The sequence below is a fragment of the Bacillota bacterium genome (genome assembly GCA_018818595.1).
Lineage (GTDB): Bacteria > Bacillota_I > Bacilli_A > Izemoplasmatales > Hujiaoplasmataceae > JAHIRM01.
Window position 1 is genome coordinate 57,672 of record JAHIRM010000003.1, and the last position, 42,570, is coordinate 100,241.

41 protein-coding genes and 1 tRNA gene (1 of these 42 cut by a window edge) are annotated in these 42,570 nt (G+C 31.8%); 39 read left to right on the forward strand and 3 right to left on the reverse strand.

Annotation, left to right across the window (positions count from 1 at the left end; genetic code table 11):
* The 4 genes from KJ971_00660 to rlmH all read left to right on the forward strand — a co-directional run.
* Positions 1-461: the end of an alpha-amylase gene (locus KJ971_00660; GenBank protein MBU1144352.1), read on the forward strand. It extends 829 nt beyond the left edge of the window; 461 of the gene's 1,290 nt are visible here — the last part of the coding sequence; its start codon lies off the left edge, out of view; the stop codon is at positions 459-461.
* A 74-nt stretch (positions 462-535) separates the two neighbouring features.
* On the forward strand, positions 536-1,843 hold the full coding sequence (trmFO, locus tag KJ971_00665) for a methylenetetrahydrofolate--tRNA-(uracil(54)-C(5))-methyltransferase (FADH(2)-oxidizing) TrmFO (protein ID MBU1144353.1): 1,308 nt from the start codon (positions 536-538) through the stop codon (positions 1,841-1,843).
* Positions 1,836-2,744 carry a tyrosine-type recombinase/integrase gene (locus KJ971_00670; protein MBU1144354.1) on the forward strand — a complete coding sequence of 303 codons (909 nt, stop codon included), beginning with the start codon at positions 1,836-1,838 and terminating at the stop codon, positions 2,742-2,744. The genes trmFO and KJ971_00670 overlap by 8 nt, the downstream gene beginning before the upstream one ends.
* Entirely contained in the window at positions 2,744-3,223 is a 480-nt protein-coding gene (rlmH, locus tag KJ971_00675) for a 23S rRNA (pseudouridine(1915)-N(3))-methyltransferase RlmH (GenBank protein MBU1144355.1), read from the forward strand. Before KJ971_00670 ends, rlmH begins: the two co-directional genes overlap by 1 nt.
* A 31-nt stretch (positions 3,224-3,254) precedes the next feature.
* Here rlmH and pepT read toward each other — a convergent pair whose 3' ends face one another.
* On the reverse strand, positions 3,255-4,478 hold the full coding sequence (gene pepT, locus KJ971_00680) for a peptidase T (GenBank protein MBU1144356.1): 1,224 nt from the start codon (positions 4,476-4,478) through the stop codon (positions 3,255-3,257).
* A gap of 238 nt (positions 4,479-4,716) precedes the next feature.
* On the opposite strand from pepT, the gene KJ971_00685 reads away from it, so the two are divergent.
* Genes KJ971_00685 through KJ971_00695 form a run of 3 tightly spaced genes read left to right on the forward strand, consistent with a single transcriptional unit; the run spans position 4,717 to position 7,647 of the window.
* Positions 4,717-5,658 (forward strand): alpha/beta hydrolase, encoded by a 942-nt coding sequence (locus KJ971_00685; GenBank protein MBU1144357.1) that lies wholly within the window; start codon positions 4,717-4,719, stop codon positions 5,656-5,658.
* Positions 5,659-5,674: 16 nt separating this feature from the next.
* Positions 5,675-6,973 carry a hypothetical protein gene (locus KJ971_00690; protein ID MBU1144358.1) on the forward strand — a complete coding sequence of 433 codons (1,299 nt, stop codon included), beginning with the start codon at positions 5,675-5,677 and terminating at the stop codon, positions 6,971-6,973.
* Entirely contained in the window at positions 6,973-7,647 is a 675-nt protein-coding gene (locus KJ971_00695; protein ID MBU1144359.1) for a hypothetical protein, read from the forward strand. The genes KJ971_00690 and KJ971_00695 overlap by 1 nt, the downstream gene beginning before the upstream one ends.
* Before the next feature lie 21 nt (positions 7,648-7,668).
* Here KJ971_00695 and KJ971_00700 read toward each other — a convergent pair whose 3' ends face one another.
* Both KJ971_00700 and KJ971_00705 read right to left on the reverse strand, forming a co-directional pair.
* A complete protein-coding gene (locus tag KJ971_00700; protein MBU1144360.1) occupies positions 7,669-8,352 on the reverse strand; it encodes an RluA family pseudouridine synthase in 684 nt (227 codons plus the stop codon).
* 60 nt (positions 8,353-8,412) lie between these two features.
* Entirely contained in the window at positions 8,413-9,735 is a 1,323-nt protein-coding gene (locus KJ971_00705; GenBank protein ID MBU1144361.1) for a H(+)-transporting ATPase, read from the reverse strand.
* A gap of 179 nt (positions 9,736-9,914) precedes the next feature.
* Between KJ971_00705 and KJ971_00710 the strand changes: the two genes are divergently transcribed.
* The 32 genes from KJ971_00710 (at position 9,915) to rlmD (ending at position 42,036) form a co-directional block, all read left to right on the forward strand.
* The gene (locus tag KJ971_00710) at positions 9,915-10,499 is read left to right on the forward strand and encodes a hypothetical protein (protein MBU1144362.1); all 585 of its coding nucleotides are present in this window, start codon (positions 9,915-9,917) and stop codon (positions 10,497-10,499) included.
* 3 nt (positions 10,500-10,502) lie between these two features.
* Positions 10,503-10,967: a GNAT family N-acetyltransferase gene (locus KJ971_00715; GenBank protein ID MBU1144363.1), complete on the forward strand. Its 465-nt coding sequence runs from the start codon at positions 10,503-10,505 to the stop codon at positions 10,965-10,967.
* An 84-nt stretch (positions 10,968-11,051) separates the two neighbouring features.
* Positions 11,052-11,363, forward strand: coding sequence for a thioredoxin (trxA, locus tag KJ971_00720; GenBank protein ID MBU1144364.1), 312 nt, complete (start codon positions 11,052-11,054; stop codon positions 11,361-11,363).
* A gap of 1 nt (position 11,364) precedes the next feature.
* Positions 11,365-12,222, forward strand: a complete 858-nt coding sequence (locus tag KJ971_00725) for an NAD(P)/FAD-dependent oxidoreductase (protein ID MBU1144365.1) — start codon at positions 11,365-11,367, stop codon at positions 12,220-12,222.
* Between the two features lie 108 nt (positions 12,223-12,330).
* Positions 12,331-12,612, forward strand: a complete 282-nt coding sequence (locus KJ971_00730) for a chorismate mutase (protein MBU1144366.1) — start codon at positions 12,331-12,333, stop codon at positions 12,610-12,612.
* Complete coding sequence (ltaE, locus tag KJ971_00735) at positions 12,609-13,622, forward strand: low-specificity L-threonine aldolase (GenBank protein ID MBU1144367.1); 1,014 nt, start codon at positions 12,609-12,611, stop codon at positions 13,620-13,622. Before KJ971_00730 ends, ltaE begins: the two co-directional genes overlap by 4 nt.
* Complete coding sequence (locus KJ971_00740) at positions 13,623-14,144, forward strand: NUDIX domain-containing protein (protein ID MBU1144368.1); 522 nt, start codon at positions 13,623-13,625, stop codon at positions 14,142-14,144.
* Positions 14,134-14,847 carry a pseudouridine synthase gene (locus KJ971_00745; protein ID MBU1144369.1) on the forward strand — a complete coding sequence of 238 codons (714 nt, stop codon included), beginning with the start codon at positions 14,134-14,136 and terminating at the stop codon, positions 14,845-14,847. Before KJ971_00740 ends, KJ971_00745 begins: the two co-directional genes overlap by 11 nt.
* Before the next feature lie 106 nt (positions 14,848-14,953).
* Positions 14,954-16,255 carry an RnfABCDGE type electron transport complex subunit C gene (locus tag KJ971_00750; GenBank protein MBU1144370.1) on the forward strand — a complete coding sequence of 434 codons (1,302 nt, stop codon included), beginning with the start codon at positions 14,954-14,956 and terminating at the stop codon, positions 16,253-16,255.
* A gap of 3 nt (positions 16,256-16,258) precedes the next feature.
* On the forward strand, positions 16,259-17,443 hold the full coding sequence (locus KJ971_00755) for an RnfABCDGE type electron transport complex subunit D (protein MBU1144371.1): 1,185 nt from the start codon (positions 16,259-16,261) through the stop codon (positions 17,441-17,443).
* A 1-nt stretch (position 17,444) separates the two neighbouring features.
* On the forward strand, positions 17,445-18,596 hold the full coding sequence (locus KJ971_00760) for an FMN-binding protein (GenBank protein ID MBU1144372.1): 1,152 nt from the start codon (positions 17,445-17,447) through the stop codon (positions 18,594-18,596).
* A gap of 1 nt (position 18,597) precedes the next feature.
* The gene (locus KJ971_00765; GenBank protein ID MBU1144373.1) at positions 18,598-19,128 is read left to right on the forward strand and encodes an FMN-binding protein; all 531 of its coding nucleotides are present in this window, start codon (positions 18,598-18,600) and stop codon (positions 19,126-19,128) included.
* The gene (locus KJ971_00770) at positions 19,128-19,796 is read left to right on the forward strand and encodes an electron transport complex subunit E (GenBank protein MBU1144374.1); all 669 of its coding nucleotides are present in this window, start codon (positions 19,128-19,130) and stop codon (positions 19,794-19,796) included. The genes KJ971_00765 and KJ971_00770 overlap by 1 nt, the downstream gene beginning before the upstream one ends.
* Positions 19,789-20,364 (forward strand): RnfABCDGE type electron transport complex subunit A, encoded by a 576-nt coding sequence (locus KJ971_00775; protein MBU1144375.1) that lies wholly within the window; start codon positions 19,789-19,791, stop codon positions 20,362-20,364. The genes KJ971_00770 and KJ971_00775 overlap by 8 nt, the downstream gene beginning before the upstream one ends.
* Positions 20,365-20,652, forward strand: coding sequence for an electron transporter RnfB (locus KJ971_00780; GenBank protein ID MBU1144376.1), 288 nt, complete (start codon positions 20,365-20,367; stop codon positions 20,650-20,652).
* A 95-nt stretch (positions 20,653-20,747) separates the two neighbouring features.
* Positions 20,748-21,260: a hypothetical protein gene (locus KJ971_00785; protein MBU1144377.1), complete on the forward strand. Its 513-nt coding sequence runs from the start codon at positions 20,748-20,750 to the stop codon at positions 21,258-21,260.
* A gap of 50 nt (positions 21,261-21,310) precedes the next feature.
* Positions 21,311-21,386: transfer RNA gene (locus KJ971_00790), tRNA-Lys, on the forward strand.
* Positions 21,387-22,167: 781 nt separating this feature from the next.
* Positions 22,168-23,217 (forward strand): Fic family protein, encoded by a 1,050-nt coding sequence (locus KJ971_00795; GenBank protein ID MBU1144378.1) that lies wholly within the window; start codon positions 22,168-22,170, stop codon positions 23,215-23,217.
* A gap of 612 nt (positions 23,218-23,829) precedes the next feature.
* Positions 23,830-26,082: a leucine-rich repeat protein gene (locus tag KJ971_00800; GenBank protein ID MBU1144379.1), complete on the forward strand. Its 2,253-nt coding sequence runs from the start codon at positions 23,830-23,832 to the stop codon at positions 26,080-26,082.
* A gap of 18 nt (positions 26,083-26,100) precedes the next feature.
* Entirely contained in the window at positions 26,101-26,757 is a 657-nt protein-coding gene (locus tag KJ971_00805) for a leucine-rich repeat domain-containing protein (GenBank protein ID MBU1144380.1), read from the forward strand.
* Between the two features lie 363 nt (positions 26,758-27,120).
* Positions 27,121-27,483, forward strand: a complete 363-nt coding sequence (locus tag KJ971_00810; GenBank protein ID MBU1144381.1) for a Fic family protein — start codon at positions 27,121-27,123, stop codon at positions 27,481-27,483.
* A 716-nt stretch (positions 27,484-28,199) separates the two neighbouring features.
* Positions 28,200-29,720 carry a histidine ammonia-lyase gene (gene hutH, locus KJ971_00815; protein ID MBU1144382.1) on the forward strand — a complete coding sequence of 507 codons (1,521 nt, stop codon included), beginning with the start codon at positions 28,200-28,202 and terminating at the stop codon, positions 29,718-29,720.
* A gap of 2 nt (positions 29,721-29,722) precedes the next feature.
* Positions 29,723-31,747 carry a urocanate hydratase gene (locus tag KJ971_00820; protein ID MBU1144383.1) on the forward strand — a complete coding sequence of 675 codons (2,025 nt, stop codon included), beginning with the start codon at positions 29,723-29,725 and terminating at the stop codon, positions 31,745-31,747.
* A 1-nt stretch (position 31,748) separates the two neighbouring features.
* Positions 31,749-32,711, forward strand: a complete 963-nt coding sequence (gene ftcD, locus KJ971_00825) for a glutamate formimidoyltransferase (GenBank protein ID MBU1144384.1) — start codon at positions 31,749-31,751, stop codon at positions 32,709-32,711.
* 11 nt (positions 32,712-32,722) lie between these two features.
* The gene (gene hutI / locus KJ971_00830) at positions 32,723-33,988 is read left to right on the forward strand and encodes an imidazolonepropionase (GenBank protein MBU1144385.1); all 1,266 of its coding nucleotides are present in this window, start codon (positions 32,723-32,725) and stop codon (positions 33,986-33,988) included.
* Positions 33,988-34,632 carry a cyclodeaminase/cyclohydrolase family protein gene (locus tag KJ971_00835; protein MBU1144386.1) on the forward strand — a complete coding sequence of 215 codons (645 nt, stop codon included), beginning with the start codon at positions 33,988-33,990 and terminating at the stop codon, positions 34,630-34,632. The genes hutI and KJ971_00835 overlap by 1 nt, the downstream gene beginning before the upstream one ends.
* A 189-nt stretch (positions 34,633-34,821) precedes the next feature.
* Positions 34,822-35,451, forward strand: coding sequence for a TetR/AcrR family transcriptional regulator (locus KJ971_00840; protein ID MBU1144387.1), 630 nt, complete (start codon positions 34,822-34,824; stop codon positions 35,449-35,451).
* Positions 35,451-37,673, forward strand: coding sequence for an ATP-binding cassette domain-containing protein (locus KJ971_00845; GenBank protein ID MBU1144388.1), 2,223 nt, complete (start codon positions 35,451-35,453; stop codon positions 37,671-37,673). The genes KJ971_00840 and KJ971_00845 overlap by 1 nt, the downstream gene beginning before the upstream one ends.
* Positions 37,674-37,817: 144 nt before the next feature.
* Positions 37,818-38,600 (forward strand): hypothetical protein, encoded by a 783-nt coding sequence (locus KJ971_00850; GenBank protein MBU1144389.1) that lies wholly within the window; start codon positions 37,818-37,820, stop codon positions 38,598-38,600.
* 22 nt (positions 38,601-38,622) lie between these two features.
* Positions 38,623-39,846 (forward strand): aminotransferase class I/II-fold pyridoxal phosphate-dependent enzyme, encoded by a 1,224-nt coding sequence (locus KJ971_00855; GenBank protein ID MBU1144390.1) that lies wholly within the window; start codon positions 38,623-38,625, stop codon positions 39,844-39,846.
* Entirely contained in the window at positions 39,839-40,636 is a 798-nt protein-coding gene (locus tag KJ971_00860) for an SDR family oxidoreductase (protein ID MBU1144391.1), read from the forward strand. The genes KJ971_00855 and KJ971_00860 overlap by 8 nt, the downstream gene beginning before the upstream one ends.
* A gap of 71 nt (positions 40,637-40,707) precedes the next feature.
* Positions 40,708-42,036 (forward strand): 23S rRNA (uracil(1939)-C(5))-methyltransferase RlmD, encoded by a 1,329-nt coding sequence (gene rlmD, locus KJ971_00865; GenBank protein MBU1144392.1) that lies wholly within the window; start codon positions 40,708-40,710, stop codon positions 42,034-42,036.
* The last annotated feature ends 534 nt before the right edge of the window (positions 42,037-42,570 follow it).

The window sequence follows — 42,570 nt, forward strand, 5'->3', positions numbered from 1 at the left end:
ATGACCAAGAAAGAATCGCATTTCAAGTAAAAAATGACATAAATAAAATTTTAAACTGGACAGGCTTTATTTTCTTTCAAAAAGGAGCTACAATGCTCTATGCAGGAGAAGAATTCACTTCTGATAAACGACCAGATTTATTTGAAAAAGACGTTTATGTAAAAAACACTGATATTACAGATTATATTCAAAAACTGACAAAGTTAAAAAAACGAAAAGTTTTTTCATCAGGAGTTTATACAGTGCATATTCCAGAAATAGATGGAGTTGCATATAATACCTTTGAAAATAATCAAGAAAAGTATATAGGAATTTTTAATGTTGCCTTGGCTGAAGGAAACATCAAAGTTGATTTTCCTGATGGAACGTATCATAATTACTTAACTGGAAAACAAGAAAAAATAGAATCAGGATTATTGAAATTGTCAAACAATCCAGTTGTTATCAAAATAAAGAAATAAAAAGCGGGAAACCGCTTTTTTAAATTCTATCAATTGATAATATGTTATAATTAAAGAATAAGGATGTGGTTGGATTGAGTTATCCATTTGTTAGTGTGATTGGTGCTGGACTTGCTGGAGTTGAAGCAAGTATTCAACTTGCTAATCGTGGTATAAATGTTAAACTATATGAAATGAAAAAAATAACCAAAAGCCCTGCCCATCAATTAGATACTTTTGCAGAACTTGTCTGTTCTAATTCCTTTCGTAGTAATTCAATTGAGAACGCTTGCGGGCTTCTAAAAGCGGAATTAAGGCTATTAAATTCAGCAGTCATTCAAGCCGCTGATGTAAATCAAGTTCCAGCGGGAAGTGCTCTTGCAGTAGATCGTGATTTATTCTCAGAATATTTAACTAAAGAGATATATAATAATCCTTTAATAGAAGTAATAGATGAAGAAATTAAAAATATCCCAGAAGGATTTGTTATCATTGCGACTGGCCCCTTAACCGCAAATCCTCTTTTTGAAAGCATTAAGAAGTTAACCGGAGAAGATTCTCTTTATTTCTATGATGCAGCTGCTCCGATAATCGAATTTGATTCCATTAATATGGAGAAAGCTTATTTTAAAAGCAGATATGATAAAGGAGAAGCAACTTATATCAACTGCCCCATGACAAAAGACGAATATGATAGCTGGTATGAAGAAGTTTTGCATGCAAATTGTGTAATCCCGAAGGATTTTGAATTGAAAGTATTTGAGGGATGTATGCCCTTCGAAGAAATTGCAAGAAGAGGATACAATACCTTATTATATGGACCAATGAAACCAGTAGGTCTTAGGAAATTAGATGGAACGAGACCATATGCAGTTGTTCAATTACGTCAAGATAATGTATCTGCTAGTTTATATAACATTGTAGGGTTTCAAACACATCTTACTTTTTCAGAACAACTAAGAATAATTCGATTAATTCCAGGACTCGAAAACGCCAGAATTGTTCGATATGGAGTGATGCATAAAAATACGTTTATCAATGCGCCAAAAATTTTGAATCGATATTATCAAATTAAAAATCACCCAAAGATTTTTATTGCGGGACAATTAAGTGGCGTAGAAGGATATGTTGAATCCATTGGTTCTGGAATGATTGCAGGAATCAACATGGCCAAACTCGTAAAAGAGAAAGATTTAGTATCTTTTCCTAGAATGACCGCTCTAGGAGCTCAAGCTTTTTATTTAGAGAATGCAGAACCACTTTACTTTCAACCCATGAATGTCAATTTTGGTATTTTTCCTCCTTTTGAAGAAAAACACAATAAAAAGCAAAGAAAAGAATTAATGGCAAATAGAAGCATTGAAGCATTAAAGCAAATGTTGGAGGTGAATTTATTTGAGTAATCAAGAAATCATAGAAATGTATCAATCTTATCTAATTAACCAAAGAAATTATTCAAATAATACAGTTATCGCTTATTTAAATGACATTCAAACGTTAACACTATTTTTAACACAAGAAGATTTAGGTGATTTATATCACCTTTCAGAAAGAATATCACGTTTTTATATTTCGTTTTTACACAATGATTATACTCCAAAATCTATACGCAGAAAAATTAGTAGTGTAAAAACACTCTATGCGTATTTGATTGATGAAAAATATCTTAAAACAAATCCATTTCATAATGCAGTATTGCCCAAAGAATCTAAAAAATTGCCAAAATTTATATACGAAAATGAAATGAATGAATTTCTCAATCGAATCGATGAATCTACATTGGCTGGAAGACGAAATATTGCTATTTTTGAAATTCTATATGGATCTGGTCTTCGTGTAAGTGAATTAATTAATATTAAAATTAAGGACATTGATTTTGGATCTAAAACCATTTTGGTTCACGGAAAAGGATCTTTAGACAGATATGCACCAATACACGATGAAATTATTCTTAAAATAAAAAATTATCTAGTATTAACTAGACCCGTTTTAAAATCAAGATCATTAAAAGAAGAAGACGGGTTTTTATTTGTTAATTTCAAAGGAAATCATTTAACTGACCGAGGAGTGCGAGTTATTTTAGAATCGGAATTAAAGAAACAAGCATCGACATTGCATATTTCTCCTCATGCGTTTAGACATTCCTTTGCGACGCATCTATTAAATCACGGAGTGGATTTAAGAACCGTTCAAGAACTTTTAGGACACGCTAGTTTATCTACCACTCAAATTTATACAAAAGTATCAAAAGAACAATTAAAAGAGGTCTATATGAAAAGTCATCCAAGGGCAAAATTAAAATGATACAATTTAAATTAATATGTGTGGGGAAGATAAAAGAAAAATACCTAAAAGAAGGTATTGATGAATATTTAAAAAGACTCTCTGCTTTTGTGAAAACAGATGTGATAGAAGTTTTGGAAGAAAAAAGTACAGGTCAAATTTCTGAAAGTGATATTACAAAAGTAATAGACGCGGAAGGAATCAAAATTATCGAAAAGATTCCAAATGGATCGATTGTTGTGACATTAGAAATTGAAAAAGAACTTTTATCAAGTGTAGAATTAGCTGATTGGATTAATCAAACAAGTATATACCATTCTTCTCAAATTTGCTTTATCATTGGAGGATCTTATGGTTTATCAGATGAGGTAAAAAAAAGAGCAGATAATGCCATCTCTTTTTCCAAGATGACATTTCCTCATCAACTTATGAGACTTATATTATTAGAGCAGCTATATCGGAGTATAACTCTTTTAAATCATATAACATATCACAAATAAAACATCACTTTAAAAAGTGATGTTTTTACTATTATGTTAATTCATAAATATTTGTAATAATTTTTTTGACAATTTCTACTGCTTGATCCATTTCTTGAATAGAAATGTATTCAAATGGCCCGTGATAGTTGTATCCACCCGTTCCAAGGTTAGGACAAGGCAATCCCATATAGGTCAGTCTAGCACCATCTGTGCCTCCACGAATCGGTTCAATAATTGGGGTTAATCCTTGATCTGTGATGGCTTTAATCGCAATATCAATAATTTCTAAATGATTATCTAATTTTTCTTTCATATTAAAGTAAGAATCAGTGATTTCTAAGATGGAAGTATTTTTTCCATACTTATTGTTGATGAATTCACAAGCGTTTAAAAAATCCTTCTTTTGGCTTTCAAATATCATTTTATCATGATTACGAATGATATAGTCTAAAACCGTTTTCTCAACATTTCCTTGAATTCCATGTAAATGATTGAATCCTTCGTAATTTTCAGTAATTTCTGGGCGCATAAATTTTGGAAGTAATTGATTAAATTCAAAGGCAAGTTCAATGGAGTTAATCATCTTGTTTTTCGCGCTTCCTGGATGGACTGATTTGCCATTAAAAATGACTTTAGCGCCTGCGGCGTTAAAATTTTCATAAGCAATTTCACCAACCATTGAACCATCAAGCGTATAAGCAAAATCAGCATTCACTTTGTTAACATCAAGATAAATCGTCCCGTTTCCTACTTCTTCATCAGGGGTAAAAACAATCACGATTTCTCCATGAATGAAATCAGAATGTGTTTGAATAAATTCAACTACGGTCATAATTTCAGCAACTCCGGCTTTATCATCAGCTCCAAGTAAAGTCGTCCCATCCGTTACGATTAAATCTTCTCCAATATTTCTTATTAACGAACTAAACATAGTTGGACTAAGTACAATATTGGTTTCTTCGTTTAACACAATATCTTTTCCGTCATATGATTGAATAAGTCTTGGTAATACATTTTCTCCACTTGCATCAGGAGAAGTATCTAAATGTGCGATAAATGCAACACAAGGTATTTTTTTTAAAGTATTGGCTTTGATTCTTCCAATCAAATAGCCAAAATCATCTACTTCAGAAGATACACCTAAATTTGTTAATTCTTCTTTTAAAAAGTTGGCTAATTCTAATTGAGAAGAAGTAGAAGGGTATGTTTTTGAAGAATCACTGGATTGAGTATTAAATTTTACATAATTTAGTAAGCGTTCGTATGCACGCATGATATCACCTCTTGTATTTTATTATACTACATCTTATTTTGTTTTTGTTTTATTAAGTTTCTAATCTCAAAAAAACATAGTACTATCATAAAAAATGAAGTAACGAAGAAATAAAATTCTAAGTAAAATTAAAAATAAATTGGAAAATTTAATATAAAAGAAACGGTATAAAAAGACTCTACTTTTATGTAAATCATTGAGACTCTGTGGTATAATTATAAAAAAGCAGGTGAAATAGATGCTTGACCTTCAATTTAGTAAAAAAACCATCAGAGGAACTTTCGCAAATCAATTATTAAGATTAGTCAGTAAGTTTCCGGATATTAAAAAACATCATCCAGTTAATTTTGGCAGATTATATACGACCGAACTAACAGATACTTTTCGTTTTCCTAAAAATATTGTCGCAAATCAAATAGAGTTTCATACTGCAAAAATGGAATGGATTTATAAATCAAACAATATTGGAAAAAATATTATTCTTCAGTTTCATGGGGGAGCATATGTTTCTGGATATAGTGATATTTATAGAAAATCAGCTTTAAAATATTTAAGCTTAACTTGTAGTTGTAGCGTTTTATCTCTTGATTACCGTTTGGCGCCGATTCATCCATTTCCTGCTGCTTTTGAAGATGCCATTGCTGCTTATGATTTTGTTATAAGCAAAGGCTATCTTTCTGAAAACATTATTTTAGTTGGAGATTCTGCTGGAGGGGGATTGGTTCTTGCTTTGGGGTTATATTTAAGAGACCAACAAAGAGTTTTGCCAAAGGCAATTATTACAATGTCTGCTTGGACAGATTTAGCGGCTGAAGGCGAATCTTACCTTCGAAACATTAAATTAGATCCGTTACTAGGTGAAAATACAGATCCACTTGATGTAAAAGGATATATTGGACATGAAGACATTCATAATCCATATATTTCTCCTGTCTATGGACAGTATCATAATTATACAAATTTAATGATGCATGTAGGAAGTAATGAAGTATTAGAATCAGATACGTTAAGTGTCGCAAAAATAGCAAGCGATGCCGGAAACAATGTAAAAGTGACAATTTATAGAGGAATGTTTCATGTGTTTCAATTAGCTTTTGGGTTAATTCCTGAAGCAAAAAAGGCATGGAAAGAAATTGGAAAGTATATTGAAACACAATTTACGTGTAACTTGGAACGTTAAAAGGGAGTAATTTAATATGGGAAAAGACATTTTATATAAAGACTGGTTTAAGCTGGATAATTCTGCGAAAATTTTTCCTGCAGTTTCCAATAAAAGAGAAACAAATACATTTAGAGTGCAAGTGATTTTAAAAGAAGAAGTGGATATTGATTTATTACAACTCGCCGTAGATGCAATTTTAGAAAGATACCCCATGTTCAAAGTTCGGTTAAAAACCGGATTGTTTTGGAGTTATTTAGATTACAATAGTCGGCCTTTTTATATTGAACCGTTATCATATCAAGTATGTGGTAATTTAAGTCCTAAAGAAAATAACGGATATTTATTTAAAATATTTTATCGAAATAAATTGATAGCTTTAGAGGCTTTTCATTCATTAACGGATGGAACAGGTTCTTTCATGATGTTAAAATCAATTCTCTATGAGTACTTTATTTTAAAAGGATATAATGTATCTCCAGATAACATGATTTTAACAAAAGATAGTCTTCCTTCTATGGAAGAATATGAAGATAGTCATAGTACATATTATAATGCTAAGAACCGACAACACGTGAATGAAAAAAAAGCGTTTGGAATAAAAGGAACGCCAATTTCTGGGGATAATATTGGGCTTATTTCAGGAACAATTTCGACGGCAAAAATGCTAGAATTAGCAAGAAAATATCAAGCTACGGTTACTGAATATATGGCTGCGCTTATGATGCATACCATTTATGTCACTCAAATTCAATACAGAGAGCATTTAAAGCAAAACCAAAAACCTGTGAAGATTTTTGTCCCAGTAAATTTAAGAAAACATTTTCCTTCAAAAACGTTAAGAAATTTTTCTAATTTTGTAAAAACAGATTTAGTTATGAACCGATCTGATATTACATTTGATGAAATACTTACACTGACAAAAACACAATTCAAACAAGGAATGACAAAAGAAGAATTAATTCGAAAAATGAGTGAAAATGTCGCTTTTGAAAAAAATATATTTTTAAGAATGACTCCTTACTTTCTAAAAAAATATGTATTAAAAATTGGATATCAAATGATGGGGTTATCGCTTAATACAATGAGCCTTACCAATCTTGGGAAAATTGATTTCCCCGAATCGATGATTCCTTATATTTCTGATATCACTGCAGCTGTTTATTCAGGAAAATTTAATACTTTAAATTGTTCTATCGCTTCTTTTGGAAATAAATTCAAGATTACATTTACGAGATCAATTATTGAAACAACCATTGAAAGAGAATTTTTTAGACATTTTTCAAAATTAGGATTTGAAGTTGAAATTGAAAGTAATTTTGTGGAGGAATATTAATGAAACATTGTGATAAATGTCAAGTTGACGTAGATACTACTCAAAAATATTGTCCTTTGTGTCACCAATTATTAAAAGGCGAAGGGGATTTAACAAATCCAGAATTATATCCAGAATACATTCCACAAAGAAGACAAGTATTACCTTTGACCAAAAAAATACTTTTATTTGTGACCGTTATTGCGATTGTGACATTAATTGGAATCAATTTATTTGACGGAAGTAATACTTTTTGGAGTTTAATTCCGCTTGGAGCTATTTTATATTTTTGGACCATTGTTCGCTATGGAATTTTATCGAAACAAAACATTGCTTTTAAATTAGCTTTTTTAACATCCATTTTAATTATCATTTTGAATCTTGTGGATCAAGCTTATGGAGATGTCCAAGGATGGGCTTTAAATTATGTGACGCCGATGTCCCTTCTTGCCTGTAATTTGGCAATTTCATTTATTATTTGGATCAAAAGAATTAATTATCGAGATTACTTATTTTATTTGATGACTATTATTATCTTTTCCATTATTCCAATTGTCTTATACCTATTTGATGTTATTACAATTCTATGGCCTTCCATCACAGCTTTAGGTCTTGCAGTCTTTATTTTATTGTTTATCATTTTCTTTTTTCCAAAATCAATAAAAGATGAGATTAAAAAAAGATTCCATTTATAAAAAGAAGAGATAGCAAATTTGCTATCTCTTATCAATTAAAGCCATTAAATTGGTGTCTTTTTTTTCAAAAAGTAGTTTGTTTAAGTAAAACAAAGGATTTGTTGAATCTTGAATGGTAAACCAAATTTTTGTAGAAACCAAAGCTTGAAAATGCAAATTATATTTTTTATTTAAAGATTTTTGTCCATACAATGGATCTCCTATTAAAGGATGTTCAGCAAACGCCATGTGAGCTCTTATTTGGTGAGTTTTACCTGTAATCAATTCAACTTCTAAAAGAGAGCAATTGTTTTTTTCAGTTAGAACTTTGTAAGAAGTGATAATTTTTTGACCATTTTCAATCTTTTTATCACTTAGTCGTACAACAGAATTTATTTCATCTTTTAAGAGGTAAGCAGTAAGAATCGCTTCAGGATTTTGAAAGTAATTTAAGACAAGACATTGATATATCTTATGAATTTCATTATTTCTTGAAAGTTGATTTAATATAGAAATGGATTTTTGAGATTTTCCAAGCAGTACAAGGCCAGATGTGTTAAAGTCCAATCTTGTAATTACTGCATATTCTGGATGTTTTAGTGCAGATAGTAAGTCAGGCTCTTTATGAAGCTTATCAGGATGAGAAAGCATTTTAGGTGGTTTATCCACAATTAAAATAAGATCATCTTCATAAAAAATATTTATTTTATTTTGGTTTAAAATCATAAAGAATCACCTCTAATTTAGATAAGACGATAAGAAAAACTCGAAATTAATCGAGTTTTTTTAACCTACTAGAATTTTTTCGGGAGCGTAATCGACACTCGATACATATGGATGACCCCAATTTCTATTAACAATACCAAAAATAGTGATTGGGCCTAATCTACCTAAAAACATCAGTAAAGACAATATGACTTTTGATGCAGGCATTAAGAACGGAGTAATTCCCATCGAAAGTCCAACGGTTCCAAAAGCAGAAATGGTTTCAAAAAGCACTTTAATAAATGGCATTTCATAGTTTGGATTATGTGTTTCAATTTGGGATACAGCAATAAAAACGATAAAAGTAGAAGCCATAGCAAGCAAGGCTAATGTAAATGCTTTTGCACGCGTATCATCGTCAATTTTTCTGTTTTTAACAATGGTTGGTTTCCCTCTTAGAAAACTTATAGTAGAACGGAAAATGACATAGAATGTAGTCGTTTTAATACCACCACCAGTAGAGTTTGGGGAAGCACCAATAAACATAAATACCATAATGACAGCTAAAGTAGAATAAGAAAATAAGTTCATATCAATGGTCGAAAAACCAGCAGTTCTTGTGGTAATACTTTGAAAGATTGCTTGTAAGAAAGTAACGTTTTTATACTCAAATACAAAAATGATAACTGCACCAGTAACGATTAAAAACAAAGTAGTTTTAATAACAATTTTAGAATAAAGCGTCAAATTTTTCCACTTTCTTTTTTTTAAGATGTCTTGAATGACAATGAAACCAATACCACCTATCACAATCATAAGCATCGTATTTATATTTAAAATGATGTTCGATTTATAGGCCATCAAACTTGTATCACCCAAGATATCAAAACCGGCATTATTAAACGAAGAAATAGAATGAAATGCACTTAATCCCAGTGCTTTAAAAAATTCAAAATCTTGAATAAATACCGTAAAATTAATAATCATTCCAAAAAATTCGATGATCAGAGTGGTAAAGACAATGGATCGAACCAAGCGTACCATTCCTGAAATGGAATATTGGTTTAAAGCTTCTTTGAGTACGTATCGTTCTGTGACGCCAATTTTTATTCCTAAAATGACTAAAACATAAATGGCGATGGTAACAATTCCAATACCACCAATTTGAATTAATAAGGCTAACACAAATTTGCCAAAGACAGATAGGGTTATTGATAAATCCGAAATGGTTGATAGCCCCGTTACGCAGACTGCTGAAGTTGACAAAAATATAGCATCAACCCAAGAAATAAATTGACCTTCTTGAACAGAAAATGGCATTTTAAATAAAATGATTCCAATAAAGATAATACCTAAAAAACTCATTACAATTATTACTAAAGGAGATAGTTTTTTCTTTTTCATAGTAGGAACTCCTTTCGTCGGATTTCATTAAATAATGATAAAATATCGTTAAGTATTATACTACTTTTATGTTTATTACGCAAATGGTATTAGAGAAAGCGTATGGATTTCAAAATAGAAGGCTCCATTTGATTTGAAATCATGATATAATAATGATATCTTACAGGGAGGTAATCATTATGTTAATTCTATTAGGACCAAGTGCATCTGGAAAAACAGAATCAGCAAAAATCATGGTTAATCGATATCCTATTTCAAGAGTAGTGACCAGCACTACAAGACCAAAAAGGATAAATGAGATTGAAGGATTTGACTATCATTTTTTATCAGAAGATGATTTTATTATGAAAGAAAAAAAACAATATTTTGCAGAGACAGCTATTTACAACGGGTTTCGTTATGGAACTCCATTGAATGAATTAAATGACGACAAATTAATTATCCTTGAACCAAAAGGATTAAAATCTTTTTTAGAACTTAAAAAATGTGTCATTGTCGCTATTTTTCTTAAAACACAAGAAGAAAAAAGAATTGAAAGAATGATGGAAAGAAAAGATAACCCTGTAGATATAAAAAAACGAATTGAATCAGATCGAATCGATTTCAATTTAGATGAAATCAAAGGCCTTGATTTAGTTATTGATACTACAAATATCACGTTACCAAATTTAGCGGACAAAGTTTATCAAAGTTATAAAGATATTTTAAAAGAGAAACAACAAGGTTATAAACAAATATCTTTGTTTTATGAAGGAAGCGAGTAATAAATGAGCGATATCTTGATTCGATATGCAAATGAAAATGAATGTCCACTAGTTTTAGATTTTATTAAAGGCATTGCAAAGTATGAAAAAATGAGTGATCAAGTAGAAGCAACTGTAGAATCATTATATGAAGCTATCTTTGTCAAAAAGGACTGTAAAGTCCTTATTGCTTTTAAGTTAGATGTTCCGATTGGATTTGCTTTGTTTTTCTATAATTTTTCAACATTTAAAGGAAGAAAAGGATTATACTTAGAAGATTTATTTATCTATCCTGAATACAGAGGATATAGCTATGGGAAACAATTAATCACACATTTAATACATATTGCAAAACAAGAAAATTGTGGCAGAATGGAGTGGGTCTGCTTAGATTGGAATCAAAATGCAATAGATTTTTACGTGAAATTAGAGGCAAAACCTTTGACAGAATGGACGATCTTTCGGTTAGATGAAGAAAAATTTAAATAACCTAAGCAAATCAATAGATTTATAATATAAATTTTGGTAGAATAGATGAGAATAATATGAAATTATTTTAGGAGGAAACAAACAATGCCAATAAAAATTACAAGTGAAAATTTTAAAAAAGAAGTATTAGAATCCGAAGTTCCCGTAATAGTGGATTTTTGGGCAGCATGGTGCCGCCCTTGCCTAATGTTAGGACCAATTATTGAAGAAATTGGACAAGACTTAGAAGGTAAAGTTAAGGTAGCTAAAATAAACGTTGATGAAGAAGGACATTTAGCAAATCAATTTAAGATTTCTAGTATTCCAACGGTAATGATGTTTAAAGATGGAAAAGCTGTAAGCCAAGTAGTAGGATTACTAAGAAAAGAAGATTTGTTAAAACGTCTAGGATTATAAGATGTTTGACATTATAGTCGTCGGTGGAGGTCCTGCAGGGGTATCCGCCGCCATCTATTTAAAGCGATTTAAACTTGATGTTGCGATTATTATGAAAGATATGGGAACCTTAAAAAAAACAGATCACATTGAGAATTATTATGGGTTTCCTGATCCAATAAAAGGACAAGACTTATTTGAAAATGGAATAATACAAGCCAAAAGGTTTCTTATTCCAATTTTCACAGAAGAAGTACTAAATATTGATTATTTTGATACCTTTACAGTTAAAACGAATATAGGTGTTCATGAATCGAAAACGGTTCTTTTGGCCACTGGAGCTAATCGTGTAAATTTAAGGGTTAAGGGCTTTCAAGATTACGTAGGAAAAGGAATTTCTTACTGTGCTATTTGCGATGGATTTATCTATAGAAATAAAAAGATAGGCCTAATTGGAAGTTCTGAATTTATGCTAGAAGAACTTGAAATTTTAAAAAATTTCAGTTCAGAAATTACAATTTTTACAAATGGCGCTACTTTAGAAGTAGATGTATCGGGATATAATGTTGTATCGGAACCTTTGACATTAATCAAAGGAAAAGAAGTTATTACTTCCGTTAATACACAAAATCAAGAGTATCTTGTAGATGTGTTATTTGTGGCGATGGGAACCCCTTCTGCAGCAGATTTTGCTTTAAGAATGGGTGCTTTTATCAATAAAAATGATATCGTCGTAGATGACAATTTTATGACCAATATTCCTGGATTATTTGCGGCAGGAGATTGTATTGGAGGATTGCTTCAAATTGTCAAAGCAGCCGATGATGGAGCCAAAGCAGCACTGGCAATCAACAAATATTTGCGACACGTTACGTCTTAGTCTTTGACTAAGGCGTTTTCTTTTACGACTTGTTCTAAATGACTTGTTTTCAAGATATTTTTTTGTGATATAATAAGTATATATATAAATATATATAAGGAGAAAATCATGGACGAGCTAAAAACATTTCGAAATGAAATTGATTTAATTGACGAACAAATGCAAACATTATTTCTCAAAAGAATGGAAATTGTAGAGTCCATTGCCAATTTTAAAATGGCAAATGATTTAACAGTGTATGATCACAATAGAGAAGAAGAAGTCATTCAAAAAAACCTCTTAAAAATTGAAAACTCTGAATTTTTCGAATATTATGAAGAAGTATTAAGAACCATATTAAAAGTGTCAAAAGAATACCAAAAAAGATTAATAATAAGGAGTACACTATGAAATATATAGATCTTAGAAGCGATACAGTTACTCACCCAACGCTTGAAATGAGACAAGCAATGTTTGATGCGCTTGTTGGAGATGATGTTTTTTCTGACGATCCAACCATGAATGAATTAGAAGAATTTACAGCGAAAATGTTAGGGAAAGAAGCTTCTGTTTTTGTTCCTTCTGGCACCTTTTCAAATCAATTAGCATTGTTTACTCACTGCAATCAAGGAGACGAAGTTATCTTAGATCAAAATGCTCACATTGTGGTTCATGAATCAGGGGCGTCTTCTGTTATTGCCAGCGTTCAACTATTTGCTCTTGAAAGTAAAAATGGAATATGGGATTTAGAAAAATTCGAACGATCTATAAAAGTTCGAACCATTTCAACTACCAAAACCAAGCTTGTATGTATGGAAAACGCCTATAATGGGACTGTTTTACCACTGGAGTATATGAAGAAAGTTTATGAAATATCCAAACGACATGGCTTAGCAGTTCATTTAGATGGAGCTAGAATTTTTAATGCGGCTACCGCTTTAAAGTGTCACGTTTCTGACATTGCTAAATATGCAGATTCAGTAAGTGTTTGTTTATCAAAGGGACTCGCCTCTCCAATTGGAACCTTATTAGTTGGATCACAAGAATTCATTGATGAAGCAAGATTGAAACGAAAAATGATGGGTGGAGGAATGAGACAAGTAGGAATTTTAGCGGCCTGCGGCAAAATTTCTTTAGAAAAAATGTCTAGTAGATTAGAAGAAGATCATAAAAACGCACGTTACATGGAACAATTATTAAAAACCGTTAAAGGGATTAAAATAGACGAGACTCAACGAGAAATCAATATGGTATTTTTTGATATTGAGGATAACAGAAAATATACACTAGACACTTTTTTATTTGAACATGGAGTAAAAATACTTCCTTATGAAGGAGCTTTTCGCTTTGTGACTCATAAAGATGTTGATGTAAAAGACATTGAAAAAGCCATTCAACTTGTAAGGGAATATTTTTCGTAAATGAAACTTCTTTTTACTTCGAAAAGACAAACAGATTTAGATTTGTCTTTGTCTACGTTATACCGAAAAGCTTATCGAGCAATTATTTATCAAAACAAGAAATTATTGATGATAAAAAGTCAAAAATTTGGAGAAGTTAAATTTCCTGGCGGAGGAAAAAATAAAGGCGAAAAAGCGTTTGATGTTTTAAAAAGAGAAGTATTAGAAGAAACGGGATGCTTGATAAAAACTAAAATAACTCCCTTTGGGGAAACATTAGAATATGCAAAAGATTATGAGAATGTTTTTGATTTATTTAAACAAAAATCTCTTTATTACATTTGTAAAATTCATAATAAACGTTTTTCGTTAGCTCTTTCAGACTATGAAGTAGAATATGGATATGAACCAATTTGGATTTCAATAGAAGAAGCTATTGAAATAAATATGAATGTATTATCTAATGATTATATTCCTTGGAAAGAAAGAGAAACACTCGTGTTAGAAATGCTTTTAGAAATGAGGGATTTGATTGAGAATTAATGTGTTTATCAGTTCAAAAGGATATTGTTCAAGAAGACAGGCAGATAGATTAATCCTTAATGGGAAAGTGTTTATCAATGGCATACAAGCAGACATTGGGCAAGATGCAACCGAAAACGATGAAGTGATAGTAAATGGTGAATTGATTAGCAAAAAGCTAGATTATATCTACCTGGCTTTTCATAAGCCCAAAGGGATTGTATCGACTACCGATGAAACAAAAAAAGGCAATATAATTTCTTATCTAAATTATCCAGAACGTATTTTTCCAATTGGAAGATTGGACAAAGACAGTTCTGGATTAATCTTGTTGACAAATGATGGTCAAATTGTAAATCCAATTTTAAGAAGCGAATTTAATCACGAAAAAGAATACATCGTTTTTTTAGACAAAGAAATTAATTCTAATTTTTTAAGTGCGATGGAAAAGGGTGTAACCATTTATAACCCTGTTAAAAATGAGTATACACTAACAAAACCAACAGTTATCAAACAATTATCAGTAGATTCCTTTTCAATTGTATTAACTCAAGGGCTAAATTTACAAATTCGCAGAATGGTAAAATCGCTTGGGTATCAAGTTCGGTCTTTGCATCGAATTCGGATAATGAATATCTTGCTTGAAAACTTAGATGTAGGTAAATTCAGGCCACTTTCTTTCAAAGAAATTGAAGAGTTAAAAAACCTAATTCATATAGAATAACATGCCAAATTCTTTAAAGAAACAGTTTGGATATCTTATAAATTATGATATAATATCACATGGTATTTAATGACAAAGAATTTGTTTATAAGGAGGATTTTTTAGAATGATTTTACAAAAAGCCAAAGGTATAAAAATCAAAGGATTTAAATCAATGTCCAAAACATTACCTTTGAAAGAATACTTAAATCCTCAATTTGTCTATATCCATTTACTTCAACAACAATCGCCTTTAAAACGAATTGTTGAAGTCGGTGAACAAGTAAAGATAGGACAGGTTGTAGCGTTAAGAGAAGGCTTTGGTTCAATGCCAATTCACGCATCCATTAGCGGAAAAGTAACAGCAATTAAAAAAGTGTGGCATTCATCAGGGAAAATGGTTGATGCAATTGAAATTGAAAATGATCATTTAAATTTAGTGGATGAGTCCATCCAACCTGAAATAAATGTTCAGATTCTTTTACGTGAAGAATTAGTTACAAAGATGAAAAACGCAGGACTTTCTGGGCTTGGTGGTGCAGGATTTCCAACTTATGTTAAATATCAAACAAAATGTATCATCGATATGGTTATTATTAATGCGGTCGAATGTGAGCCTTATTTAACCTGTGATTATATGATGATTTCAGCTTACCCTGAAAAACTCATCAAAGGATTAAGCTATTTGATGAGAGCGTCAGGAAGTCTTAAAGGTGTCATTGCATTTAAAAATTATAACGTACATTTAAAAGAAGTTTTAACTCCTTTACTTTCAAAATACCCAGGAATTACTTTGTTTGAAGTAAAAGATGTTTATCCTGCTGGTTGGGAAAAATATGTAGTTGAAAAAGTAACGAAAAAAACTTACAGTAAATTACCTTCAGAAGCGGGAGTTATTGTTGATAACTCTGCAACGGCAATGGTTTTTGCAGATGTTGTTGAAAATAACATTCCTTTGATTTCTCGAGTGATTACTATTACAGGAGAAGGCATCAAAAACCCTCAAAATTTCTACGTTCCAATCGGGACTAAAGTACAAGAATTGGTTGCATTAGCTGGAGGATACCAAGAAGGATTAGATCCAAAAAATGCTTGGTATATTGCTGGAGGACCTATGACGGGAAGGGCTATATTAATTGATGATCTTATAGTTAATGACACCTTAGGATCCATCATTGTCAAACCACTGCCAAATCTTAAAGACCATCCAGAATGTTTGGGATGTGGCAAATGTGCTGACGTATGCCCTGTTTATTTAACTCCTACTGAAATTCAAAGAGCTTTTGATCGAAAAGATATTGTCACAATCAATAAGTTAAATGCAAATAAATGTGTTGCTTGTGGGCTGTGTTCTTATGTTTGTCCTTCACATATCGAAATTTCAGATTACGTAGGTAAAGCGAAAGAATTATTAAGGAAGGGAGCGTAAATTATGGCAAGATTTGCAAATGGAAAAGCTCCATTTTTAAGAATATCAGACGAAAAAAACAAAGGCACAGGAATTATCATGCGAGATTTCTTGATTGCTTTGGTTCCTGTTATTTTGTTTTCATGGTATAAAAACGGAATCTTAGTATATATCGATGGAAATTGTTCTATCTTTGAAATGTTCTATCCTTTAGTGTTTATCCTTCTTGGAGGATTTATATCTTTGTTAATGGAAGGGTTGTTCTTCTACATTACAGACAAAGAAATAAAAAGCATTAAAAGCATCATGAAAAAAGCACAATCTTCTTTCTCGCTAATACCTGGATTATTGCTTGCATTGATTTTACCAATCTACACTCCAATATGGGTTTTAATGTTTGGGTGTTTTATGGGAACCATCGTAGGTAAAATGCTTTTTGGAGGATTTGGACATAACATCTTCAATCCAGCATTAATTGGATATATTGCAATTGCGTTTACATTAAGTGGAGTCATTAATGCAGCAGGAGGAGTATTTAACCCATCTGAATTTATGATTGATTCTTATGCAGGAGTTACTCCATTAACGAGACTTTCAGGAAACGTAGTTTTTAGTTATGAGGCATTGGTTATGCCATATGGCTCTTTATGGAATTTCTTTTTAGGCACCATTCCTGGAGCTATAGGGGAAACAAGCGCTCTTGTAATTTTGATTAGTTATCTTTGGCTTTCCATAAGAAAAGTTATTAAATGGAGTACACCACTGATCTTTATTGGAACTGTTTTTATTCTTTCTTGGATCATTGGAATTCTAATAGGGGATGCAGGCATTTGGTTCCCACTCTATAGTATCTTTAGTGGAGGAGTATTCTTTGGAGCCGTGTTTATGGCAACAGAGCCTGTCACATCACCTAAAAATCCATTAGGGAAAATTGTTTTCGCATTATTTTTAGGTGTGTTAACAGTTTTATTTCGATTTCTTGGAAACTTCCCAGAAGGAGTTGCGACGTCAATTGTTGTAATGAACATCTTTACAATGCCAATTGATAACTTTACTGCTGTTATCCGTTCAACTGGATTTAAGAAATCCTCAATTATTAAAGGACTAATCTTAACTTCGCTTTTAGTAGTCATTATTTTATATGCAGTTTTAAAAGCACAAACGTTATATCATCTTCCTGTTGTTTCAGTGTTTATGGGGGGATTTTAATATGAAAACATTCTTTGTTAAAAACGGAATATCCTTATTCTTTATTCTTATATTTGCCTTAATCTTTTCAGTGGGTGGCATCTATTCTAATTACATGTCAACTCAATATGAATTACGAGCTGAAGAATTAGTTTTGAAGAAAACATATATAGATATGATTGACGAATCCACTGATATTGTACCTTTTGAAACGACAGGGATTGAAAAAAGTTATTTGACTCCTTCTTTAGAAGAAACATTTTCCCCAAGTTTAGATGAAAGTTATTTAGTGTTTAAAGAGGATTCACAAATAGGAGTGATTTATGTTGTTTCGTCCTATGGAAAATATGCAAATCTTCAAATAGCTTACGCAATTCTTTTTGAAACAGATAGTTGTGTAGGAGTGAAAGTGATTGAAAACGAAGAAACTCCTACCTATTTTGATGCAATAGATGATACCTTTTATAATCAATTTGATGAAATTGATTTGAATTCCAATATGGTCATCGATGCTGTTGCAGGATCTACTTACTCAAGCAAAGGATTTGAAATTGGCCTTCTTTTTGCAAGAGAGCAATATGCATTTGATTTTGATTTTAGCGTTCCCTCTAATTCAGTACTTCTTAATAGTTTAACTTACAATTTTGATCCATTAACGTTTGCAGAAAAGCCATATATTGCTAACGTTACTTATGGAGTAAATAACACCAATATCGAACTCTATTTATCAAGATCATTTGATTATGCTGGATTAGTAACTGGAGTTATAGAACCAATAGCTGAAGTAAAAGCTGAGATAAAATTGCTTGCATCTTCCAACCAAAGTATTTCGAATAGAGCTTACTTTGTAAGTTATGATGAATTATCAAGAACACTCATTATGAATACAATTGGATATAATCCATCTTCACCAATTCAAGCGACCATCGGTATAAACGGCACCTTTGATGGAATTGAGAGTTTTGTTATTTCATCACACGAATCTTACAGTGAGAGTTCTGGTTACTCAGGATTACCCGTTCCACAAGTCGAAAATGATTTATTAAATGAATATGTAACAAACGGAACTTTGATAATTGATGGAGTGGCAGGAGCGACTAGCTCTTCTAACGCTATGCAAAGACTAATTACACTATTGAATCTGTTTGTTGATTCATTGAACGGAGGAAATTAAAATGAATAAAGGATTAGTTTCAGGGTTAGTCTTACTCACCTTAGGCTTAATTTGCGGCTTGTTATTGGCCTTTGTAAATTCATTTACTGCTCCAATTATTTTACAAAAAGAAAATGAAATTAAATATGCAGCCTTATCAGAATTTTATTCAGTAGAAGAATATAATTTAGAAGAAGTTACTTTATCTGATGATGCCATTGATAGCTTATTTTTAGTGACCAATAAAACATCTGGATTGCTTGAAGCTGTCATATACAGTGTTTCCAAAATTGGGTTTAATGATGATGTAAGGATGTTGATTGCTATTGACAGTAACTTAAACATTGTAGGATATAAAATAGTCTATCAAATTGAATCTCCAGGTTATGGAGCGGTAGCTCCAGAACATGATTTTAACGTAACAAACTCCTTAATTTCTGATTTATCAGGTTTTGATGCAATATCATCAGCCACCATAACAAGCGATGCGGTTCGAGGGTGCTTCGATGCGGTGGCAGATAGAGTATCTATCGATTTTGGAGGTGCAAACTAATGACAAATAAAGAAAATTTCTTTAAAGGAATCTTAAAAGAAAATCCTCTGTTTATCTCCGTGTTAGGAATGTGTCCTTCCCTGGCAATTACGACATCTTTAGAAAATGCAATTGGAATGGGAATTGCTGTCTTCTTTGTTTTGGTCCTCTCCAATTTTATCGTATCATCCATCATGAGTAATAAAAAATTAAGAGATTTAGTAAAACCAGTTCGAATTCCGGTATACATCGTAATTATTGCTTCACTTGTTACCATTGTAGAAATGATTATGCATGCGTATTTACTAAGTTTGTATCAAAGCTTAGGAGTGTTTATTCCCTTAATCGTTGTAAACTGTATTATTTTAGGACGAGCTGAAGCATTTGCATCAGACAATAAACCCGTCGCATCGGCGATTGATGGTATGGGAATGGCAGTAGGATATACTTTAGCATTAATGGTAATTAGTTTAGTGCGTGAAATTTTAGGAAAAGGAACTATCACTGTTTGGGGAAGCTTAAGCGTTGATTTAAACTTTGTCTTTGATTTCTTGAGAATTCAACCTCTTGATATGTTTACAAAACCTGTAGGAGCTTTCTTATCGTTTGGATTTATCTTAGCGGTCATTGTCGCCATTACCAATAGAAAAGCAAGTAAACAAGCAGAAGGGGGACAAAATAATGGGTAATTTAATTTCGTTAGCCTTTGCAGCTTTTATTGTCGAAAACATCATTTTGACACAATTTTTAGGAATTTGTCCTTTCCTTGGCGTATCAAGAAAAAGAAGTTCGGCATTAGGAATGGGTATTGCAGTGGTATTTGTTATTATTATTTCTAGTACCGTCACTTGGCTATTATATCAATATGTTCTTGCGGTGTTACACATTGAATATATGAGAACAATCGTCTTTATTTTAGTAATAGCAGCACTTGTTCAAATGGTAGAAATTTTTCTTAAAAAAGTATCCCCTGCACTTTACAAAGGGTTAGGAATATTTTTGCCTTTGATTACCACTAATTGTGCCGTACTTGGAGTAGCAATTATCAATATCAATGAAGGTTATAATTTTATAGAAATGCTTGTTTATTCAACTTTTATATCACTTGGGTTCTTATTTGTAATGTATATTTTCTCGATGATTAGAGAAAAATTAGATTTTTCTCCAGTGCCTAAAGCGTTTAAAGGTACTCCAATTGCTTTAATAGTTGCGGCGATTCTTGCTATGATTTTTGCTCGATTTGGAGGGATAATTTAAATGGATATTATTGTACCGGCATTAGTGCTTGCTGGACTTGGATTTATACTAGGATTTTTAATTAATCTTGTAGGAAAATATTTTTACGTTGAAGAGGATACTAGAATTGAAAAAGTTGTTGAAAAACTGCCTAAATACAATTGTGGGTCTTGTGGGTATCCTGGATGTAAAGAATTGGCAATTGCCTTACTAGCGAAAGAAGCAAAAACAAGTTTATGTAAACCAATGAAAAAAGAAGATGAACTTGTGTTGCAACAATATTTAAACGAGTTGCTATCAAGTAATTAATTTTAAGAATGATGAAAAGCCGTCATGAAAGACAGCTTTTTTCTTTCCATATAGGCTTCTTTTTGTTATAATGGATTAGAATTGAGGTGGATACTATGAAACCAGAACCATTATTCATTGTGATATTTTGCTTTGCTCTTATATTAATCATTTTGTATTTGGTTACAGTTCAAATCAAAAAGAAAGACAAACAAAAAATTGAGAATAAGATTAAAGAAACAATTTCTGAGGCTAACATAGCTTATAGTAAAAAACCTATTCAAATGCAAGTTGAAACAGAGAAAAATATCTTTTTGATTAAAATTGTAAATTTTAATTTTCGACATGAATTAATTTTGACGAACAAAACCTATTGGTGTATCAATTCCACTCCTAAAAACTGGAAAAGATCTGAAGTGCCTAATTTAATTAAAGGGTCAAAAGATTTTTTAGATTTCCAAATCAATTCCACAAAAAAAGTTATAAAAGTTGTTTTATTATATCCTGATTGCTATAACATTACTTGGCACATTAATGAGTCTGACGTTGAAGTGGTAACTTACCAAAAAGCTATTTTTGGGATATTTTTTGTAAGATTTAATGATTTGAGCCTTTTTTTGCGAAAGTAATAAAAAAAGGTTTACAAATGGATCATTATACTTTACTATATTATATGCATGCGCTATTAGCTCAGTTGGTAGAGCAAATGACTCTTAATCATTGGGTCCCCGGTTCGAGTCCGTGATGGCGCACCAAATAACAATAAACGACTAAATATTAGTCGTTTTTTCTTTATCTATTTTATAAAATAAAAATATATGATATGATTTATATGAAAAAAATTTATTATTGTACACTATTTAAAGCACTAAATCCAGAATTATAATTTTATATTCAAAATAAATTGGAGATCACCTATGAAAAAGAAATTTATCATATCAATACTGTATGCTATTATCATTTCAATATCTTACATTTCCATATTTATATTTTTAAGAGATAGACTTGATAATACTCAAAAATACTATCTTTCATTAATCTATGTTTTCTTGTTATTTATTTTGCCAACAATATTTGAAATTTATTTTTTTATAAAAACCAAACAATTTTATAGTATTTACTTTATTGTGACTCTAATAGGATGTTTAGGGTTTTATTTTGCGAGTGCTTTGTATTGGAATAACTATACCAACTCATTACGTTTTTATCATGGATATTCTTTTATTAATATAATTTTGTTCTTTGTCATAACTCCTTTATATGTATTGCTATTAAATTTGATATATAAAAGAGCTCCTAAAAATATACACATGGCGCTTATTGTTCTTTTAGATATTTTATGGCTTCTAATAATCTATATATTATTATTTTTGTCAATATTTCAAAGTCCTGCATAAAACGACTTTAAAATCTATCTCACTTTGATTTCTATTTCTATTGCATAACAATTTATCCAATTGCATAATAATTTTGTTAAAATATGCAGTTGAAGTTGACGAATATGCAATTGAATGATAAAATATAGATGGTGATAAAATGAAAACATTTAATTATTTAGAAACTAGCAAAAATTTGTTTGCTCAAGATGTAGTAACTCTTCTTACTGCAATTCATGAATACAAAGGAAAACAATTGCTCTATATCGAAGCACAGCCAGATGTATTGGCTTCTTTACTGGAGATTGCCAAAATTCAAAGTACAGTATCTTCAAATCGCATTGAAGGTATCTCTACAACAGATAAAAGAATCAATGAGTTGTTAAAGGAAAAATCTAGCCCTAAAAATAGAGATGAACAAGAAATTATCGGGTATCAAAATGTCCTCAATACAATTCATGATAATTATGATTACATTTCGCCATCATCGAATATTATTCTTCAATTACATAGAGATTTATATGCAGCAACAGGTCTTTCTTATGGTGGAAGATTCAAAGATGTAAACAATGTAATTCAAGAGACGAATGAATTTGGTGAATCTTTTATTCGGTTTGAACCATTATCTGCATTTGAAACTCCTTCAGCAATAATAGCGTTATGTAACGAGTTTATAAATGTCATTCAATATGAAAAAATTGAACCTTTGCTTGCAATTCCAATGTTCATTTTAGACTTTTTATGTATTCACCCTTTTCTTGATGGAAATGGAAGAATGTCAAGGTTGTTGACATTACTTTTATTATATAGAAGTGGATACCTTGTCGGAAAATATATTAGTATAGAACAAATGATAGAAAAGAACAAACGAGGATATTATGATTCATTACAAGCTAGTTCACAAGAATGGAATGCATCAAAAAATGATTACAAGCCATTTGTTAGTTATTTCCTACAAATTGTTTTATCTGCATATCAAGAATTTGATAGTAGAGTTTCACATGTTTCAAAAAAGATGAATAGCTATCAAAGAGTCAAAATTATTTTTGAAAGTCATATTGGTCGAATAACAAAAGCTGAAATTATAGAAAAATGCTCTGACATCAGTCCAACAACAATAGAATTAGTTTTATCAAATCTATTGAAAGAGGGATTCATAATAAAAATCGGTGGAGGAAGGTATACCTCATACTCAAAAACCAATAACTAATTGGGCGTCTTATATTATGTTTTTAAATTTTAAATATATAATCAGTTTAATATATCTAGTAGCAAGGCAGTGTGTTTTTAACGCTTTTTTAGTCTTTTTGGAATGAGTTTGAGAAAATATAACGGATGTCAAATGATTGTGTCAAGCTGATTAGGCCGCTAAATATAGAGCTTTATATAATTTGATACAAATGGCTCTTAATCATTGAGTCCCCGGTTCGAGTCCGTGATGGCGCACCAAATAAAAACAGACAGACATTATCAAATTTAATGTCTTCTTTTTTGCATTAAAATTTTTCATTTTAAATTGAACTCTTGACAAGTAAAGAAAAAAACAATTTCTTTTCTAGTCAAATACGAATGGAAGAAGAAATGATTTTTTGGTTTAAAATATAAATTAAAATATATGAAGATGTTTGGCACATCGAGTTTGCTTTGTAGTATAATTATAGATAAATGAATAATGCTTTTTCGTCAACAATTCTTTCTTTAAAATTCACATCAAGAATCATGAAAAAAGAAACAATATATAACAGATTTCATTAAATTAAAATTACTAAAAAACATTACATATAGATATTTAGAACTTTTTTAAGTTCAGAGGAAAACTTATATGGTTAAAAAGATTTTTAGAATTTTGCTATTAATTTTTTTTGCTGGAATAATGACAGGGTGTGACGTTTTTTCTATAACATCTACTCAGCCAACGGATACAACAACAACAACAACAGTACCTGTAACAACCACAACACAAACTCAATACACTATTCATTTCGAAACCAATGGGGGAACCTCCATAACCTCCATCACACAAGAATATGATACCGTAATAATTCCGCCTTCTGATCCGACGCGAGATGGATATGTTTTTGGTGGTTGGTACAGTGATGAGAATTTGACAATTACTTTTGCTTTTGACACGATGCTAGTTGAAAATTTAACTTTGTATGCCAAATGGACTCCATTAATCATTGAAGATGATCCAAACGATTATAGTTTCTTGCTTAAATCAGATGGAACCTATGAGGTAATGCGATATGTCGGTACAAACACCGAACTTGTCATTCCTTCTTTATTTTTAGGGAAAGCAGTTACTAGTATTTCCTCGGATGCCTTTTATAATAATTCAAATATAGTGACCATCGAAATCCATGCAAATATATCAAGTATTTGCGAAGGGGCTTTCTACGGGCTTTTAAATTTATCAGCCATCACGGTTGCTGAGACAAACCTCTATTATTTCACAGAAATGGGTGTTCTATTTGATAAGCAAATGTTGAATCTATATTATTATCCAGCAGGCAAAACAGATATTGCTTACCAAATTCCCTCGAGTGTGAATCAAATTAGTAATTATGCATTTGAATTTTGTGGTAAATTGGAGAGCATTACTGTTCCTGCGAGTGTAGTCACTATTGGGTATTCTGCATTTGCCTTTACCAAGAGTTTAACTAGCATTACAGTAGCTGAGGATAATGCAATGTTTTCATCACTAAACGGTGTCTTATTTGACAAGCAAAAGTTAACTTTATTGAAATATCCTGAAGGCAAAGCAGAAACCAATTATCAAATTCCCTCAAGTGTGACCAGTATTGGAATTGTAGCATTTGAAAATTGCATCGGTTTGACAAGTATGCTGATTCCGTCGAGTGTGACAAGTATAGGGAGAATTGCATTCTATGATTGTAGCAATTTGGCTAGTATCTTCATTCCGTCGAGTGTTACCATCATGGGCTATGAGGTGTTTCGTGATTGCAGTAACTTATCAATTTATGTTGAAGCAGCAAGTAGGCCAAGTGGATGGGACAGTTGGAATCCCTCAAGTAGGCCAGTTTTTTGGAACTCCAGAACAATCACATATGAATCAAATGATGGGTCAGTCATTCCTGTTCTTTTTCAAATGGTGGGGTCGTCGCTTACGGCTCCTATTGCACCAACCAGAGATGGTTATACATTTGATGGATGGTATATCAATTTGAATTTGACATCTCTATTTGTGTTTTCCGTTATGCAATCTGAGAATCTAACTTTGTACGCCAAATGGGAGGAAATAATCTTCGAGGATGATCCAATCGAATATAGTTTTTATCTTAAACAAAATGATACCTATGAAGTGACTGGATACATTGGAACAAAAACCGAGCTTGTCATTCCATCGACTTATTTAGGGATTCCAGTGACAAGCATTGGTGATTGGGCTTTCGGATATCGTAGCAGTTTGACAAGTGTTATAATTCCTTCCAATATAACAGTCATTGGCAACCAAGCTTTCTATCAATGTTCAAGTTTATCAAACATCGATATTTCTACTTCAGTGTTCAGCATCGGAACTTACGCCTTCTTTCAATGCATAAGTTTGACAAATATTGTGTTACCAACGGATTTGTTATATATCGGTTTTTTAGCTTTCTCAGAATGTACTGGGCTTTCATCGATTACTGTTCCATCGGGCGTGATAAGCATAAACTACTATGCATTCGAGAATTGCGTTAATCTAGAAACTATTGTGATTCCTTTGAGCGTGTCATTCATGGGGGATTCAATATTTGGTGGTTGCAGCAATTTGACAATCTATGCTGAAGCATCAAGTCAACCAATTGGTTGGGTTACCACCTGGAATTCTTTTTATCGACCAGTATATTGGAGTTATTCAGAAACCAAAACTGTAACATTTGAAACGAGTGGTGGTAATGTTATTGAATCAATCACTCAGGTTTTTGGGTCAACTGTTACGCAACCAGTAAATCCCATTAAAGAAGGATATAATTTTGATGGTTGGTATCTAGATGAAGAATTAACTGTTTTATATTCTTTTTCGAATGCGCTCACCGAAAACATTACATTATATGCAAAATGGATAGATTAACCAGTTGGAGATGATCCGATTTACTATACTTTTACCATTCTTGCAAATGGCACTTATGAATTAACTGGATACACGGGTTCCAACACCACAATTCTCATTCCATCAATTTATTTAGGAAAAGCAGTAACTAGCATTGGATATGGAGCATTCTATTGGAAAAATGAAATTACAAGTGTCACAATTCCTTCGAGTGTGATAAGTATTGGCGAGAAAGCATTCGGTAATTGTAGTGGATTAACAAGCATCTCGATTCCTTACGGAGTAATCAGTATTGGCAATCAAGCATTTTTTAATTGTTTCAATTTAACTAGCGTCATCATTCCATCTAGTGTGACTCTTATTGATTTTGGAGCATTTTCACACTGCACAGGTTTGATAAATTTTGCCATCCCCTCAAGTGTGATTAACATTGGAGAATATGCTTTCGATACTTGTACAGGATTGACGGAAATCATCATTCCCTCAAGTGTGATTAGTATTGGTAGGCATGCTTTCAATCAATGCACTGGTTTGCAAAGCATCATGATTCCATCAAGCGTGATTAACATTGGCGCAAATGCATTCTTTAATTGCAACAGTTTAACAATAAATGCAGCAGCTGAAAGTCAATCTAGTGGTTGGGAATACGGTTGGAATTCGACTGGTTGTCCTGTTGTATGGGGGTATGTAGTCTGAATCAAAACCAACATTCAATAGCAAAATATTCTTTATGAAAAATATAGTTCGGTCATTGCCTAATGTTGGGCACCAAATAACAATAAACGATTAAATATTAGTCGTTTTTTCTTTATCTATTTTATAAAATAAAAATATATGATATGATTTATATGAATAAAAATTTATTATTGTTCCGTTTAAAAAGTACTTAATTTATTTCATTACTAATACGTTATCATATTGTGCAAATACTCCAGTAATGTATTCGGACATAACCGGATATTGGTTAGATACAGTCATAGATGTAGCATCAATAGGGTAGAGTTTTTGGGATTTTATTAATGATCCAACATGGGCGAATGCTGATTATGATTTGAGTTTATTCATCCGTTTTCTGATGGGAATGGAAGAATAGGAAGACTTTTTCAAGCTTGTATATTAGCTTCTAAAGAAAAAATATTTGCGTATTTACCGATTGAGTCAATTATAAAAGAAAGACAGCAAGAATATTATGAATCTATTTCAAAATGTAATAAAGTTGGGAATTCGACTTTATTCATTGAGTATATGTTAGACGCTATCTTAGAAACAATCATACGGACAATCGACCAATCAAAACAAGACATGGCTGAGATGAGTATTCAAGTTAAAAAATTATTGAAAGTGATGAAAGTAAATACTCCTTATTCTACAGTTGAATTGATGGAAATATTAAAACTAAAATCAAGAGTATCTTTTAAATAGAATTATCATGATTCTGCAATAAGTTTGGGTTTAGTAAACATGACTTTACTAGATACTCCAAAAAGTAGAAACCAAAGATATCAAAAGAAATAGACATCTCTGTAAGCTGAAATCGACTGAAAATCCACTTGTCTTTAGTTAAATCTTTCTCTAAGCTAGATTACACGATAAAATATGCCCTTTTTGAGGGCTATTTCTATGATTAAACTTCAATATAATAGGCTATAATAATAACTATTAGCAAGTCAGTGTGTTTTTAAGGAGTTTTTTAAGTCTTTATTAGTGAAATCGAGAAAATATAATGGATGTCAAATGATACTGTCAAGTCTACTAAATCTCTATAGTTAGCGCTTTCTAATTTTGAATAGAAATGACTCTTAATCATTGGGCCTTCAGTTCGGGTCTATGATGGTGCATCATAAAATGAATAAAGCTGATATTGATTATGTCGATATCAGCTTCTTTTATTGATTGAGACAGTTACTACCTCTAACTTTTATTTATCAATAAAAATTTGACAAGAAATTCAAACTAATGATCTTTATTTAAAGAATACGCAGAATATATTTAAAGCAAAAACGTTTGAATTTTAAATCGTCTATATTCTATTCACTTTTGTTCTTTAGCGTGATAAAGCGCTAAATATAGCCGTTATTTGAAAAGAAAACGCTTTCTTTTTTTAGCCCTTTATTATATAATAAAATTAAGGCTAGGTGATAATAATGATTCAAATAAATGGAAATAATTTAAATTTAGATAAATTCATAAAAGTAGCTAGATTTCATGAAAAAGTCAAAATTTCAAAAACGAGTATTGAAAAAGTAAATTCCGCAAGAAAATACATCGAAGAAGTCATTGAAAAGGATATACCTATCTATGGGATAAACACTGGATTTGGAAAATTATCCGATCTTCCCATTAACAAATGCGATGTAAGTAAACTTCAAAAGAACCTTTTGATGAGTCATGCTTGTGGTGTAGGCGATGCATTTTCTGAAGAAATAGTCAGAGGAATGATACTTTTAAGAGTAAATGCTCTTATCAAAGGATATAGTGGAATTCGTTTAGAAGTCTTAGATAAACTTATCGAATTTTTGAATAAGAATTTGATACCGGTTGTATTCACAAAAGGAAGTTTAGGAGCCAGTGGAGATTTAGCTCCATTATCTCACATGAGTCTACCTTTAATTGAACTTGGTGAGGTTTTCTATAAAGGCGTAAGAATGTCAGCTAAAGAAGGATTAAAAAAAGCTAAAATCGAACCAATCGCTAAACTTGAAGCCAAAGAAGGCCTTAGTTTAATTAACGGAACTCAAGCTATGACATCGGTTGGTGCTTTGGTTTTATATGATGCTTTTTTATTAGAAAAAGCTGCATCGATGTCTCTTTCATTAACTATGGAAGCGCTTCAAGCAATCATCAACGCTTTTGATCCAAGAATTCATGAGCTAAGAGGACACGCTGGTCAAATTACTGTCGCAAAACGCATCAATTTTATATTAACAGATAGTCAAATGATAACTACTCAAGGTCAACTAAGAATACAAGACGCATACTCCATTCGTTGTGCCCCTCAAGTGCACGGAGCGAGTCTTGATGCGTTTAACTATGTATTACAACTTGTCGAAACGGAAATGAATGCAGTGACAGATAATCCGATTGTTTTTACAAACACAAACGAAGTAATTAGTGCTGGAAATTTTCATGGACAACCTCTTGCATTAGCTTTTGATTATTTAGGAATTGCGATTAGCGAATTAGCAAACATTTCTGAAAGAAGAATTGAAAGATTAGTCAATGCTAATTTATCGAATGGATTACCTCCTTTTTTAGTCAAAAAACCAGGAATAAATTCAGGGTTTATGATTGTTCAATATAGCGCCGCATCTTTAGTAAGTGAAAATAAGATTTTATCTCATCCCGCAAGTGTTGATAGTATTCCATCTTCAGCTAATCAAGAAGATCATGTTTCAATGGGAACTATAGGCGCAAGAAAAGCAGAGTCCATTTTAGATAATGCAAGAAAAGTGATTGCCATGGAACTATTTACTGCTTGTCAGGCTGTTGAACTAAGAGGGTGTGCAAAACTTGGAAAAATCACAAAAAAGGTGTATGATTGTATTAGAGAACATGTGCCGTTTATTGAAGAAGATACTATTATGTATCCATTCATTCATCAAGTGGAAAACTTGTTGAAAGAAGGAACGCTTTTTCACTGTATTCATAAGGGGGTATAAAGATGGATTTTAAGAAAAATATTTCGTTAAAAGATATCTTTCAAGAATTACCAATCTACCCAAATTTTGAAGAAGGAATAAGAAGGGCCCCAAAAAGAGAATTCTTACTTTCAAAAGAAGAAACAGAACTAGCTCTTAAAAATGCCTTGCGATACATTCCAAAAGAATGGCATGAAACACTTATGCCTGAGTTTTTAGATGAGCTTTTGACAAAAGGTAAAATTTATGGATATAGGTTTAGGCCAAACGGGAGAATTTATGCAAAACCTATTTCAGATTACATTGGAATTACTTTAGAAGGAAAAGCATTTCAAGTCATGATTGATAACAACCTTGATTTTGAAATCGCTCTTTATCCATATGAACTTGTAACATATGGAGAAACAGGATCAGTTATGCAAAATTGGATGCAATATCATCTTGTAAAAAAATATTTAGAAATCATGAATAATTCTCAAACACTAGTTGTCATGTCAGGCCATCCATTAGGACTTTTCGCATCAAACAATGCTTCATCAAGGGTGATTATTACCAATGGACTTATGATTGGTGCTTTCGACAATTTACGTCACTTTAACCGCGCTTCATCATTGGGCGTGGCTAATTATGGACAAATGACTGCGGGAGGATGGATGTATATTGGGCCACAAGGCATCGTTCACGGAACCTATTCTACACTATTAAATGCAGGCAGAATGAAATTAAATATTCCTGAAAATGAAGATTTGAAAGGTAAATTATTTGTTTCATCTGGGCTTGGTGGAATGAGTGGAGCTCAGGGAAAAGCCATTGAAATCTGTGGTGGAGTAGGAATCATTGCTGAAGTAGATTATTCTAGAATTGAAACAAGAAAAAATCAAGGATGGATTCACTACGTTGCCTTGTCACCAAAAGATGCCTTTGAAAGAGCGCACATAGCAATAGACAATAAAGTACCACTTGCTATAGCATTTTTTGGAAATATTGTGGATTTATTAGAATACGCAAATCATCACAAGGAAAACATAGATTTATTAAGCGACCAAACTAGTTGTCATGCTGTATATGATGGAGGGTATTGTCCTCAAGGAATTTCGTTTGAAGAAAGAACAGCTCTTCTTCAAAATGACAAACCTCTTTTCGAAAACTTAGTGAATAAAAGTTTAAAGAATCATTTTGAAGCCATTCAAATTATGGTAGGAAATGGAACCTACTTTTTTGATTATGGAAATAGTTTTCTAAAAGCAATCTATGATTCTGGAATTCAAGAAATTTGTAAAAACAACGAAAATGATCTTGATGGTTTTATTTGGCCAAGTTATGTTGAAGACATTATGGGGCCAGTTTTATTTGATTATGGATATGGGCCATTTAGATGGATTTGTCTGAGTGGAAAAGAAACTGATTTAGATAAAACAGATGATGCAGCTATGTCTTGCATTGATTCCAAAAGACGTTTTCAAGATGCGGATAATTATAATTGGATTAAGAATGCAAAGAAAAATCATTTAGTGGTTGGTTCAAAAGCAAGAATATTATATCAAGATGCTTATGGACGTTTAAAAATAGCTTTAAAATTTAATGAAATGGTTCGTCTTCAAGAAATAGGCCCTATTATGTTAGGAAGAGATCATCATGATACAGGTGGCACAGACTCTCCTTTTAGAGAAACGGCGAGTATTAAAGATGGCTCCAATATTATGGCAGAAATGGCAACTCATGTCGCATTAGGAAATGCAAGCAGAGGAATGAGCCTTGTTTCTCTTCATAATGGCGGAGGAGTTGGAATAGGCAAAGTAATCAATGGCGGATATGGTATGGTTTTAGATGGATCCGAAAGAGTTGATGAAATTTTAAATAACGCTTTGCTTTTTGATGTAATGGCAGGAGTGTCAAGAAGAGCTTGGGCTCGAAACGAACACGCAATTGAAACCGCTGATTTGTTTAACGATATGGATAATAACTCACTTATTACGTTACCTTCTTTAACAGATGAAGAAAAAATTACTGAAATTGTGCGAAAAAATTATATCCAAGGAGGGAAGTAATTTGAAAAAAATTGTTGAATGTGTTCCTAATTTTAGTGAAGGGCGAGATTTAGATAAAGTTGAAAGAATCATAAGTACATTTAGAAATAAAAAAAACGTATTGCTCGTCAATTATGAACCCGATGCTGATTACAACCGAACAGTCGTTACGCTTTTAGCTGATCCAGATATTATTATAGATGTGTTAATGGAATTCACAAAAAAAGTTATCAATGAAATTGATTTAAATATTCATTCTGGAGAACATCCTCGCATGGGAGCGGTAGATGTAATTCCATTTATCCCCATTGAAAATGTTACGATGAAAGAATGTATTGAGCTTGCAAACGAAATGGGAAGAAGAATTAGTGAAGAATTTCAAATTCCAGCATTTTTGTATGCAGAAGCTGCAAAAAAAGAAGATCGGATTTTGCTTCCTACGATTCGCAAAGGCGAATTTGAAGGAATGAAAACAAAAATTAAAGAAGATGCTTGGGCTCCTGATTATGGAAAGTCTGAAATTCATCCTACTTTTGGCGTTGTGGGAATTGGGGCAAGATATCCTTTAATTGCCTATAATATAGACTTAAAGACTGAAGATGAAAAAATAGCGAATTCTATTGCAAAAGCTATTAGAAAATCTAGTGGAGGGTTTGCATATATTCAAGCAGGGCCTGCCTATCTTGAACAAAAACATCATGTGCAAGTAACGATGAATATCCTTGATTATAAAAAAAATCCGATTTATCGTATTTTTGAAGTTGTAAAAATGGAAGCATCTAGATATCACATAGAGGTCTTAAGCGCAGAGATTGTTGGACTGCTTCCAAAAGACGCTCTTTTGAAATCACTTCAATATTATTTTGAAGTAAATAAACTTTCTTTTGACAAGAATATGAGTTTATCTGAGATAGTTTCCTATTCAATTCGATTTTTAAAACTTCGTGATTTTAATGAATCAAAAATCATAGAATCTTTTAGGTAAAGGAAAATATTATGAATGCAGATCTAATTATAAAAAATATTAGAACACTTTATACTCCCTTTCATCATCCGCCCATTCATGGAATGAAAATGAACGAGATTCAAACTTTTAATGAAGCATTCATTGCAATTAAGGATGGCAAATTTATTGGCTTTGGAGAGGGACCATATGACAAATTTCTTTCTCAAGGCACACAAATTTATGATGCACTTCATTGTATCGTTATTCCAGGCTTAATTGATTCGCATACACATTTAGTTCATGGAGGATCAAGAGAGGCGGAATTTTCCAAAAAAATAGCTGGAGTCCCATACATTGATATTCTTCTTCAAGGAGGTGGAATTTTTAGTACGGTTGAAAGTACGAGAAATGCCACTTTTAAAGAGCTTTATGATAAAGCCATGAATTCTTTAAAGGAAATGCTACTTTTTGGAGTGACAACGATTGAAGCTAAAAGTGGGTATGGATTAAATCAAATGACTGAAGTTTTACAACTTGAAGTTGCTAAAAAATGTGATAATGATCAACCCATTACCATTATTTCTACCTACCTTGGAGCTCACGCTCTTCCAAAAGAATTTAAAGGAGCGAGAGAGGTTTATATTAATCAAGTACTATCAGATATGAAAACGATTAAAGATAAAGATTTAGCTAAATTTGTGGATGTGTTTTGTGAGAAAGATGTATTCACTTTAGAAGAAACAAGTAAAATATTAAATAAAGCAATATCTCTTGGATTTAAAGTAAGATTACATTCAGATGAAATGGTTTCGATTGGTGGCACTAAACTCGCGCTTGATTTAAAAGCAAATTCCATTGATCATTTAATGGCAATTACAGATCAAGACATTGATCTTTTAGCTTCTTCAAAAACGATTGGGAATCTACTGCCATCCACTTCGTTTTTCCTAAACAAAGAGTATGCTCCTGCAAGGAAAATGATTGAAAAAGGATGTGCCGTTTCTATTTCAAGTGATTATAATCCGGGGTCAGCTCCAAGTGAAAACTTTCAGTTTACCATGCAACTTGCGGGAAATAAACTTAAAATGACACCTTCAGAGATTTTAACAGCATCTACGATTAACCCAGCTTATGGGCTTGGGCTTTCAGACCATGTTGGTTCCATTCAAATTGGAAAACAAGCAGATTTTTCAATTTTGAAAGCAAGCAATTTAGATTATGTAATCTATCATTATGGAGTGAACCATACCCAAGACGTTTTTAAAAACGGAAAATTAGTTGTACGAGATAAAACCATTGTGAAAGGAGATAAATGATGAGCCTTATAAAATTAGATTTAAATGAATTTATTGAAGAAATTGATTCTTCCAAACCAGCACCTGGTGGCGGGTCCGTTAGTGCTTATGCTGGAACATTAGGCATTGCTTTGATTCGAATGGTTGGACATTTATCCATAGGTAAAAAAAAGTACGAATTACTAGATGATGCGATAAAATTAGAGTTTGAACACATCATCGATGATTTAAAAGAGTTTAAGACAAAGCTGTTAAGTTTTGTTGATGAAGATACTTTGGCATTCAATCAAATGATGTTAGCTTATAAAATGCCGAAGAATTCTGAAGATGAAATTGCTTTAAGAAACATAGCGATTCAAAGCGCAACCACTCAAGGAATTGAAACACCTTTAAAAGTTGCAAAATTGAGTTTCGCTGCTTTAACAAAACTTGAATTAATCATGCAATATGGAAACAAATCCGCTCTTTCAGATTTGGGAGTTGGAGCCTTAATGTTATCCTCAAGCGTCGAAGGAGCCTTGCTAAACGTCAAGATCAATCTTCCTGGTTTAAAAGATAAAGAACTTGTCAAAATATATAATGATGAAATGGAGTACTTGCTTTTAACTACATTAAAAACAAAGCAAGAGATATTAAATAAAATTTATAAAATGATGAACGATTAAATAAATTACATTACAGTTATGATGTAATTATCTAATGAAATAAGCAAAAATAAGATGGGAAATCCTTCTTATTTTTTTGTGATGAAATCGTGAATTAATTGTAATATTCTCGTATAATCAAGTCATTTCTCTTGACATGTGACACCTTGTCATATAGAATGAATATAGTATTTTAATCGAGGTGGAAAAATGCCTTCACAAACGTTTTTCAATTTACAAATTACAAAACAAAACAAGATTTTAGAAGCAGCAAAAAAGGAATTTTCTAAAGTACCCTTTGCGGAAGCCTCCATCAATCAAATCATCAAAGAGGCAAACATTTCCAGAGGAAGTTTTTATATGTATTTTGAAAATAAATATGATTTAATTTCTTACATCTTAGAATTTTTTCGAATTACATTAAGAAACTACATGTTAAAGATTATTCCTAGTGTTGATGGAGATTTAGAGAAAATAACTCTTGAAATTCATGATTATTTTTATCATTTATATGAAGACAAAGAAAACCAAAATTTTATAAAGAATATTATCATTTATTTTCACTCAAATATGGAAAATAATAACTCAAATTGTATCCACCAGCAACCAATTAAAGACGAATTACAGATGATGATTCCATATCTCAATCCAAACCAATTTTATTTTACTGATGAAAATAAAATTAAGTCGGTTGTAGATATCGTATTTTCTGTTTTAAAAACAGTTCTTTATAATGCTATGTTGGTATCAGAAACAGTAGAACTATCAAGAAAAAGGTTAAAAGAATATTTAAGTATCATTAAAATTGGCTATACCAAGAAAGAAGAGGAAATGAATTAATGTTAAAATTAGTAGGAATTAGTAAAAGCTATACCGTAGGAACATTTACACAAGTTGCATTAAATAACGTCGATTTGGATTTTAGAAAAACGGAATTTGTTACCGTCTTAGGACCTTCAGGTTGCGGAAAAACCACCCTTCTAAATATTGTTGGTGGATTGGATCATTATGATAAAGGCGATTTAATTATAAGCGGAAAATCTACAAAAGATTTCATTGATCAAGAATGGGATATGTACAGAAACAATTCAATTGGATTCATCTTTCAAAGCCACAATCTTATTCCGCATTTAAGCGTTTTACAAAACGTTGAAATGGGAATGACGTTAAGTGGAGTTAGTTCCTCGGAACGAAAGCAAAGAGCAATAGAAGTATTGACTGAAGTAGGTCTAGAAGACCACATTTACAAAAGACCAAATCAACTTTCAGGAGGTCAATCTCAAAGAGTTGCGATTGCGAGAGCTTTAGCAAATAATCCTGATGTCATACTAGCCGATGAACCAACCGGGTCTTTGGATTCCGTGACAAGTGTTCAAATATTAGAATTAATTAAAAAAATTGCAAAAGATAAACTGGTAATAATGGTGACACATAATTCTGAATTAGCCTATAAATATTCATCTAGAATTATTAAGTTAAAAGATGGCAAAGTTGTTGACGACTCAAACCCAGTTTTAGAATCAAATCAAGAAAAAGATGCTTTGACTCTAAAAAAGACATCCATGAGTTTTAAAACGGCAGTAATATCATCAATAAATAATATAAGAACAAAAATTGGAAGAACATTATTAACCGCTTTTGCAGGAAGTATTGGAATCATTGGTATTGCGTTGATTTTATCTTTATCAAATGGATTAGATCAAGAAATAAGTAATTTCGAAAAAGAAACCCTATCAGGATATCCAATTTCAATTACTGAATCGAGGTTTGACTTTGAAAAAATAAGGCAAGAAGGAGTTGGAGACTTAACTCCATATCCTGATGTTGAATTTGCTACTAGCTATGATGAAAATAGATTAGCAGCTTACTTTACAACAAATATAATTACAGATGATTATATAGCATACGTAAATGATTATGTAACCAATGTAGCTCCAGAAAAAATAGCCGGAGTTAAGTATGTAAAAGATATGAATTTCTCGCTATTAAAATACGTAGAAACAGATTTTGCTTCAGGATATGTATCATTGTATTCTGAATCGATTGTTTCTGATGAAACCGATTCTCCAGCAAGTCAATTTGGAATGATTTCTTCTTTCTTTACCTTGCTACCTGACGGAGATGTTTTGCAAAACAATTACGACGTAATTTATGGAGACCTTCCCGATAATACATCTGGAAATGATGCCTATCAAGTTGTATTAGTTGTCGATGAGTATAATCGAATCTATACATCTACGCTTCTATCACTCGGTTTTGATGTTGAAAATCAAACGGAATTTTATTTTTCCGATATCATTGGAACCAATTTTAAGTTATTTATTGGAGAATATAATATCTTAACTAGCGACGTTTCCTCTGCAATTGATATTGAAATATCAGGAATTGTTAGATTACAAGATGGGTCAAATGTAAATTTACTATTTAATGGTTTGGGATATACTTCAGATTTAACTGATTATATTGAAACAACTTTCCCAGATGAAGTAGGAGCAGTCAATAGTATTTATCTTTATCCAAATAATTTTGATGACAAAGATGCAGTTAAAACTTATTTAAATGCATACAATGATGGATTAGAAAATGACGATCCAGCAAGAATTGAATTTGTAGATCAAGCTGCAACATTTACTTCAATGGTTAAAGGCGTTATTGATACAATATCAATTGTTTTAATTGCATTTGCGGCTATATCGTTAGTGGTATCTTCTATCATGATTGGAATTATTACGTATATATCTGTGTTAGAAAGAACAAAAGAAATTGGTGTTCTTCGTGCACTAGGAGCTAGAAAAAAAGACATATCAAGAGTGTTCAATACCGAAAACTTACTGATTGGATTAGCTGCAGGCCTTGTAGGAATTGGAGTTAGTTTATTGCTAATTATTCCAATTAATTTAATTATTGAAAATCTTGCAGATATGCCAAATATAGCTAAATTATCATTTAGTTCTGCTTTCTTCTTAATCCTTATAAGTGTTACACTAGCGTTTGTTGCAGGACTAATTCCTGCAAGAATGGCTTCGAAAAAAGACCCTGTTATTGCCTTGAGAACAGAATAAGTAAACATCAGTTGAGAAATCAGCTGATTTTTTATTGATTTTAAGGGATTTTATGATATTTTTAGAGAACGAATTTTTATATACAAAAAATATAAAATGTGATATAATATCACCAAAATGAATTTAGAAAAAGGGGTAAAAAAATTGAACGAAATTAAAGAAAAAATTGAAAAGATTTTGGCTTCAACAAATGTTGGCCAACCTTCAGATTATCCACTCGAAAATGAGATGATTGAAGAATATGACGAGTTCGAATACGAAGAACTTTATAGCGATATTTATGTTCTTGTCAAAAATATAGATGATTTTTATGGTCAAAATGCAAATCAAAAAGCAGCAATGCTAGTAGAATCATTTTTATTAGAAACAATGGTTTTATTAAAAAAAGACCCCGAAAATATAGTTGTTGAATCTGGAGAGTTTTACGTTAAATCCACCGGATTTACGCCTGATGGAGACGTATTGATGAATCTATTCGAAGATACTGTTATGATTAACACGATGTTAGATCTTTATAATCAAGCATTAGCAGATAATGATTTTCCAAGAATGGAAGTCGGAATCGGACTTGCAACTTTCGTAAGTGAAGAGTTTGAAGAAGAAAACAATCACGAGTGTGATTGTAAAGATGATGAAGAATGTAAATGCAAAGAAGATGAAGAGTGTGATTGTAAAGATGATGAAGAATGCGAATGCAATCACAATCATGAAGAAGATGATTTTGATTATGGAATTGATTTCAATAATACAGCAGCTGCTCTTGCTGAAATGGCAAACTCAGAAGAACTTGATCCAATCGTATTAAACAATATTGCATATGATTTATTATCTGAAATTGATGAAACATTTTTTGAAAATCATTTAGAGGCTTTTTTATTAGATGACGATGTTGTAATTTATCACGGAAATATAGTAAGCGAAGAATAAAAAGGATTAATGGGGGAAAAACATGGATCTATTTAAAAAATGTGTTGAATTTACAACAGTTGATGAATATAAAGGAATAGGGATTTATCCTTATTTTCATGCATTAGAAACAAAACAAGATATTGAAGTTACGATGGAAGGTCACAGAAAAATAATGATTGGTTCTAATAATTATTTAGGACTTACTGGTGACGAAAGAGTAATTCAAGCCGGAATTAAAGCTCTACAAGAGTTTGGTTCTGGTGTATCGGGGTCTCGTTTCTTAAACGGAACATTAACAACACATATTATACTTGAAAATGAATTAGCCGAATTTTTACATAAAGAAGCCTGTGTTACCTTCTCAACAGGATTTCAAACCAATCTTGGAATCATTTCTGCCATTGCTGGTCGTAATGACTTAATTTTCTGTGATCGAGAAAATCATGCTAGTATTTATGATGGAGCAAGGTTAAGTTATGCTAAAATGATTCGATACCAACATAATGATATGGCAGATTTAGAACTTCAATTAAAAGAGGCAGATCCAAGTAAAGGAAAACTTATTGTCACCGATGGTGTTTTCAGTATGTCAGGTGATTTGTGTATGTTACCAGAAATTGTTAAACTTGCAAAAATATATGATGCAAGAGTTATGGTCGATGATGCTCATGGATTTGGAGTGTTAGGAGCTACTGGACGAGGAACTGCAGAGTATTTTGGATTAGAAGATGATGTAGACATTATCATGGGTACTTTTTCTAAATCCCTTGCTAGTTTAGGAGGATATATGGTTGCAGATCGACATGTAGTCGAATATGTAAAGCATAAATCCAGACCTTTTATTTTCTGTGCAGCTATTACACCGGCTAATGCAGCTACTGCTTTAGAAGCATTAAGAATTTTAAAGGCAGAACCAGAAAGGCCAAAAGCTTTACTTGAAATTGCAAAGTATGTTAAAGAATTACTTATTAGTAAAGGCTTAGAAATTGCAAGTCATTCTATAGCACCAATTATTCCTATTTATACTTACTCGCAATTAAGAACGCTTGTTGCGTGTAAATTGTTATATGATAGAGGAGTTTATGTAAATCCAGTTTTACCACCAGCAACACCTGAAGGCGAATGTCTAATTCGAACAAGTTATACTTCAACTCATACAAAAGCATTGATGGATGAAGCGGTTGGAATCATTGCAGATGTGTTACAAAGCTTACCAGAAGCAGAAGATGAGTTAATGGATTTTTTACACAAATCATATGAGTAACTTTGTAGTTATTACAGGTGCTTCAAGTGGTATTGGATTTGATACAGCTTCTTATTTACACAAATTAGGTTATAAAGTCATTGGAATTTCTCGTAATTATCCAAAAGAGAAATATGATTTTGAATATATACTATGTGATATAACCAATCAAGAAATGATTGATAAAACAATAAAAGAAATTGAAAAATCTACAGATACAATAGATGTATTAATTAATTGTGCAGGAATGGGAATAAGTGGAGCGATTGAACATACTTCTTTGGAAGAAGTTAATTCCATCTTCCAAGTAAATGTGGTTGGAGTATTCTTACTTACACAAGCTGCTATCCCGTTATTAAGAAAATCTAAACGCGCAAAAATTATCAATATTGGTTCTGTTGCAGGTGAACTATCCATTCCTTTTCAAGCGTTTTATTCCATGACAAAAGCTAGCATTGGCATGTTTTCTGAGTGCTTAAGAATGGAACTTAAACCATTTTGTATTGATGTTACTACAGTTTTGCCAGGCGATACAAAAACAGGTTTTACTAAAAACCGTATTCAACCAAAAGTGATTCAAGATGAACTCTACAAGGATCGAATTAAACGCTCCATTGAAAAGATGGAAAAAGATGAAGAAAATGGAAAACCGGCAAGTAGTGTTACCAAAGTCATCTACAAATTAATGAAACGAAAATCAATGCCAGTAAGTGTAACAGTTGGATTTGAATACAAATTATTTGTATTTTTAAAAAGAATTTTACCAAAGAGATTTGTTAATTGGTTACTTTACCAAATGTATGCAAAATAAGCAAAAAGCATAGCTATTTGCTTTTTTTTTAGGAAATCGAGTTATAATATAAGAATAAAGATGGTGATATTATGAAAAAAGATATTTATGAATGTATTAAACTAGATCGTCATGGATATGGGCTTGTTTTGGATAATAATCGAACTTTTACAATTGCTAATCTTTTGCCTTTTGAAAAAGCAGAAATTACAATCTTTCAAAATGGTTTTGGGAAAGTAGAAAAGTTCATCAAAACATCTGATGACCGTGTTAAAGCGAAGTGTTCTAAATTTAACGAATGCGGAGGCTGCCAACTACAACACATTCCATATCTTCAACAAGTTGAACTTAAAACAAATTTAGTAAAAGAATATCTAGAACAATATTCTTTGGATTCTTCTGTGTGTTTGCCTTGTATAGGTATGAAAGATCCGTTTTTTTACCGCAACAAAAGTCAGATGGTTATTTCCGATAAAAACAAAAAAGTTATGAGTGGATTTTATGAAGAAAACACTCATTCCATTATAAATATTGATCAGTGTGTTATACAAGTTGACACGGCAAATACAATTATAAAGACTTGTAAGAACATTATGCAACAACACAAAATTCATCCATATGATGAAGACAAGAAAACGGGGCTAATTCGCCATATTCTAGTTCGAGCAAGTTCTTCCACAAAACAAATCTTAGTTGTGATTGTTACTGCACAAGAAATGTTTCCCGGAAGAAATAATTTCATCAAAGCTTTACGAGAGGCTCATCCTGAAATCACAACGATTGTACAAAATGTAAATTCAAGGGCAACATCCGTTGTTCTTGGAGATTTTGAGAGAATTCTTTATGGCAAAGGAACTATTTTAGATATTATTTTAGGAAAAACATTTATACTTTCTTCTAGAACATTCTACCAAGTGAATACAAAACAAACGGAATTACTCTATAAGAAAGCATTAGAACTTGTTAAACCGACTCTTGATGATGTTGTTTTGGACGCTTATTCGGGTGTTGGAACAATAGGGATTATTTTTAGTGACCATGTCAAAAAAGTATTAGCAGTAGAAATCAGTAAAGAAGCGGTTAAGAATTCCATACAAAACGCCAAATTGAACAAAGCGTATAATGTTAGATTTAATCAAGACGATGCACCAGTGTATCTTTCTAAATTAGCATATGAAAAAACGAGTATTGATACAATTATTGTAGATCCTCCTCGTCTTGGTTTAAATCAAGCTTTTTTAGATAGCGTTAAAATTATTAAACCGAAAAAGTTCTTGTATATATCCTGCGATCCAGAAACATTAGCGAGAGATTTAAAAATACTCGTAGGGTTTGGATACTCACTTCGCCAAGTTCAACCAATAGATATGTTTCCACAAACAAACCATGTAGAGTCTATCACGTTGCTTTCATTAAAATAGCACTTGTTATATACTTGATACATACTTGACAGCACTCTATTTTTAACCCAACTTAATAAAAATCAGCCATCAGATGACCTTCATAGGTATCCGATGGCTTTTTTTGTCTATGTGTGCAAATTTCGTCCATTGTGGGAACATATTTTTTGGTGAAAAATCGCCTTTTTTGTCCGAATGGTTGTCTTACGCAACATATTTTATTTCAAAAAAAATTAGATAATAACAACCTTATAATTCATAATCTTATCGTACTTTTCATTGTGATAAGTACCTGTTGCAAATTTAGTTAATACAGCAAAATAACCTAACTAAAAGTTACAAAAGTTACAAGTGTTGCAAATGTAACATCTTGATGATATAATAGTCATGAAAGTTTTAGTGATAACAATGAAGTTCAAACAAAAATAGGATAACAGGAGAATATACAAATGATAGAAGTGAAAAATCTTACAAAAGATTTTGGGTTCAATAGAGGTGTTTTCGATATATCGTTTGAAGTTAAAAAAGGTGAAGTATATGGTTTTCTTGGTCCGA

What these genes read in the sequence shown, in the direction of transcription:
- KJ971_00840 (MBU1144387.1), top strand. Translation starts at nt 34,822, where the DNA reads ATGCCTTCACAAACGTTTTTCAATTTACAAATTACAAAACAAAACAAG.
- ltaE (MBU1144367.1), top strand. Translation starts at nt 12,609, where the DNA reads ATGAAATATATAGATCTTAGAAGCGATACAGTTACTCACCCAACGCTT.
- KJ971_00690 (MBU1144358.1), top strand. Translation starts at nt 5,675, where the DNA reads ATGGGAAAAGACATTTTATATAAAGACTGGTTTAAGCTGGATAATTCT.
- KJ971_00795 (MBU1144378.1), top strand. Translation starts at nt 22,168, where the DNA reads ATGAAAACATTTAATTATTTAGAAACTAGCAAAAATTTGTTTGCTCAA.
- KJ971_00835 (MBU1144386.1), top strand. Translation starts at nt 33,988, where the DNA reads ATGAGCCTTATAAAATTAGATTTAAATGAATTTATTGAAGAAATTGAT.
- KJ971_00800 (MBU1144379.1), top strand. Translation starts at nt 23,830, where the DNA reads ATGGTTAAAAAGATTTTTAGAATTTTGCTATTAATTTTTTTTGCTGGA.
- KJ971_00785 (MBU1144377.1), top strand. Translation starts at nt 20,748, where the DNA reads ATGAAACCAGAACCATTATTCATTGTGATATTTTGCTTTGCTCTTATA.
- KJ971_00750 (MBU1144370.1), top strand. Translation starts at nt 14,954, where the DNA reads ATGATTTTACAAAAAGCCAAAGGTATAAAAATCAAAGGATTTAAATCA.
- pepT (MBU1144356.1), bottom strand. Translation starts at nt 4,478, where the DNA reads ATGCGTGCATACGAACGCTTACTAAATTATGTAAAATTTAATACTCAA.
- KJ971_00765 (MBU1144373.1), top strand. Translation starts at nt 18,598, where the DNA reads ATGAATAAAGGATTAGTTTCAGGGTTAGTCTTACTCACCTTAGGCTTA.
- hutI (MBU1144385.1), top strand. Translation starts at nt 32,723, where the DNA reads ATGAATGCAGATCTAATTATAAAAAATATTAGAACACTTTATACTCCC.
- KJ971_00775 (MBU1144375.1), top strand. Translation starts at nt 19,789, where the DNA reads ATGGGTAATTTAATTTCGTTAGCCTTTGCAGCTTTTATTGTCGAAAAC.
- KJ971_00705 (MBU1144361.1), bottom strand. Translation starts at nt 9,735, where the DNA reads ATGAAAAAGAAAAAACTATCTCCTTTAGTAATAATTGTAATGAGTTTT.
- KJ971_00780 (MBU1144376.1), top strand. Translation starts at nt 20,365, where the DNA reads ATGGATATTATTGTACCGGCATTAGTGCTTGCTGGACTTGGATTTATA.
- KJ971_00770 (MBU1144374.1), top strand. Translation starts at nt 19,128, where the DNA reads ATGACAAATAAAGAAAATTTCTTTAAAGGAATCTTAAAAGAAAATCCT.
- KJ971_00725 (MBU1144365.1), top strand. Translation starts at nt 11,365, where the DNA reads ATGTTTGACATTATAGTCGTCGGTGGAGGTCCTGCAGGGGTATCCGCC.
- KJ971_00695 (MBU1144359.1), top strand. Translation starts at nt 6,973, where the DNA reads ATGAAACATTGTGATAAATGTCAAGTTGACGTAGATACTACTCAAAAA.
- KJ971_00845 (MBU1144388.1), top strand. Translation starts at nt 35,451, where the DNA reads ATGTTAAAATTAGTAGGAATTAGTAAAAGCTATACCGTAGGAACATTT.
- KJ971_00820 (MBU1144383.1), top strand. Translation starts at nt 29,723, where the DNA reads ATGGATTTTAAGAAAAATATTTCGTTAAAAGATATCTTTCAAGAATTA.
- KJ971_00755 (MBU1144371.1), top strand. Translation starts at nt 16,259, where the DNA reads ATGGCAAGATTTGCAAATGGAAAAGCTCCATTTTTAAGAATATCAGAC.
- KJ971_00710 (MBU1144362.1), top strand. Translation starts at nt 9,915, where the DNA reads ATGTTAATTCTATTAGGACCAAGTGCATCTGGAAAAACAGAATCAGCA.
- KJ971_00685 (MBU1144357.1), top strand. Translation starts at nt 4,717, where the DNA reads ATGCTTGACCTTCAATTTAGTAAAAAAACCATCAGAGGAACTTTCGCA.
- KJ971_00855 (MBU1144390.1), top strand. Translation starts at nt 38,623, where the DNA reads ATGGATCTATTTAAAAAATGTGTTGAATTTACAACAGTTGATGAATAT.
- KJ971_00740 (MBU1144368.1), top strand. Translation starts at nt 13,623, where the DNA reads ATGAAACTTCTTTTTACTTCGAAAAGACAAACAGATTTAGATTTGTCT.
- KJ971_00760 (MBU1144372.1), top strand. Translation starts at nt 17,445, where the DNA reads ATGAAAACATTCTTTGTTAAAAACGGAATATCCTTATTCTTTATTCTT.
- KJ971_00715 (MBU1144363.1), top strand. Translation starts at nt 10,503, where the DNA reads ATGAGCGATATCTTGATTCGATATGCAAATGAAAATGAATGTCCACTA.
- KJ971_00730 (MBU1144366.1), top strand. Translation starts at nt 12,331, where the DNA reads ATGGACGAGCTAAAAACATTTCGAAATGAAATTGATTTAATTGACGAA.
- rlmD (MBU1144392.1), top strand. Translation starts at nt 40,708, where the DNA reads ATGAAAAAAGATATTTATGAATGTATTAAACTAGATCGTCATGGATAT.
- KJ971_00860 (MBU1144391.1), top strand. Translation starts at nt 39,839, where the DNA reads ATGAGTAACTTTGTAGTTATTACAGGTGCTTCAAGTGGTATTGGATTT.
- KJ971_00700 (MBU1144360.1), bottom strand. Translation starts at nt 8,352, where the DNA reads ATGATTTTAAACCAAAATAAAATAAATATTTTTTATGAAGATGATCTT.
- trxA (MBU1144364.1), top strand. Translation starts at nt 11,052, where the DNA reads ATGCCAATAAAAATTACAAGTGAAAATTTTAAAAAAGAAGTATTAGAA.